64 protein-coding genes, 5 pseudogenes and 1 riboswitch (1 of these 70 only partly in view) are annotated in these 55410 nt (G+C 41.5%); of the genes and pseudogenes, 42 read left to right on the forward strand and 27 right to left on the reverse strand.

The window, feature by feature from the left end:
- Window positions 1–1106: 1106 nt before the first annotated feature.
- From ABHN01_RS01175 to ABHN01_RS01195, 5 genes and pseudogenes are all read left to right on the forward strand, one after another.
- Window positions 1107–1325, forward strand: coding sequence for a YrhA family protein (locus ABHN01_RS01175; RefSeq protein ID WP_429874044.1), 219 nt, complete (start codon window positions 1107–1109; stop codon window positions 1323–1325).
- Between the two features lie 455 nt (window positions 1326–1780).
- Window positions 1781–2467, forward strand: a complete 687-nt coding sequence (locus ABHN01_RS01180; RefSeq protein WP_429874045.1) for a CocE/NonD family hydrolase — start codon at window positions 1781–1783, stop codon at window positions 2465–2467.
- Window positions 2382–3503, forward strand: a complete 1122-nt coding sequence (locus ABHN01_RS01185) for a CocE/NonD family hydrolase (protein ID WP_429874046.1) — start codon at window positions 2382–2384, stop codon at window positions 3501–3503. Before ABHN01_RS01180 ends, ABHN01_RS01185 begins: the two co-directional genes overlap by 86 nt.
- Window positions 3504–4180: 677 nt before the next feature.
- Window positions 4181–4548: pseudogene (locus ABHN01_RS01190) on the forward strand (ATP-binding protein); the annotation flags it as partial.
- Between the two features lie 336 nt (window positions 4549–4884).
- On the forward strand, window positions 4885–5070 hold the full coding sequence (locus tag ABHN01_RS01195) for a DUF2187 family protein (RefSeq protein WP_429874047.1): 186 nt from the start codon (window positions 4885–4887) through the stop codon (window positions 5068–5070).
- Between the two features lie 710 nt (window positions 5071–5780).
- Here the strand turns inward: ABHN01_RS01195 and ABHN01_RS01200 are convergent.
- A pseudogene (locus ABHN01_RS01200) lies at window positions 5781–6391 on the reverse strand (IS3 family transposase); the annotation flags it as partial.
- Window positions 6392–6912: 521 nt separating this feature from the next.
- Between ABHN01_RS01200 and ABHN01_RS01205 the strand changes: the two are divergent.
- Window positions 6913–7212, forward strand: a complete 300-nt coding sequence (locus ABHN01_RS01205) for a hypothetical protein (protein ID WP_429874048.1) — start codon at window positions 6913–6915, stop codon at window positions 7210–7212.
- 154 nt (window positions 7213–7366) lie between these two features.
- On the opposite strand, the gene ABHN01_RS01210 is transcribed toward ABHN01_RS01205, so the two are convergent.
- Window positions 7367–8860 (reverse strand): phospholipase D-like domain-containing protein, encoded by a 1494-nt coding sequence (locus ABHN01_RS01210; RefSeq protein ID WP_429874049.1) that lies wholly within the window; start codon window positions 8858–8860, stop codon window positions 7367–7369.
- 394 nt (window positions 8861–9254) lie between these two features.
- Between ABHN01_RS01210 and ABHN01_RS01215 the strand changes: the two genes are divergently transcribed.
- From ABHN01_RS01215 to ABHN01_RS01245, 7 genes are all read left to right on the forward strand, one after another.
- Window positions 9255–9461 carry a DUF1657 domain-containing protein gene (locus ABHN01_RS01215; protein ID WP_429874050.1) on the forward strand — a complete coding sequence of 69 codons (207 nt, stop codon included), beginning with the start codon at window positions 9255–9257 and terminating at the stop codon, window positions 9459–9461.
- Window positions 9462–9542: 81 nt separating this feature from the next.
- The gene (locus ABHN01_RS01220) at window positions 9543–10007 is read left to right on the forward strand and encodes a YhcN/YlaJ family sporulation lipoprotein (protein ID WP_429874051.1); all 465 of its coding nucleotides are present in this window, start codon (window positions 9543–9545) and stop codon (window positions 10005–10007) included.
- Window positions 10008–10047: 40 nt separating this feature from the next.
- Window positions 10048–10524: a stage V sporulation protein AC gene (spoVAC, locus tag ABHN01_RS01225; RefSeq protein WP_091004493.1), complete on the forward strand. Its 477-nt coding sequence runs from the start codon at window positions 10048–10050 to the stop codon at window positions 10522–10524.
- Window positions 10525–11538: a stage V sporulation protein AD gene (gene spoVAD / locus ABHN01_RS01230; RefSeq protein WP_429874052.1), complete on the forward strand. Its 1014-nt coding sequence runs from the start codon at window positions 10525–10527 to the stop codon at window positions 11536–11538.
- Entirely contained in the window at window positions 11539–11892 is a 354-nt protein-coding gene (gene spoVAE / locus ABHN01_RS01235; protein ID WP_091004498.1) for a stage V sporulation protein AE, read from the forward strand.
- 11 nt (window positions 11893–11903) lie between these two features.
- Window positions 11904–12110 carry a DUF1657 domain-containing protein gene (locus tag ABHN01_RS01240; protein WP_429874053.1) on the forward strand — a complete coding sequence of 69 codons (207 nt, stop codon included), beginning with the start codon at window positions 11904–11906 and terminating at the stop codon, window positions 12108–12110.
- Between the two features lie 24 nt (window positions 12111–12134).
- Window positions 12135–12998: a DUF421 domain-containing protein gene (locus ABHN01_RS01245; RefSeq protein WP_429874054.1), complete on the forward strand. Its 864-nt coding sequence runs from the start codon at window positions 12135–12137 to the stop codon at window positions 12996–12998.
- 184 nt (window positions 12999–13182) lie between these two features.
- Here ABHN01_RS01245 and ABHN01_RS01250 read toward each other — a convergent pair.
- The 4 genes and pseudogenes from ABHN01_RS01250 to ABHN01_RS01265 all read right to left on the reverse strand — a co-directional run.
- Window positions 13183–13362 (reverse strand): annotated as a pseudogene (locus ABHN01_RS01250) (ABC transporter permease); the annotation flags it as partial.
- Window positions 13363–14239: 877 nt separating this feature from the next.
- Complete coding sequence (locus tag ABHN01_RS01255) at window positions 14240–15151, reverse strand: superoxide dismutase (RefSeq protein WP_429874055.1); 912 nt, start codon at window positions 15149–15151, stop codon at window positions 14240–14242.
- 772 nt (window positions 15152–15923) lie between these two features.
- On the reverse strand, window positions 15924–16130 hold the full coding sequence (locus ABHN01_RS01260) for a capping complex subunit for YIEGIA (protein WP_429874056.1): 207 nt from the start codon (window positions 16128–16130) through the stop codon (window positions 15924–15926).
- 4 nt (window positions 16131–16134) lie between these two features.
- Window positions 16135–17043, reverse strand: coding sequence for a YIEGIA domain-containing protein (locus ABHN01_RS01265; protein ID WP_429874057.1), 909 nt, complete (start codon window positions 17041–17043; stop codon window positions 16135–16137).
- Window positions 17044–17260: 217 nt separating this feature from the next.
- Between ABHN01_RS01265 and ABHN01_RS01270 the strand changes: the two genes are divergently transcribed.
- Complete coding sequence (locus ABHN01_RS01270; protein ID WP_429874058.1) at window positions 17261–17977, forward strand: 2-phosphosulfolactate phosphatase; 717 nt, start codon at window positions 17261–17263, stop codon at window positions 17975–17977.
- A gap of 38 nt (window positions 17978–18015) precedes the next feature.
- Window positions 18016–18486: a DUF441 domain-containing protein gene (locus ABHN01_RS01275; RefSeq protein WP_429874059.1), complete on the forward strand. Its 471-nt coding sequence runs from the start codon at window positions 18016–18018 to the stop codon at window positions 18484–18486.
- Window positions 18487–18489: 3 nt separating this feature from the next.
- Here ABHN01_RS01275 and ABHN01_RS01280 read toward each other — a convergent pair whose 3' ends face one another.
- The 3 genes from ABHN01_RS01280 to ABHN01_RS01290 form a co-directional block, all read right to left on the reverse strand.
- Window positions 18490–19752 (reverse strand): MFS transporter, encoded by a 1263-nt coding sequence (locus ABHN01_RS01280; RefSeq protein ID WP_429874060.1) that lies wholly within the window; start codon window positions 19750–19752, stop codon window positions 18490–18492.
- Window positions 19753–19957: 205 nt separating this feature from the next.
- Window positions 19958–20782, reverse strand: coding sequence for a phosphosulfolactate synthase (locus tag ABHN01_RS01285; protein ID WP_429874061.1), 825 nt, complete (start codon window positions 20780–20782; stop codon window positions 19958–19960).
- A gap of 78 nt (window positions 20783–20860) precedes the next feature.
- On the reverse strand, window positions 20861–21160 hold the full coding sequence (locus tag ABHN01_RS01290) for a hypothetical protein (protein ID WP_429874062.1): 300 nt from the start codon (window positions 21158–21160) through the stop codon (window positions 20861–20863).
- 201 nt (window positions 21161–21361) lie between these two features.
- On the opposite strand from ABHN01_RS01290, the gene ABHN01_RS01295 reads away from it, so the two are divergent.
- On the forward strand, window positions 21362–21703 hold the full coding sequence (locus tag ABHN01_RS01295; RefSeq protein ID WP_429874063.1) for an Arm DNA-binding domain-containing protein: 342 nt from the start codon (window positions 21362–21364) through the stop codon (window positions 21701–21703).
- A 187-nt stretch (window positions 21704–21890) separates the two neighbouring features.
- On the opposite strand, the gene cysC is transcribed toward ABHN01_RS01295, so the two are convergent.
- The 4 genes from cysC to ABHN01_RS01315 form a co-directional block, all read right to left on the reverse strand.
- Entirely contained in the window at window positions 21891–22496 is a 606-nt protein-coding gene (gene cysC / locus ABHN01_RS01300) for an adenylyl-sulfate kinase (RefSeq protein ID WP_429874064.1), read from the reverse strand.
- 22 nt (window positions 22497–22518) lie between these two features.
- The gene (gene sat, locus ABHN01_RS01305) at window positions 22519–23655 is read right to left on the reverse strand and encodes a sulfate adenylyltransferase (RefSeq protein WP_429874065.1); all 1137 of its coding nucleotides are present in this window, start codon (window positions 23653–23655) and stop codon (window positions 22519–22521) included.
- Between the two features lie 6 nt (window positions 23656–23661).
- The gene (locus tag ABHN01_RS01310) at window positions 23662–24393 is read right to left on the reverse strand and encodes a phosphoadenylyl-sulfate reductase (RefSeq protein ID WP_429874184.1); all 732 of its coding nucleotides are present in this window, start codon (window positions 24391–24393) and stop codon (window positions 23662–23664) included.
- A gap of 281 nt (window positions 24394–24674) precedes the next feature.
- The gene (locus ABHN01_RS01315) at window positions 24675–25436 is read right to left on the reverse strand and encodes a sulfite exporter TauE/SafE family protein (protein WP_429874066.1); all 762 of its coding nucleotides are present in this window, start codon (window positions 25434–25436) and stop codon (window positions 24675–24677) included.
- Between the two features lie 416 nt (window positions 25437–25852).
- Here ABHN01_RS01315 and ABHN01_RS01320 point away from each other — a divergent pair, with 416 nt between their 5' ends.
- The 5 genes from ABHN01_RS01320 to ABHN01_RS01340 all read left to right on the forward strand — a co-directional run bounded on the left by ABHN01_RS01320 (window position 25853) and on the right by ABHN01_RS01340 (window position 29813).
- Complete coding sequence (locus ABHN01_RS01320) at window positions 25853–26080, forward strand: hypothetical protein (RefSeq protein ID WP_429874067.1); 228 nt, start codon at window positions 25853–25855, stop codon at window positions 26078–26080.
- Window position 26081: 1 nt separating this feature from the next.
- Window positions 26082–26459 carry a hypothetical protein gene (locus ABHN01_RS01325; protein ID WP_429874068.1) on the forward strand — a complete coding sequence of 126 codons (378 nt, stop codon included), beginning with the start codon at window positions 26082–26084 and terminating at the stop codon, window positions 26457–26459.
- A gap of 482 nt (window positions 26460–26941) precedes the next feature.
- Window positions 26942–27160, forward strand: a complete 219-nt coding sequence (locus ABHN01_RS01330) for a YolD-like family protein (protein ID WP_429874069.1) — start codon at window positions 26942–26944, stop codon at window positions 27158–27160.
- Window positions 27161–27267: 107 nt separating this feature from the next.
- On the forward strand, window positions 27268–28299 hold the full coding sequence (locus ABHN01_RS01335) for a YkvI family membrane protein (RefSeq protein ID WP_429874070.1): 1032 nt from the start codon (window positions 27268–27270) through the stop codon (window positions 28297–28299).
- A gap of 161 nt (window positions 28300–28460) precedes the next feature.
- Window positions 28461–29813 (forward strand): APC family permease, encoded by a 1353-nt coding sequence (locus ABHN01_RS01340; RefSeq protein WP_429874071.1) that lies wholly within the window; start codon window positions 28461–28463, stop codon window positions 29811–29813.
- 254 nt (window positions 29814–30067) lie between these two features.
- On the opposite strand, the gene ABHN01_RS01345 is transcribed toward ABHN01_RS01340, so the two are convergent.
- Window positions 30068–31021, reverse strand: a complete 954-nt coding sequence (locus ABHN01_RS01345) for a YecA family protein (RefSeq protein ID WP_429874072.1) — start codon at window positions 31019–31021, stop codon at window positions 30068–30070.
- Between the two features lie 154 nt (window positions 31022–31175).
- On the opposite strand from ABHN01_RS01345, the gene ABHN01_RS01350 reads away from it, so the two are divergent.
- From ABHN01_RS01350 to ABHN01_RS01360, 3 genes are read left to right on the forward strand one after another with little or no spacing between them, the layout of a single operon-like run.
- Window positions 31176–31502 (forward strand): hypothetical protein, encoded by a 327-nt coding sequence (locus ABHN01_RS01350; protein ID WP_429874073.1) that lies wholly within the window; start codon window positions 31176–31178, stop codon window positions 31500–31502.
- The gene (locus ABHN01_RS01355) at window positions 31436–31816 is read left to right on the forward strand and encodes a DUF4349 domain-containing protein (RefSeq protein ID WP_429874074.1); all 381 of its coding nucleotides are present in this window, start codon (window positions 31436–31438) and stop codon (window positions 31814–31816) included. Before ABHN01_RS01350 ends, ABHN01_RS01355 begins: the two co-directional genes overlap by 67 nt.
- Entirely contained in the window at window positions 31764–31964 is a 201-nt protein-coding gene (locus ABHN01_RS01360) for a DUF4349 domain-containing protein (protein WP_429874075.1), read from the forward strand. Before ABHN01_RS01355 ends, ABHN01_RS01360 begins: the two co-directional genes overlap by 53 nt.
- A 78-nt stretch (window positions 31965–32042) precedes the next feature.
- Here ABHN01_RS01360 and ABHN01_RS01365 read toward each other — a convergent pair whose 3' ends face one another.
- Both ABHN01_RS01365 and ABHN01_RS01370 read right to left on the reverse strand, forming a co-directional pair.
- On the reverse strand, window positions 32043–32273 hold the full coding sequence (locus ABHN01_RS01365) for an IDEAL domain-containing protein (RefSeq protein ID WP_290399950.1): 231 nt from the start codon (window positions 32271–32273) through the stop codon (window positions 32043–32045).
- Window positions 32274–32398: 125 nt separating this feature from the next.
- The gene (locus ABHN01_RS01370; protein ID WP_429874076.1) at window positions 32399–32644 is read right to left on the reverse strand and encodes a hypothetical protein; all 246 of its coding nucleotides are present in this window, start codon (window positions 32642–32644) and stop codon (window positions 32399–32401) included.
- Window positions 32645–32800: 156 nt separating this feature from the next.
- Window positions 32801–32904, forward strand: a riboswitch (TPP riboswitch).
- Window positions 32905–33041: 137 nt separating this feature from the next.
- Between ABHN01_RS01370 and thiD the strand changes: the two genes are divergently transcribed.
- The 8 genes and pseudogenes from thiD to ABHN01_RS01410 all read left to right on the forward strand — a co-directional run bounded on the left by thiD (window position 33042) and on the right by ABHN01_RS01410 (window position 38555).
- A complete protein-coding gene (gene thiD, locus ABHN01_RS01375; protein ID WP_429874077.1) occupies window positions 33042–33848 on the forward strand; it encodes a bifunctional hydroxymethylpyrimidine kinase/phosphomethylpyrimidine kinase in 807 nt (268 codons plus the stop codon).
- Window positions 33845–34666 (forward strand): hydroxyethylthiazole kinase, encoded by an 822-nt coding sequence (gene thiM / locus ABHN01_RS01380; RefSeq protein WP_429874078.1) that lies wholly within the window; start codon window positions 33845–33847, stop codon window positions 34664–34666. The genes thiD and thiM overlap by 4 nt, the downstream gene beginning before the upstream one ends.
- Before the next feature lie 16 nt (window positions 34667–34682).
- Entirely contained in the window at window positions 34683–35321 is a 639-nt protein-coding gene (gene thiE / locus ABHN01_RS01385) for a thiamine phosphate synthase (protein ID WP_429874185.1), read from the forward strand.
- A gap of 70 nt (window positions 35322–35391) precedes the next feature.
- Entirely contained in the window at window positions 35392–35634 is a 243-nt protein-coding gene (locus tag ABHN01_RS01390) for a hypothetical protein (protein ID WP_290399946.1), read from the forward strand.
- Window positions 35635–35749: 115 nt separating this feature from the next.
- Window positions 35750–36352, forward strand: a complete 603-nt coding sequence (locus ABHN01_RS01395) for a winged helix-turn-helix domain-containing protein (RefSeq protein ID WP_429874079.1) — start codon at window positions 35750–35752, stop codon at window positions 36350–36352.
- The gene (locus tag ABHN01_RS01400) at window positions 36349–36600 is read left to right on the forward strand and encodes a hypothetical protein (protein WP_429874080.1); all 252 of its coding nucleotides are present in this window, start codon (window positions 36349–36351) and stop codon (window positions 36598–36600) included. The genes ABHN01_RS01395 and ABHN01_RS01400 overlap by 4 nt, the downstream gene beginning before the upstream one ends.
- A gap of 24 nt (window positions 36601–36624) precedes the next feature.
- Window positions 36625–37206 carry an ATP-dependent Clp endopeptidase proteolytic subunit ClpP gene (gene clpP / locus ABHN01_RS01405; RefSeq protein ID WP_429874081.1) on the forward strand — a complete coding sequence of 194 codons (582 nt, stop codon included), beginning with the start codon at window positions 36625–36627 and terminating at the stop codon, window positions 37204–37206.
- 117 nt (window positions 37207–37323) lie between these two features.
- Window positions 37324–38555: pseudogene (locus tag ABHN01_RS01410) on the forward strand (MFS transporter).
- A gap of 76 nt (window positions 38556–38631) precedes the next feature.
- On the opposite strand, the gene ABHN01_RS01415 reads toward ABHN01_RS01410, so the two are convergent.
- Window positions 38632–38859 carry a hypothetical protein gene (locus ABHN01_RS01415; protein WP_429874082.1) on the reverse strand — a complete coding sequence of 76 codons (228 nt, stop codon included), beginning with the start codon at window positions 38857–38859 and terminating at the stop codon, window positions 38632–38634.
- A 275-nt stretch (window positions 38860–39134) separates the two neighbouring features.
- Between ABHN01_RS01415 and ABHN01_RS01420 the strand changes: the two genes are divergently transcribed.
- From ABHN01_RS01420 to ABHN01_RS01435, 4 genes are read left to right on the forward strand one after another with little or no spacing between them, the layout of a single operon-like run.
- Complete coding sequence (locus ABHN01_RS01420; RefSeq protein ID WP_429874083.1) at window positions 39135–39860, forward strand: ThuA domain-containing protein; 726 nt, start codon at window positions 39135–39137, stop codon at window positions 39858–39860.
- 17 nt (window positions 39861–39877) lie between these two features.
- On the forward strand, window positions 39878–40915 hold the full coding sequence (locus tag ABHN01_RS01425) for a Gfo/Idh/MocA family protein (protein ID WP_429874084.1): 1038 nt from the start codon (window positions 39878–39880) through the stop codon (window positions 40913–40915).
- Window positions 40912–41976, forward strand: a complete 1065-nt coding sequence (locus ABHN01_RS01430) for a Gfo/Idh/MocA family protein (RefSeq protein WP_429874085.1) — start codon at window positions 40912–40914, stop codon at window positions 41974–41976. The genes ABHN01_RS01425 and ABHN01_RS01430 overlap by 4 nt, the downstream gene beginning before the upstream one ends.
- Window positions 41973–42941 (forward strand): sugar phosphate isomerase/epimerase family protein, encoded by a 969-nt coding sequence (locus ABHN01_RS01435; protein WP_290399937.1) that lies wholly within the window; start codon window positions 41973–41975, stop codon window positions 42939–42941. Before ABHN01_RS01430 ends, ABHN01_RS01435 begins: the two co-directional genes overlap by 4 nt.
- Window positions 42942–43024: 83 nt before the next feature.
- Here the strand turns inward: ABHN01_RS01435 and ABHN01_RS01440 are convergent, their stop codons facing one another.
- The 6 genes and pseudogenes from ABHN01_RS01440 to sspL all read right to left on the reverse strand — a co-directional run bounded on the left by ABHN01_RS01440 (window position 43025) and on the right by sspL (window position 46591).
- Entirely contained in the window at window positions 43025–44428 is a 1404-nt protein-coding gene (locus tag ABHN01_RS01440; protein WP_429874086.1) for a LysM peptidoglycan-binding domain-containing protein, read from the reverse strand.
- A 145-nt stretch (window positions 44429–44573) separates the two neighbouring features.
- Complete coding sequence (locus ABHN01_RS01445; protein ID WP_429874087.1) at window positions 44574–44987, reverse strand: YtxH domain-containing protein; 414 nt, start codon at window positions 44985–44987, stop codon at window positions 44574–44576.
- A gap of 120 nt (window positions 44988–45107) precedes the next feature.
- A complete protein-coding gene (locus tag ABHN01_RS01450) occupies window positions 45108–45293 on the reverse strand; it encodes a cold-shock protein (RefSeq protein WP_090232719.1) in 186 nt (61 codons plus the stop codon).
- A gap of 189 nt (window positions 45294–45482) precedes the next feature.
- Entirely contained in the window at window positions 45483–46145 is a 663-nt protein-coding gene (locus ABHN01_RS01455) for a WYL domain-containing protein (protein WP_429874088.1), read from the reverse strand.
- Window positions 46146–46157: 12 nt separating this feature from the next.
- Window positions 46158–46286 (reverse strand): annotated as a pseudogene (locus tag ABHN01_RS01460) (HTH domain-containing protein); the annotation flags it as partial.
- A gap of 173 nt (window positions 46287–46459) precedes the next feature.
- A complete protein-coding gene (sspL, locus tag ABHN01_RS01465) occupies window positions 46460–46591 on the reverse strand; it encodes a small, acid-soluble spore protein L (RefSeq protein WP_290399933.1) in 132 nt (43 codons plus the stop codon).
- 132 nt (window positions 46592–46723) lie between these two features.
- Between sspL and gnd the strand changes: the two genes are divergently transcribed.
- Window positions 46724–47620, forward strand: a complete 897-nt coding sequence (gnd, locus tag ABHN01_RS01470) for a phosphogluconate dehydrogenase (NAD(+)-dependent, decarboxylating) (RefSeq protein WP_429874089.1) — start codon at window positions 46724–46726, stop codon at window positions 47618–47620.
- Between the two features lie 78 nt (window positions 47621–47698).
- Window positions 47699–48220, forward strand: a complete 522-nt coding sequence (locus ABHN01_RS01475; RefSeq protein WP_290399931.1) for an acyl-CoA thioesterase — start codon at window positions 47699–47701, stop codon at window positions 48218–48220.
- Window positions 48221–48376: 156 nt separating this feature from the next.
- Here ABHN01_RS01475 and ABHN01_RS01480 read toward each other — a convergent pair whose 3' ends face one another.
- Window positions 48377–48583: a small, acid-soluble spore protein, alpha/beta type gene (locus ABHN01_RS01480; RefSeq protein ID WP_429874090.1), complete on the reverse strand. Its 207-nt coding sequence runs from the start codon at window positions 48581–48583 to the stop codon at window positions 48377–48379.
- Between the two features lie 624 nt (window positions 48584–49207).
- Between ABHN01_RS01480 and yidC the strand changes: the two genes are divergently transcribed.
- From yidC to ABHN01_RS01500, 4 genes are all read left to right on the forward strand, one after another.
- Window positions 49208–49942 (forward strand): membrane protein insertase YidC, encoded by a 735-nt coding sequence (gene yidC / locus ABHN01_RS01485; RefSeq protein ID WP_429874186.1) that lies wholly within the window; start codon window positions 49208–49210, stop codon window positions 49940–49942.
- Window positions 49943–50099: 157 nt separating this feature from the next.
- Window positions 50100–50879 (forward strand): Cof-type HAD-IIB family hydrolase, encoded by a 780-nt coding sequence (locus tag ABHN01_RS01490; RefSeq protein WP_429874091.1) that lies wholly within the window; start codon window positions 50100–50102, stop codon window positions 50877–50879.
- Window positions 50880–51054: 175 nt separating this feature from the next.
- Window positions 51055–52146 (forward strand): N-acetylmuramoyl-L-alanine amidase, encoded by a 1092-nt coding sequence (locus ABHN01_RS01495; protein ID WP_429874092.1) that lies wholly within the window; start codon window positions 51055–51057, stop codon window positions 52144–52146.
- 81 nt (window positions 52147–52227) lie between these two features.
- Window positions 52228–53094: a patatin-like phospholipase family protein gene (locus ABHN01_RS01500; protein WP_429874093.1), complete on the forward strand. Its 867-nt coding sequence runs from the start codon at window positions 52228–52230 to the stop codon at window positions 53092–53094.
- Window positions 53095–53145: 51 nt separating this feature from the next.
- Here ABHN01_RS01500 and ABHN01_RS01505 read toward each other — a convergent pair whose 3' ends face one another.
- The 3 genes in view from ABHN01_RS01505 to ABHN01_RS01515 are tightly spaced (at most 14 nt apart) and all read right to left on the reverse strand, a layout consistent with a single transcriptional unit that may run on beyond the window.
- Entirely contained in the window at window positions 53146–54108 is a 963-nt protein-coding gene (locus tag ABHN01_RS01505; RefSeq protein WP_429874094.1) for an ABC transporter ATP-binding protein, read from the reverse strand.
- Between the two features lie 14 nt (window positions 54109–54122).
- Window positions 54123–54905, reverse strand: a complete 783-nt coding sequence (locus ABHN01_RS01510) for an ABC transporter permease (RefSeq protein WP_429874095.1) — start codon at window positions 54903–54905, stop codon at window positions 54123–54125.
- A 3-nt stretch (window positions 54906–54908) separates the two neighbouring features.
- Window positions 54909–55410, reverse strand: partial view of an ABC transporter permease gene (locus ABHN01_RS01515; RefSeq protein WP_429874096.1) — the 3' portion only. The gene runs 278 nt beyond the window's last position; 502 of the gene's 780 nt are visible here — the last part of the coding sequence; its start codon lies beyond the right edge, outside the window — the gene reads right to left on this strand; it ends in the stop codon at window positions 54909–54911.

Here is a 55410-nt window from a genome sequence, read left to right on the forward strand (position 1 = left end):
GCAGCATAGATGGTTTTTTTTATAATGTCCATTTTAAAGGGCTCAGTTCATGATAAGATCGGTTTTTTTGCTTCCGAAAACTGTCATTATGTTAACTAGTGTGTTTTTATTTCAACTATTGGCAACTTAAGATAATAACCAGACCCTCTGTTCCTACCTTTCGGAATGAACAATCGGAACGGGTGACGTCTGAAAAGGTCATTCAGATTAAACGGGAAACGATTAATCAGCGAAACAGGGAATCGAATGTAGATGATGTTTATTTTTACAAAGTTGAATATGAGCATGAAGAAAAATTTGGGGTTAAATATTACAAAGAAATAAAAAGGACGGTTCTTTGGCTATAGCTGGCCATCTAGTTTCGCGTTCTGTAATATGGAAATCTGAGTCGTCAACGATCTCTGCATAACCAAGCATCCTTAATATGTCAGATGGGGACGACAGGGAGAATGATCGTTGAATGTTGTTCAGATTATGCTGAGGAGTGACGTTCAAAATGGCAGAATACGTTATTAAATATCATTTAGACGGGGCGTTTCCGAAGGTTATTCTGCAGCAGCTGTTTCCAATCTTGGTCGCTTTGTTCCGTCGGACCGTTTAATTGAATGTTTCTATAACAATGATAAGGATTTCACTTTTTCCTTCCATTCGTTTCTTTTTCAATACCTTAATGTAACGTTAATAGTTATCAAAAACATACCATAATTATTGCCCTCTTAATAGGGTCTGATATAGTAGGGGCCATCCCACCTCCTTTTTCATGCAGAACAAAGAATCCTTGCCGCAAGGCAGGGATTTTTGTTTTGAAAAAAGCTCTGTTTAAAATACATCAGTAAAAATTATATACCACAATTATTTTTTATGATGAAATTATAAGGGGTTTCCCGCGCGTTTATGTTGCTATCTTAAAAGGTAAAAAATGAAACGTGCCTATTTGCGGTCACGTTTCATATTTGAAGGAATACGTATAAGGGGTCACCATTTATCAAAATATCAAAATCACGCATAGGATAGAAATGGAGAAAAAACACGAAAATGGAAAATTAGTCCTAGTATCGGGTGACATTATCATTTCAGTTTATGGCTGGATAAAGAATTAGAATTGAATGAAGATTCTCCATGGGTTTATTGAGACCAACGAGATTTGGTACGAAAATGATTGGCAAAAACAATATATATTTTATGGAGATTCCGATACAGCATGGTATTGTTATGACTTAAAGGAACGTATATATGTGGAACTCGAAAAACCCTCAGGAACTTTAATTCAGTCATATGATAGCTTTGATTCCATGTTGAGTGATGCAATTGAAACAGTACTTTAATAATTTGACTTATATCTTCCGTTAGCTAGAAGTAGAATAATGTGACCTTGATGGGCAAACGCCTCTCAAGGTTTATTTTTTTGGTAGGAAGTCATTTTTAAAATTGTAATTAGATAATCCACACGTGCCGCATCGAATGGTGGTGGGGCAGGATATAAATTCTGACGTTCGGTCTCCAGCAATTCATTGGCTGATTGCTCATCGTGGGAGCGCCGTGGTTTCTGATTGAGCGAGCCTCTATTAAAAGAGTGTTTACGAAAATACCTGTTTGGCCAAAATGAGCATTCTGTCGCTTAAATTTGTAAGCGCTTTTATTATAAAATAAATTAATTGTTAATTTTATGTAAATATAGTATGAAAGTGTAATTCACCCTTATTCTACGAAAAGAGGTGATTTTAACTAAGTATATGTGAACGGGGTACGAGGTTTTCAAATGAAAAAGGAGGAGTTTATGATGGGTAGAAAAAGATATGTATCTCTACTCTTAGCCTTGGCATTCTTTCTTTCCGTTTTAACGGGATCAGTTCTTTCTAGGGATTCGGTTCATGCAACAAGGGTGGAATCGATAAACAACTCCAAGGGAATAGGCACGGAAAATCGGAACTGGGTGATAGCAGCAGAAACGCCGCCAACTTCAACTGAGCGTTATCCTGTCACTGTAACGGAGGACGTTACGATCACCATGCGTGACGGAGTTCGTTTAAAGGGCAGGCTTTTTGTACCGGATCTGCCTGACGGTCCCAGTGCTTGTGTCCTGTATCCAAACGGTTATGGTCATGGCAGCCCTTATGTGGCAGAAAATGCGGTACCGCGTGACTTGGCTGAGCGAGGATATGCGTCTCTCCATGTTAGTATGCGTGGTACGGCTCCTTCTGAAGGGACACGCAATCTTTACAACAAGTACGGAGAAGACGGATACGATCTGGTGGAGTGGATGGCGAACCAGTCATGGTGTGATGGAAACGTCGGTACGATTGGTTCGTCGCTGAGAGGGATTAACCAGTGGCTGATCGCGAAGGAACTCCCGCCGAGCTTGAAGGCAATCAGTCCGATTGTTGCTTGCGGAGATTGTTACAATTATTTATGGTACCCGGGCGGAATGCAGCCTGGACCCGGGCGAATTGCCCGCGGTGTGCCGTGAATACTCCTCTGCGATTGAGCACCGGAACTTTGACGATTGGTGGCGCGAGCGGTCCACGTTAAAGGAAGATCTTGAAGCCATTGCTGATCGCGGCATAGCTGCACTCATATCGGGCGGATGGAACGACTATATCTCGCCTGGAAACGTGCAAGCTTTCAAGGATTTTAGCGCCGCCGGCGGTAAGGCAAAACTCATCATGGGCCCGGGTGCACATGGTTCGGTACAGGGGCTTCTTCCGTATAATTTCCTTGATTACCAGGTGCTCTGGTTCGACCATTACTTGAAAGGAATCGACAATGGTATCGATCGTGAGGATGGTGTGCTGATCTACGTGCAAGGGCCGAATCAATATCGATTCGAGAAAGCATGGCCGATCCCTGATACGAAAATGGCTCGGCTGTATCTTAGCAAGGAAAAAAGCGGAACGATCAATAGCTTGAACGATGGCTCACTGAGCATCAAAAGAACGAATCGGCAGAAACTCAGTACATCATACAGTTATTCACCGTCTTCCGGCCCTTTTCTTCCAACGATGCTCAGTACATCAGCAGGTCGATTAAAGATTGATCAGAAACCATATGAAGAGCAAACCGTGACATGGACAACCGGATTCCTGCCTGTCCCAATAGAGGTAACGGGGACATTGTCTCTTACCTTCTGGGCTGAGGCAAACGCGGTCGATTCCGATTTTGTAGTGCAGGTGACAGATGTAGCCCTAAATGGTATGTCAACTCAAGTTTCAGCCGGCTACCTTAATGCTTCACGCGCAAAATCGCGCACGATCTCGACACCGCTTACACCTGGCAAAGTTGAAAAGTATAATATAAAAATTTTGCCAACGTCGTATGTCTTCGAGGCCGGTCATCGGTTACGATTAAGCATTGCGGGTGGAACAAAGGCCCTTCCGGAACAGACCGGTCCTCAAGGTCCTGGCTTGAACCCGGTCCCAGCATCGGTCAAAATTTATCAGGATGACCTTCATCCCTCCAGCTTAGATCTTCCGGTGATCGGTGCCTCTTACATGTCCAAACAATAGCGTCGAGAGGAGACTCAAGATTTTACAGTAATCAATTTAACTCTGCCTCAAAAAGTTTATACACCATTGCCAAAAAGAAGCTGGAATAAATTATTCCAGCTTCTTCCGATTTATTTAACTAGATCAAAACTTAAACCTGCTTCAATGCTGTCTTCTACGCCATCGATAATTACTAAAATCTATAAACATTTATTAAGCAGTGCTTTTTCATCAGTTGAAAGTGCGCTAAGGGCAAGTCCTGATTCATCATCAGACAACCTATTTGAATGTACCTTGTAGTTTTTTGAGGCTTAAAGTCATCAAAAGAAACTTTTTTTGCCATTGTTGAAGTAGATATTTTCTAATTCATCTGTATAATTTTCCTTCATTGTTTTTAAAGCAAGCTTGTATTTGGATGAATTGTCTTTCATTGAAATTGATTTATAATTGGCTGGCAATCCCGACTCTTTATCACTTGCTGCAAAGCCAGAACCAGGGTTCCCACAATGGTAAACCGTAGAACTTGGGTACCAAGTAGAGCCATGATAAGATTATACAAAATTGGAGAGGTGATTGTATGGATTGTAATGGCTTGGGTATTCATGTTGTTCATAGTTTTGATCCTCGCTGTATATGCTATTTTACGTTCTATATTTAAGAAATAATTTTAATTTTGGGGTATTGTTTTCGCCCTACCTTTATTTTTAACGGCTGATGACGTGGCAGCCGAATGCCAAAAGGCAGAAGCCACAGGCACTCTTTCCCGGCTAATCGGCAAATGGAGCTGGCCTGATCTTCTGATTATTGATGAAGTGGGATACTTTCCATTTGATGAACTGGCAGCTAATGTGTTTCTCCAAGTCGTATCCCGTAGATATGAAAAGGGGGCTATTATTCTTACTTCCAATAAGTCGAGTGGGGAAAAGTATTTGGCGATGATGTACTGGCAACAGCCATACTGGACCGCCTGTTGCATCATGCCGTTACGTTTAACATCAAAGGGGAGTCTTATCGTTTAAGAGAAAAGAAGAAGGCGGGTATTTTTCCCGCCTCCGCACCAAAGTAACCGATAAAAATGGGGATTTTTATTCCGGCGAAATTGGGGGGGATATTGACATTTCACTCTTTACTGAGAAAAATTATTCTTTTTTGATGACTATATCTACTAAATTACAAAGAATTCAAAAACCCCCAAATTTTTAGGATACAGGATGTAAAAGTATTAAACGATGGTGGATTTATGTTATTCCGTATAGGAGATTTTTTGGAGAAGCAACAGTGCTTCTAGTTTATACTTTGTCGGCAGGTTTTTAAAAAAATATAACGAATCTAATTTTGTAAGCGCATTTAATAGATTGCGCACGAAGGAAGAAGCAAACTTACAGATTAGGGGGACGTACTTATGGATCAAATCAAAAAAGCAGCTATTGGAGAAAAAGTTTTGTTTGATGAAGGGATTATTGGTGTAGTGGAGAAAGCCAGTGACCATGCGGTGATTGTTAAGATTATCAAAAATCCTTCACTTCAAGAATTTGCCAATGACAAAACCGTGGTCTCTCACCGCAAGTATAAAATAATCATAGACTGAGAGGAAGTTTCTGTATACATAGGTGATATTTTACCAATTGTTCAGCATAGCCGTTAATAAGTTGCTTAAGGGAAAATAAATAAATTACCTAATGGTGAAAATCGAACTATGGTTTTCACCTTTTAACTAGGGTTGTTTTTTGCACTCAGGCTTTAAATCGTCTTATAAAGCGAAATGGAAATGCGAGTACGCCGAAACCAGGATAAAACGGAAACGGGCTTAAAAAAAACACAACGACGCGTTCAGTTGGTTGTGTCTGCTCTACATTTGCATGATAAGATACATATGATCATGATCATGACTGTGAGTTTTTCCTTGGTAACCTGACCCGTCTGTCATTTCGATCTCACAATTTTGCCCTGCACGTTGTTTGCAGGGATAGATGAAATGATGATTATCATCATGTGTATCCATGATTGGGTAATTCAAATTTCCCAGTGTTTGATAGTGTATATTCTCATTCATCGACATGTGATAGCCTGTGTGGATAGAGTATTTATCCTTTATACAAACAAAAAGCTTCCTTAATTCATTTACTAGTTATCCTTTTCCTTTTCAGTAAAGATTGCGACTTAAATGGTCAACCTTATATAATATAACCAGTAACCATAAGGTGATGTAAGAGGGTCGCAAAATGATCCCTACGCCTTATCTCTATTGCGTTTATTGGACGCCTACTTTTTGGAATTACAGTACACTCTTGTTATAAAAACCACATTGTTTTCATCGGAATCGTTACAGCTCTTGGAATGCGGTTTATATTGGGCGACAGTATACACGGATACCAGTCCTTGTTCACCCATAATCCGGCCAATACGGCGTCTGGACACCTCATGCCCAAGCTTTTTCCATTCCACCTTTATTTTTCGAGTTCCGTAGTTTTGTCGGCTGTTTTGAAAGATTTCAATGATGTGAGACGTCAAATCGTCTTCTAAAGCCCTTTCTTTTGCCTCATAATCATACGTGCTTCTGGAAAGTTGCAGGACTTTACACATTGCTGATATCGAGTATTTGTGTTGATTGTTTTTGATCACATTTACTTTCGTCCTAGTATCAGCGCAGCTTGCTTTAAAATGTCATTCTCCATTTGAAGCTGCTTGTTTTCTTTCCTTAATTGGATCAGTTCTTTTTCTTCTGGAGACAAATTGTCTTTTTCCTTGAACGAGCCCGAATTCAAGCTTTGATTCACCCACTTATCCAATGATGAAGGCGTGAGTTCATATTCCCGAATAAGATCTTTTCTTGGTTTTCCATTTTGGTAAAGCTGAACGATCTGTTTTTTAAATTCCGGAGTAAATGTCCGGCGTTCTTTCTTAGTCATCGTAGATTCTCCTCGAACATAGTATCTGTAGTCTACTTGACCTTAATTTTTCTGTCCAACTTAGTGTAGTTCCAGACCGGAATCCGCAAGTGAAGAAGAGAAAAAAGAACGACAACATTCCCACTTGAAAATGGAGAACGAAATCTTAAAAAAGTACTTAGAAATGGTAGATGTGAGCACTGATATTAAATACAATCCAGTGTGAATTTTTCAGATCTTTTTGTTTATGAAAAAGCGATGGTTAGAATGATATGGAAAATAATTAAGGCTGAGCAATGAGACCTACGGATAAAGTTAAGTCTTCTTAATCAATAGTGGCTTTTTAAGAGATACATACAGTTCCCCGTTCAGTTTTAACTGCGAAAAAATCTATTTAGCACTATATAGAATTCGTCAAATAAACAAAAAAACACTCCCTGTTTCTATGGAGGTGCTTTAACAAAACTGGTGCTTTACCTAATGCAATTTGTCAAAAATCACATACACTGAAGAGGATTAGCGAAACCTTGAAGGAGGACACAATGAATAATCATAATTTGATAACAAACTACGTTGATAACCCACAACAGGGGCTGGGGATGATCCTTCCACGGGAATTTCCGTATTGGGGTACGGCGCCACCAACAGGATACGTACTTACAACACAGCAATTACAACTGATTCAGCAACTTGTTGATTCCGGGACGCAGCCTCATCATAGTACAGGGTCTAACCCTGGTCACCATCCACCCGGACATTATAAAGGATATTACTATGGTTATCCTGCAAACTATGGTGGCTATCCCGTTAATTGTGGATGTCCGTGGTATGGATGGATTTAATAAAACCCGTGGGAAAAGGGGTCAACATGGACAGACAGATTATTGATCATCCTCAAATATCTATAGGACCGTATGTGAAGACAGCATCATGTTTTCTTACATACCGGGTAAAGTAAAATTAAATGGGTCCCATGCTTTTTCTTTTACATTTTACTTATAACAATGGAGAAAGCAGGCGAGCTCCCTGCTGAATTATCCGTTGTGAAAGAGAGCGCTGCTGTAAATCTTCCATGGTCAACTGCAACGAATCACTAAGATCAAGCTCGAATTGCTCTGTGAGATCCCGTGCTACATCGATACTGTAAACGACTTCACACACCTCGTAATTAAGCCGAAAGCTTCTCATATCGTAATTTGCAGCGCCAACTTCAGCAATCTCCTCATCGACAATCATGACCTTCGCGTGTAACAACCCTTTGTCGTACAGGTAGATTTGAACCCCGGATTCCAACAGCTCTCCGTAAAAGGTGGGGCTTGCAAGACCCACGATTTTTTGATCTACGTGGCGAGGAACCAGTAGTCTTACTCGGACACCACGGGCCACAGCTGTCTTTATAGCAAGGATAATATCTTCATCGGGCACAAAATAAGGTGTGGTGATATCAATGGTTTTGGTAGCTTGTGTCACCAGAATAAAGTAGGCCTCCCGGACGACCGGCGTTGGAATGCTAGGATTGCCTTCTAACGATTGAATGTACGCTTTGTGCAATGGTTCTATCCTTGAGAAAGTGTCTATACCCTCTAACGTGCCCATTTCAGTACGCCATTGTGCCGGCCCTACGGAAACACGTGTCTTGCCCGGTATCTGAGATTTTGGAATGTTTTGTTGCTTTTCTTGATCTTGTGTTGTCTTCGACTTGATCCTTTCCGGCGCCGCGATGTTCCAGTGGGTGTCGAAAATAGTCTGCAAATCGACAGGCGCTTCACCTGTGATTCGCAAATGAGTGTCACGCCAGAATCCCACTTCTGGCTTTAAACCTGTATACTCATACCCTACGTTGATCCCACCTGTAAATGCTTCCTTTCCGTCGATTAGTACAATCTTACAATGATCCCGATAATTCCAGTTGGAGAACATCCAAGGGAAACGCAATGGAAATATGGTCCGGCATTCAATCCCTGCATTCATCATCTCAGTGATCTTATGCTGTGGAAATTGACGGCTTCCAAAACCGTCTCTCACAAAGCGGATCTTCACGCCAGCTGTAGCCCGTTCGAGCAGCAGGTCCGTGATCTGTCTGCCAATCTGATCATCCCGGAAGATGTAATATTCCAGATCAATCTTTTTTTGGGCGCTCTTGAGCGATTCAAGAAGCTTTCCATAGGTTTTAATACCGTTTATAAGTATTTGGACTTTGCCGGCCCGAAGTCCATGCACGCTCAATTTCCCTAAAGCATGTGCGATGACCGAGGCAGAGGGGCTAAATGAATCAGGCAACTGGTGTGATTCATGATGCGGAGAAGTCAATCTTTTTCGACCAATACGAACAGGATTCGTTGTACTGAGATAAAGTCCAAAACCGATGATAGGCAAAATGAGGCAGAAAGCTAACCAATTCAAGGCCTTGGCTGGCCGGCGAACCTCACGAATCGCTATGATTAACATAAAGATCGTATTTATTATGTATAGCCAAAGAATCCACATCAACAAAAATCCCCTCCTTTTTTATTCTCTAACATGTGTAAATGGTTATGTAAGTATACAACTTTTTCATACCATATAATGGATGAGGGCTTTTCTTCTTTAATACAGCTAATTATTATTATTTTTAATAATGATTTGATAATCCTTTTGGGTAACTATCCGATGTATTTGGGGCTGCCCTACCATTTTCTTACTAAACGGAGAAAAATCAATCACCACTGCATATTTGAGTACGGATATAATTTTCCCCATTTCTCCCATATGGTTTGGACTGTCAGGCTCTACGAAATATTTTACTTCCTTGCTTTTTCCAACCCACTTTTTGGAAGGGATAATACCCATTAAAGCGTGGCAACATAATGCTTGAACTTTTGGTTCAATTAAAGGAGGAAATCAAATGACAGTCGCAAGCAATTTAAAAACAACCCTGGCAGGATTAAAAAGTGCTCAGGCAAGTCTTGAGACCTTTGCTCTTGATACTGAAAACCAGCAGGCAAAGCAATTGTTTCAAAACTGCGCCCAACAAGCCCAGACAATCGTGGATTCTTTAAATCCGCGTCTGCAAGAAATTGAACAAGAAGAGCCACAATATAAACAACAGTAAACGGATTGAAATCAGTGAAAAGGGTGATCATGTCATCCTTTTCCAATTTCTTTTTTACATATTTCAGGAACGGGTGATCGTATGAGAAAAATTCAATCAAAGGGTATTTTGATTCCTCTTTTGGTTTTACTGCTACTGAATTCTGGTTGTAACAAACCGAATGATGAAAACAAAAAAAAGAACGAGAATTCAACCACTCAAATTGCCTATGTACAAACTCATCAGTCTGCTTCCCATCAGGCGAAAAAAGAGATTCTTTCCATGGAAGAAATCATCGATGTTAAAGCAGTAAACTCTGACAAGGAGATGTTTGTGGCCGCAAAACCAAAACATCTGGAGCGCTTTCAGTTAAAAAGTCTACGAAAGAAAATTAAAAAACGGCTGGAGAAACAATTTCCTGACCTAAAAGTGTATGTTAGTACCGATCAAAAGATCTTAAAAAAACTTGGGGAATTGGAAAATAAATTAGATGAACCGAAAATGAACACGAAAAAAATTAATAAAGAACTTCAAAAGATTAAAGCTAAAGCGACGGACGAAGCATAATCAATTTACCCAACTCTTTTTGTGGAAAGGAAACCTTTCAATGGCAAATAACAATAAAGAAGTAACGCCTGTTCAACAAGAATATCAAAAATTTCAAGAAGAAAGGGAAACCAAACGACCCGTACTATCCAATTGCATTAAAGCATTTTTCGTGGGTGGTTTTATTTGTTTGGTAGGACAGCTCATTTCCTTTATGTATATCAATTATTTTGATTTTACAGAAAAAAACGTAGGGAATCCGACTGTTGCTACTTTAATTTTCATTTCTATGCTGTTAACGGGATTTGGAGTCTATGACCGGATGGCACAGTTTGGTGGGGCGGGTACAGCGGTGCCGGTTACGGGTTTTGGAAATTCTGTCATCTCCGCTGCGATCGAGCACCGGACAGAAGGATTTGTTCTTGGCGTCGGCAGCAACATGTTTAAGTTAGCGGGCTCAGTTATTTTATTTGGTGTATTTTCTGCATTTGTTATCGCCATCATTAAAACCCTTATTATTCAATATGGAGGTTTTTAAATGTTAAATGGACATCGGACATGGGTGTTTGAAAATAAGCCTGTGATCATCTCAACCGGAACGGTCGGAGGGCCTTTTGAAGCAAATGGGCGAATCGCTGAAGACTTTGACCTCCTTCACGAAGATTTATGGCTCGGCCAAGATTCATATGAACAGGCACAAACGGTTTTGTTTGAAGAGTCTTGCGACACTGCGATTAAAAAAGCCGGTCTAAGAAAAGAAGATATCCAATTTATTTTAGCCGGGGATCTTATTAATCAGATTACTTCGACGAGTTTTGCCTGCCGAACTCTGGAAGCTCCCTACTTAGGTTTATTTGGGGCATGTTCCACATCAATGGAAGGTCTCGCTCTAGGTGCAATGATCGTCAATGGGAAAGGCGCAAAGTACTTATTAACTGGAACAGCCAGTCATAATGCGGCGGTGGAAAAACAATTTCGTTACCCGACAGAATATGGCGGACAGAAACCGCCAACTGCCCAATGGACCGTAACAGGAGCTGGAAGTGCCCTCTTAAGTGACAAGGGAAAGGGACCTTGCGTGACTTCAGCAACGATTGGAAAAGTGGTTGACATGGGACTGTCTGATCCATTTAATATGGGCGGAGCTATGGCACCAGCAGCTGTAGATACCATTGAGGCCCATTTAAAAGATAGAGATATAGAACCTTCCTATTATGACCTCATTGTCACGGGAGATTTAGGTAAAATCGGCCATCATATTGCACTTGACTTAATGAATAAACATGGTTTGTCTATAAAGAAGGGTCTATTTCAAGATTGCGGAAAGATGATTTATCGTGAAGGACAACCAGTATTGGCTGGTGCAAGTGGTTGTGGATGTTCTGCAACGGTGGTTTACGGGCATTTATTAAATCGAATGAAAAAAGGGGAATTTAAGAAAATGCTTGTCGTGGCAACAGGCGCTCTTCTATCTCCTTTAACTTTTCAGCAAAAGGAAACGATTCCTTGCATTGCTCATGCGGTATCCATCGAATATGGAGGTGAAGAGTAAATGGCAATTTTTTTCTGGGCTTTTGTCATTGGTGGGGCGATTTGCGTGATCGGCCAGATTATGTTTGACGTTTTTAAATTGACTCCTGCTCATACAATGGCCACGTTAGTTGTCGTGGGTGCGATTCTTGACGGGGTGGGCTTATATGAGCCTTTAATGGATTTTGCTGGAGCCGGTGCAACGGTTCCAATTACAAGCTTTGGAAATGCTCTTGTGGATGGAGCTATGGCAGAAGCGGAAAAACATGGCATTATTGGTGTGATCACCGGAATGTTTAAGGTAACAAGTGCGGGTATATCCGCAGCCATCATTTTTGGAATGATAGGAGCATTACTATTTAAACCCAAAGGATAGGAGGCTGGCCAATGACAGTAGCATCCAATGTTAAACAATGTATGGTAACTTTAAAAGCGGCAGAAGCAACTCTAAGTAGTTTAGCGCAAAAATCTACTGAAGACCAAGAAAAAAAATTATTTCATGAGTGTATGTTAGAGGTAGGAAAAGCGATTTCAGATTTAAAGAAAAGAATCGCACAACTTGAATTCGAAGAACCACAATATAAAGGAAAGTAGAAACTCGATAAAAAGGAGATTGTTATGTTAGATTGGGTAGATATTGTTGTACGTTCCTTTATTTTTTTGATCACTCTCTTTTTATTAACAAAATGGTTCCTGGGCAAAAAACAATTATCACAATTGTCTTTTTTTGAATATGTAACAGGGATCACCATTGGAAGTATTGCGGCAGAAGTCACGATGGGATTGGAACGAAATATCATGCATGGTCTCATTAGTATGAGCATTTGGTCGTTGGTTCCTTTTGCCATTGGACTTGTTTCCTTGAAAAGTAAAAAAGTAAGGGATTTTGCAGAGGGTAAGGCAAGGATTATTATAAAAGACGGTAAAATAATGGAGGATAATTTAAAAAAGGAGCGATATACCATTGATGAATTGCTAGAACAGCTTCGTAACAAAAATGTTTTTGAAGTATCTGATGTTGAATATGCTTTACTAGAGCCGAATGGACATCTGAGTGTTTTACTAAAAAAAGAAAACCAGCCTCTTACTGCAAAAGATCTTCAAATTAAAGTTGCTCCTATAAAAGAACCCCAAACTGTCATTATGGATGGAAACATTTTAGATGAGCCCCTGTCCAATCGTGGATTAAACCGAGGGTGGTTAAATGAGGAACTAGATAAAGCCGGAGTTTCTCTCGATAATGTCTTTTTGGCTCAAGTTGATTTATATGGCCAGTTAACGATGGATCTTTATGATGATAAAATCCAAGTGCCTTCTCCCCAGGAAAAGCCATTACTCTTAGCCTCCTTAAAAAAATGTCAGGCCGATTTAGAAATGTTTGCGCTGCAAACCGAATCTAAGGATGCTCAAAGAGTATACAACAAAAATGCTGATCGATTAACCCATATTATCAACAAGTTGAAACCAATGCTGCACGTTTAAAGGAATATAGGAGTGATTAATTTTGATGAAAAATAAAAACAAAAGGCGAAAAAATAATGAAATGGACTGGAATCAGCTAGAATATTTGATGGGAATCTGGAGAAGAACTTATCAAAGAAAAAGTGGTGCTATCCGTCAAAAGTAAAAACCAGAAGAGTGTCCTCTTCTTTATTAAGCAATGTAATTAGAGACGGACTTTCTTACCTATTTTTAACCAGTCTCGTTCAAGAATATCAACGAGTTGGTACATAATGGTGGCCAGGATCGCAATAACGAATAGTCCAAGCAGGACAAGAGTGAAATTAAATACTTGGAAACCATATATAATCATGTAACCGATGCCTTCTTTGGCGACGAGAAACTCCCATGGTCAATTTGCTCCAACTCCTCCCATATTTGTTGAAACATCATTGAATAATCTGGATGATGCCGAGCTTCAAATGGGAGCTTCTTTAGTGATTGAGGGACTTTAAAGGTTCGAAAAATACGGCCAGAATTCCTTGAGAATACAATGATCGTTTCACTCATCGCGATGAAAGTCAACCCTTGGGAGGGATAAATCAAATGTTGGCGCTGCTCTATTAAGGAGTGGAGAACCGTCCCATTTAGGAGCTTCTCATCGAACTTTATGGCAAATGTTATAGGGGCATTTCACTGAGAAAGAGGGTATGACAATCATCACTTATACTAAGGAGCAAATTTTAGCTGAACTAACGTATAGTCAATTGATGGAGGTCGAAAAAATTATGAGGAAGTACCCAAAGAAAGTCCAGCCTAGCGAACTTTTGATCATCTTAAAAACCATATTATTGGAAAGTGAAGTTAAGGAAATCGAAAAAAACTTAAAGAAAAAGATAAGTGGTTTAACTATTTTATGAAGTGGGAATATATTTATGTTCACCTTCCGTATTTCAATAACAATAAAACCTTCATGAGGACCCACAAACCCTTGTCTTCAAGGGTTATTTTTTTGTAAAAAAAGCTATTTATCAGAGTATTTTCTTGCCAAGAGTAAAAGAGCTCATGGTTTAACGTTCATGGGTAGTAAGACAAAGCTTCATGGCTAAAACGTTTTTACAGCCGTCCCTAGCGAAAATCATCACAAAATGTTTTATCCTTCATAAAAACTTTGAAAACAAAGTCATCCGCTAGATACAAACCTTTGTAAATTTCCGCTCTTTTTGAAAAAAGGAATAATCACTTTCAGAAGAGTAATAACGCTTTTTACAAATATTGACCTTTTAAAATGGTGGCCACACAATTGTTTTTGCTTGATTGTATCGTTGCTCAACTTCTCTCCAATTCACGATTTTCCACCAATTATCAATATATTTAGCTCGCTCATTTTTATATTGCAGGTAATAGGCATGTTCCCAAACATCTAGCACAAGCAAGGGAATAACATCCCATTGAGTCAGATTCTGATGCTTTTCAGCTGTTAAAATTTCTAAACGATGGGATCGAGGGGCCCAAACGAGAATCGCCCAACCAACAGCTTCAACATTTTTTGCCGCTTCCGAGAATTGCTTTTTAAATTTTTCAAAGTTTCCAAATGTGTTATATATTGCTCTACTTAGATGATCTGATGGTATACCCCCGCCGTGTGGGCTCATAATACGCCAAAAAATTGTGTGTAAATAGTGACCGGAACCGTTAAACGCTGCTTCTCTTTCCCAATGCTTAATCAAACGAAAGTCTCCATTTTCACGAGCTTTTTGCATTTCTAATTCTGCTTTATTAAGTCCATCTACATAACTTTGATGATGTCTATCATGATGTAATCTCATGATTTCTTCTGAAATGACAGGCTCTAGACCATTATATGGATAAGGAAGAGGAGGTAGTTGATGTCCACCGATTGGGACAACTTGAATTCTTTCATATTCGTAATGGATGGATAACAGTTCAGTTCGGTTTAAAAAGGCATTAAGCTTATCATATAAGGAGGTTGCTTTCTTACTTAATTCATGATCATCATGTATGCGGTTTTCCATTTCTATTTCATTTTTTAATAATAAGAAGTTGTCTTCCCATTGTTGAAGAATAGCATTGTCGATATTTGTTAACTGTTCTCGAACTGATTCCCAAGTTATTTTGATATCTTCACACCATTTCAATAATGACTCTCGATGCGTTTTTTCATTTATATGCAATTGTTTTCCCTCCTAGGTAACTGTCACTAACAAGATATGAGTGATTACCGTAAAAATTCACGGAGAAACATTAATACGCAGTGAAAGAGCCACCACAGTCTATCCCATTCATCTCATTCAACAATGACCGGACCAAAATGGAAGAACATTTTACTTCAAAGTAATTACTAAGGAGGGACTCACACTTATTTAGCAAAGACCAGAGTATTAACACTCGAGGAGGAAGCCGCCCGGAAATTACAACAATCTTGTGCTTGAGTTTGTTGTATATCAAAAAAGTAAACAACGAAGCAGTCTAAACCACCCAAAGAGATGTTCTTTGGTGGTTTTACTATTGTCGAGAATTTAAATTTTAGGGAGCCTAAAAAGGGTTTAAGTACTATATGTGGAAAAGTACAAATTTCATGAACAAACGATAATCTGTTTAACAACATTTAAGTCGACAAAGGTACCAGTTAGCGCCAGTACCCAATCCAAAATCTAGTACTACTTTGTTTTTAAAATAACGTGTATTTGATCGTCGTGATTTTGAATATATATTAACAATCTCCCATATGCCATATAATAAAAACAGGATCTTTAAATTCAAACTATCGCTTCTTGAAATTAACTATAACAATAAAAAAGTGAGTTTTACGTTCACTTCTTGTTGGTTTGCAACATTTTAAAAGTAAATCATGTTTGAGTACATGCACCCGCCGGGCTGTGGAGCGAACCTCTACATCCTATGGTAACATTATTTGTCTTTGCAACAGTTCGTGATAAAGAAGCTCTATATTCTAATGATAAGATAGTCTTTCGTTTTCATTCTGACCACTTCTGCTTTTAATGCTTTCGCAATATCAGACGTCATTTCTTTTTGTTCCTCTTCATTCAATGCTAATAAAGTAAGAGGTTTTCCGGAAAGTACTCGATCCTTATTCAGTGTAACCACTGCTAAAATGTCATAGTTTGGCTTCATTACTGATTCTTTTCCCATATCTTTATTTTCCTCTCAAATTAGTTTTCATGACAGATTCTGCTTTTTTTACACTTTCTATTAACGGACATTTTTTTACCACTTCAATAAATGCATCAATATCTTTTTTTATCGGGATAAGGGCAATGACTACGCTGCCATTTTCAAAATGTCTTCTTGTAAAATGATAACGCTTTACTCCCAAAGTTCGTATTGCTTCAAACAGTGCTGCTTGACGTTGACCAAAATTCTCCAGGTTGATACGAAAATGGTCTTCATTTGGATAAATGACAACCGCCATCCCCTCTTCTTTGAATAGCTTTTGAGCATAGTCACTTCCAAGTTGATTACTGATAAACACCCCATCTACAAAGAGTTCAGATTCATGAACTTCAATTTTACCGGGTCTGACTTGAGCGATATCGCCAATTGTTTTTCCTTTTGATATTCGAACTAACAAAAAGAGGAAAAAAAGTCCAACAGCGATCCCGATAAAAGTTCCAATCCATCCATTAAACGGTTCAATGTGTATCGCGAAAGATGTAACTAAGGCTACAACTAAGGAAAAATAATTCCTTGCTTCAAATGTTTTAGCGATGCCATCAATATAAGCTTTGCCTCTATACGTAAATTCAGTTTCTTCCAAGTCAGTTAAACTTTCTTTTTCCATTTTACGAACGTCCCTGAATTGCTGGATGGCTATGGCCAAGAAGGTAACTGCAATAAAATTCTTAGCCAACAATGCAGGGAGGGCTACGGCTCCTATAGCCGCTGCGACAAATCCGGTAATTAAATGAATTAAATATCCATTAGGATAACTAGGATATTGGCGAAAATCCTCCTTTAAAGTGGCGAAGCGGGCGAAAGTTCCAATGATAATGGCTGTAATAATTGTATTTAAATCAGACGCAGCTAACATTTCTTTTCCTGGCATAATGGCACCTACATTTGTTTATTTATTAATAGAAGTGTCGACAAAAGGCTTTAGAAACATTCATTTACTGTCTTATGATCGTTGATGAATGATAAATTTTTTTGATTCTGTCTTTCTAAATTTCCACAGAAAATGCACTCATGTGAATCAATTTTTTCTGGTATGTCATACATTAAATTTATGTTGTTAAGCGTAAAGTCTGAAAGGAGAGGATTATATGCGAATTCTAACGGTTTCCACCGTTGAAGAAATAAGACCCGGACATGTAGACGGTCGAACGGTAATCGTAATTGATGTACTTAGAGCGTCAAGCACAATTGTTACAGCTTTAGACTCCGGTTTCGAATTCGTTATTCCTGTTGGAACAGCCACTGAAGCATTTGCTTTGCACTCATTAAATACCGTCATTGCAGGGGAGAGGCATTGCCAAAAAATTGATGGTTTTGACTACAATAATTCACCTACTGAGCTGAGAAAAAAAGACCATAAAGGGAAACATCTTATTTTAACTACGACAAATGGGACTAAGGCCGTTGAAAAAGCAGCTAAAGCAGACAGGCTGTTGATTGGCTGTTTTCTTAACGCCTCTGCTTGTATAAACGCCGCGATGGTACACAATAGGGATATAACCATTTGTTGCGCAGGTACTCGAAATGAATTTGCTTTAGAAGATGGACTTGCGGCAGGAATGATGGTCCATTCAGCAAAAAAACAGGCCTCTTATATCGAGACCTGTGATTTTTCGGACGCACTGGAAGCCTGCTTTCTTCAGCTGGCTCAGCGACTTCCTAAACTCCTTTTTACAACCACTACCGGAAAACGATTAGTCCAGAACCAATACACAGATGATATTCAATACTGCGGTCAAACAGACGTTTTGAAAATAGTCCCAATTGTGAAAGGAAATAGAATACTCTCTTTGTCGGACACATAAAACTGTATAAGTAGAAACGGGACAGGGGTTGGTTGACAATGAATATTTCTTCAAGTGAATTTGCACTGGTATTTCTTATTATCGTAGGTTTAATTGGTCGTTCTCCGATTATTGCCACCGCTGCTAGCTTACTGCTAGTGTTGAAATTGTCTTCACTAGAGCGTTTATTCCCCATGTTAGAACGTCGTGGTTTAGAACTAGGGCTAATGTTTTTGACGATATCCGTTTTAGTGCCATTTGCAAGCGGAAAAATTACCGGGAAAGACATCTTACTGCTCCTTACAACCCTTTCGGGAGCAGTGGCCCTTGCAGGTGGAGCGCTTGCTACATATATGAACGGTAAAGGATTGGCAATGCTTCGAGTGGAGCCTAATATGATTGTCGGTCTTGTTGTTGGCTCCATAATCGGAATTGTTTTTTTGCGCGGGATTCCGGTAGGCCCTCTTATGGCAGCCGCAATCACTGCCTTATTAATGAAAATCATCTATTTCGTATCAAAAGTATTCTAATGGTTATGACGTGGGTACCTTCGATCTCTTTTTAAAAAGGGTAGCCAATTGTTGTTTGCCTCCTGTTTCTTCTTTTTTATTTTTACCCGGTTTAATGAAAAAAAAGGCTAAAATTAAGGTCAACAAACTTAAACCGGCCATACTGAAAAAGACCGTCTTATGGGAGATTTTCATCAGCCAGCTAAAAAGAGGTGGACCAAATGCTACGCCGAGAAAACGCACACTGCCGTATAAAGAGGTGATCATGCCTCTTTCTGCTTTTTCAACCGCTCCTGTGATTAACGTGTTTAAACAAGGTAATAAAAGTCCTGTTCCGATACTACCGAGCGTTAATAGGCCAATCAAGAGATAAATTTGTTGAAAAAAAGAAACAGTAAGCATTGAGCCAGTTAAAAACAGTAGCCCAATGATCATTATTTTTCGTATTAGCGGTTTGTTCTGATCAATTTTCGCACCAGTGATATAAGCCGTAACCACCATCCCAATCAATGGAACGGCAAGAATACACCCTTTAATCATCCCATCAATCTTATATTTTACTTCCAATATATCTGACAAATAAAATAAAACACCAAAAAGGATAAACAACCCTACTGATCCTACAAAAAATGCTGGAATCATCCATTTCCCTTTCTGTTTAAATATTTGCTTCAAAGCCCCGAGATACTCAGGCAGAGGTTTCCCGTCCATTTTTTTCTTTTCCTTCACACCAAACCATATAAAGGCCGCTGTAGCAAAGCAAAGAATGGGAAAGGTAAAAAACACCGCGAACCAGGTAATAAGAGCAATGACAGATCCCAAGATTGGCGAAAGGATTTTTCCTATCCCATTTGTGGATTCAATAATTCCAAGTGCTTTGCTTTCTTGTGTCCCTGAATAAAGATCTCCAATTAAAGCCATGGCTATAGGGGAGGTGCCAGCAGCTCCAATACCTTGAATTACTCTTCCTATCAGAATCACCATGTATGGATCCTCCATGATCCAAGCCGCTAATCCCGACACGATTCCTCCAATTCCATAGATCGCTAATGAAGTTACAATGATCCACTTACGGCCAAATCGATCGGATAAATACCCGATTAAAGGAATGATCAAGCCTGCCGCAAGGGAGAACAGCGTAATGATGAGACTGACTTGGAATTGGGATAAGTTCAATTTTGATTTCATAGTGGGAAGTACAGGGACTAACATCGAATTTCCCAATACCATAACCAAAGGGATAAGAGCGATTGCGACCATGGTTGCCTTTCCTTGTTTTGCTGCCATTTTCCTTCCTCCAATATAATTATCTTTTCTCTGTTACCATTTCCCTTCACTAAACGTTTGATGTATGAACACGTGTTAATTATTTTCATATGCACAACATATGGCTATTTTTTAAACAGCCCTACTGTGAGCAAACAGGGTGGAGAGTATTGATGGTAAATAATAAAAACTGGAGAGAAAAAACTCTACTCCAGTTTTTTATACGTTAGTCGACCCTCATAACAGATCCGGGTTGGTCTGTTGGAAAAGTATCGAATCTAAGCCCCCTTCTGAGGCATTCCAGATTACAGGCATCTTCAAATTGAACATTCCCAACATTTACGTTTCTTCCCCAGAAATGGATTAATTCGATTTGCTGGTTTTTTTGCGGAGCTTCCCATATGAGATATTTCCTCATATTAGTAGGAATCGTTTCTTGGATATCGAGAAGAAATTGTTTATCTATAAGCCCTTGTTCGTTAAAAATACCGACATTTTTTCCCGATTCCCTTCCTTCCACAATTACGTTAGCGGCGCCACATTCAAGATCCGAATAAAGGGTGCGCTCTAATTCTTCTACTTCGAAATGGCTACCGATTGCTTTTTTACCACATTCAGTTATGACCGTAAACCCTTCTGAAACAGCCCTTTTAATCATCTTTTGCCTTCTTCTAGCAGGCAATTCAATCGTACCATCGGATATTTCAATGTGATCAAAACCCATTTTCTGCAAATAATCGAAATATTCTTTTAATACACCCTTATAAGATGCGATTTCAAATAAAGTTCCGCCCGGATATAAGATGATGTTTTTCTTTTTTGCCAAAAGAAGCTTTTTTTGCAAAACTTCAGGCGGATATAACACTGTGGTGCCAAAACCTAATTTTACATAGTCAACAAATGGACCTATAAACTGTAAGTGCTCTTGAAATAAAGCGAGACAGATTCCCTTATCAATTAACATAGTTAAACCACGTTCTTCTGATTTACTGACCCTTTCTCCTGATGGATCAATTAGCTCCGGATGACAGGTAAACTTGGGATGATTCACAAAAAGGTCCCTCCTAGTGGGTAACAGACTATAAATCATCCTATGCTTACCAGGCTGAAGGGGTTCTCTCAGTAACCTTTATTCATTTTTTTCTTCTTTGTCTTGATCTAATTCCAATGCCTCTCCACCAAGATGGATAAATAGATTCGGCTCTTTCTCCATGCTGCCAAGAATGGATTTTTTTAGTCCGTCGATAAATTTTGAGGTGATATCAATAAAGTTTTGCTCCTCACCTGCATCCTCCAACTGACCCATGACAAAAAGATCATTTTCGCCTTTAAACAAATAGGAAATGTATCCCACCGCTTTCCCGTTTGTGTCGACCACATTAATTATTTCTCCTTGCTCATTACGAAACTCGGGTTGGAAGAATATCAAAAGTAAAACTCCTTTCCGTTATTTAAAATTAACATCGTTTTTTTCCTTAATTCCATTTACTTCTTATAGTGGCTAAGTAATGCAAAAAAAATGCGCAACCCGTTTGGCTGCGCATTTGAGGAAAATAGAGAAGACGTATTGATGAACAAAAGTTAAAGAATATGCCCTGCTAAAAAAAAACATTTGAAAGGAGATTGGCACATGAGACAGCCTAAAATTTATGATGGTGGTTATGGTTTTCGTACGGATATTGGAATCGATCCAGTGACAGGTAAGCGAAAGCAAAAGCGATTTGGGCCTTTTCGAACCAAAGGAGAAGCAAAGAAAAAAAGAGCCGGGACAATGGTTGAGGTGACCAACGGAACATTTGTTAACCCTACGGATATGAAACTTGGTGAGTTTCTTATCAAATGGCTGGAACATAAAAGAAAAAATGTTTCTAAAGGGACCATGGCCAATTATCAGCTATATGTCATCAAACACCTCAGTATATTCATTTTTATTGTAACATGTCTTTTTCAGCTTTTTAGTCTTATCCATTGACCTTCTATTAGCTGGTATTGCTGAAGATCATTTCTTAAACCTTATTCAAGATAAGCACCACATTAGTTATAGAAAAAAGTTTAGAAGGGATAAAATAATTCCCCACATTAAAACAAAAAACTCCAGCATAAATCAGTGATATAGGAAGATTCCTACAAGTTTCAACTAACTGATTAATTAAGGGGAATTAACGAGGAATGTAACCTCTATCCACCAAGTAATGAATTACTTGATCGACCGACTTCGTTATCGATTGTTTATCTGTTTCTATTGTAATATCTGGTGAAAAGGGTTCTTCATATGCAGAAGATATGCCAGTAAATTCAGGGATTTCGCCGGCTCTAACTTTTTTATAAAGACCTTTTGGATCACGCTTTTCGCACTCAGCGAGAGAACATTTAGTGTATACTTCAATAAATTCTCCTGCTTCGAGGAGACTTCTAGCCAGATTTCGATCATCACGAAAAGGTGAAATAAATGCGGTAATAACAATCATACCTGCATCAACAAAGAGTTTGGAGATTTCACCGATTCTACGAATATTTTCCTTTCGATCTGCTGGGCTGAAATCGAGATCTTGATTAATTCCATGACGAATATTGTCTCCATCCAATAAATATGTCCTTAAGCCTTTGTCATAAAGCCGTTTTTCGACTTCATTTGCTATTGTTGATTTGCCGGAAGCTGATAGGCCAGTGAACCAAAGTACGGTACTGTGATGACGGTTTAGCCTTCTTCTTGCTTCTTTCATCACAGTAGCACGATGCCAGATTACATTCACATGATGTGCCACAATGTCTGTCTCCTTTTTATCTTTAATGTGAAGCTATTTTCATTCCATTAATCAAGACCGTTGCCACTTCTGGACGGCTAAACTCAGGTGGCGGAGCTTCACCATTCCTCAGCAATTGCCTTACTTTTGTACCCGAAAGAATAACTCGGTCATGTGTGCTATGAGGACATGTTTTGGCCGTGGCCATATTCCCGCATTTTGTGCAATAAAAAGCGTGTTCAAAGAACAATGGAATAATTCCTAAATCCTCTTGGGTAAATTGATTAAAAATAAGCTGGGAATCATAAGTTCCATAGAAATTGCCAACCCCCGCATGATCCCGCCCGACTATAAAATGTGTACATCCATAATTTTTTCTTACCAACGCGTGAAAGACCGCTTCTCTGGGGCCTGCGTACCTCATCGCCGCCGGAAACACCGCAAGAAACACGCGGTTTTGTGGATAATAATTTTTAAGTAAGACTTGGTAACTCACCATTCGAATTGGAGCAGGAATGTCATCCGCCTTTGTTTCGCCTACCAGAGGGTGAAGGAATAGTCCATCAACCATTTCCAGAGCAGATTTTTGAATGTATTCATGTGCCCGGTGAACAGGATTCCTTGTTTGAAAGCCGACGATGGTTTTCCAGCCCCGCTTCCTAAAGGCTGCTCTCGTTTCTTTTGGATCGTCGAAAAACTCAATGAATTCATTCTTTGGCAGGCGTTTTACAAGGGTAATTGGTCCGGCAAGGTACATACTCGGCCGCTCCCTGAGCTTTTTTACGCCGGGGTGAGCGAGGTCTGTGGTTTGATATACCTTTGCCGCTTCCAAATGTTTATTTGGATGATATTTTTCTTCCAGTCTCAAAATCCCATATACAATTCCTTTATGAACAAGTTTTACTTTTTCACCGAGTTTTAAGTAAATGGCCTTCTCTTCCGAAACCGGAAGGGTGATCGGAATACTCCATACGTGGCCACTTGATAGTCTCATGTCATTTAAAACAGTTTGGTAATCTTTTTCACCCATAAAGCCTGTAATTGGACTGTAGGCTCCGATCGCAATCAATTCAAGATCAGATAAAGCGAAAGAATCCAGCTCTACTTGCTGTTGAACCGATGACCAGTCATATTCTAGGTTTACCCGATTGATTAATGTTCCGCCGTGAGGCTCAATCATAAGGGATCACTCCTTATTTTTTGAGGTTTTCAGATGCAGACCGCACTCCGTTTTGTTTAAGCCGGTCCAACGACCTGCGCGTAAATGGCTACCGTCGTTAACCGGCAAAGTACAATGAATGCAACCAATACTTGGGTATCCGCTTTTGTGCAATGTATTGTATGGTAATTGGTTTAGGTAAATATAGTCCCATACATCCTCCCATTTCCAATGAATTAGGGGACAAATTTTTATTGATGAGAAACGGTCATCTTTATTAATGAATTGTGTGTTGGCACGAGTCGGGGATTGGTCTCTTCTTAAACCGGACATCCAAGCCTTTTTGGTGTTTAAAATCTTCTCGAGCGGTTCAAGTTTACGCATACTGCAACATAAATCAGGATTTCTTTTCCATAAGGCATCTCCGTATTGTACCGCTTGCTCATCTATTGAAAGGGCAGGTTGGAGCAATTCAATCTGTAGACAAGGATATTTTTGTTTCACGCGATCAATTAACTCATACGTTTCTTTGAAATGGACATTTGTATCAAGAAAAATAACTTTTGCGTCAGGTCGCACCTTGCTTATAAGGTCGAGAATGACCATCCCTTCTGCACCAAAACTGCAGGCATAAACAAGCTCATCTTTAAAGGTTTCATAAGCCCATTTGATAATATCTAATGAGCTGCTTCCGGCGAGGGTATTGTTTATTCTTGTATAGTCTTTGTCCGTAAGATATTTATAGGATAATTCAGCCATCATCGTACCTCCCTCCTTGTAATGTAAACAATTTGCGTTTCATAACATTGATTTTCATTCTTAGTATATTAAGGTTACATGCCTAAAGTTCCAAGCTAGTCATAAAGGATTGACTCAGATTATTTTCTGAACATTTACAGTTGTTGTGCCTTTGCATATCAAAGCTATCACTACACATGTTGATATTCAGGACATTTTGATCAATAACGACGCGATGCTATAGTAACGAAAAAAAAACGAGGCGGAAGGGTCTACGCTTCGATTTTTTCTGATTTTTCCCGTTATAAAAGTTTGATGCCGCTAATCAAGATTAGCAATGCGACAACGGTTCGAAGTGGTCTTGTTGGTACTTTGACAGACAATGTGCTTCCAATCAATACACCGGGTATCGAACCTGTAAGTAGATTCATCACAATAGGATAATTGATGCTACCCACTCCTAAATAGAGTAAGCCAGCAACCGTTACTAACAAAAATGCATGCGCAATATCTGTACCTACTAACTCTGAGCCCTTTAGTTGATAGAGGTAAAGTATCGCAACAGCAAACAATGACCCAGATCCAATGGAGGTAAGGCCTACAATAAAACCCAATAGCATACCAATAAAAATTGTTAATCCTTTTTTTTGTTCAATTGGCATTAATTGCAAACGGTTGGGCCTTAACTTTTTATCGAAAAACATGCGTACAATAATCGATAGGGCAACTAAAATCAAAACATATCCGAGCACATTTTTAATGATTTGATCTTGATTAAACCTGTTGGTATAGTTATTCAGTAGGATGATCGCTACAGTGGCACTTGGAATACTGCCAATAGCAAGAAAGTTGACTAATTGTACATTAACTGTTTTTTGTCTCCAATGTTGTACAGTGCCAAAAAGTTTAGTAATCGAATTGTAGACAAGATCAGTACCTACGGCAATAGAGGGATTGATTCCGGCTATAATTAAAATAGGAGTTAAAAGAGCTGCGCCTCCTACTCCTGTTAAACCTATTAAAAAACCCACAAATAATCCCATAATGATTATCTCTATGCTCATCATTTTCCACTCTCACTTAATTTTTTTCTAAGTAACAACAGATTAGGAGAAAAAGAATTTTCCATAAAATATAGACGTCTTCAAAAGGGTTATAGTCATTGATATATGCCTAGCCATAGTAAAGGGTGTAACTAACATTTATGGATGAATGGAGAAATCCTTTGGTGGACATAAGGGAAATTTAGAGGACTAACAATTCGACGCTCAACAAAGAGCAACCATTCTGTAGAACGGTTGCTCTCTTATGTAGGATAGAAAATGCGCCTGACTTTATTATAAAGCCGTTCAGTCGGGCAGATCTGGTGGCGAGAGAAAGCGGTATAGGAACTAAATCGAACCGAAAGCTAAGCAGATAATTATCAGAAAAATAACAACCAAATTATTCAGATCAACAAAAAATGTAAGGATGAAGTTTTATGAAAAAAATTCTGGCTTGCTTGATTTTGTTAATAGCGATTACAGGTTGTTCTAAAGAGGAAACCAAGCCGGTTTCTAAAGAAGAGAACGTCCCGAGCGCGCAAGCCGCCAAACCTGAAAAAGAAGAATTGACTTTACAAAAACAATTGGATTTTGGTAAACGATTTGACAAATTCAATTTTCACCCTAGATCATTTAAGTATTTAGGAAAAAAAGATTGTTCTTGATATGGACTACCATTTAAGCGGTAAGCTTGTAAAATTCTTATCACAAGGAATTGACTACTCCTTTGTGATTGGTTTCCCCGATGAAACTATGGAAGTCACTTCGCTGGAGCAAACTTTGGCAAAGCCAGGACCATCATTTAAAAAGGGAGACTCACAAAGCAAGGAAATGCATATACAGTTTGTTGAAGAAATACCAAACGAATTAACCCAACCGCAAATAAATGAGTTAGAAAAGAACTTAGAGGGCTATCAATTCGCTGTTTTAAACAGAGAGAACGACTTGGTATTTATCATGGATGACATTTATCTGCGGTCAAAACAGAAAGATCTAAGCAAGGTAATACAAGATGATTTAGGAAAAGTGAAGATAGAAGATTAATGAAGAAAATCCTTCAAATCGGGGCTTTTTTCGAAAGGGAATGTAATTCGGTAACTTCCTAACCGCTGTAGAGAGAAAGGTGCTATTAGGTGCTATCTTACCGACCAACACCTCAACCATTGCAAAGGTCGGTGTGATGGACGGTGCTCATTCCCGCCAGCTATCTACGATCAATCGTTTGAGAGTGTTGTTGTCAAGCATAAAAAGTCGCTATACCAAATAGGTAAACGTTCTGATTTGTGGCTTAAAATGGTTAATTACGCGTATGGTGCTCAATTTGCCGAATATAACTTCCAAGAAAACCTAGTTTTGTTAGAGGGGAAGTTGGATAAGGATTAGGTTTTCATACGGAGAATCGACAGCATAAAGTCGGTTCTCTCTTTATTTTCCAGTTTTCAAGAACGTTTGTTCGGTAATATTATGGAATTAAGGGAGTGGTTTCATTGATATGAGACCGTGGAAAAATGAAATAATGGCAAGGTATGGTTTATACCGCAGCATATTGTGCTTTAAGAGCATACGATTGGACCAATACCAAAATTGAAAGACCGGTGCTTGATGGACAGCAACATGAGGAGATTATCGAAACCATATGCGCAGCAATGGAGTTCGTTAATCTGGTGGAGATATCGTATTCCCGATGGGATGCAATTGAGACATTTACTGGACACGTTTATTATCGTTTTCCGATCTCCTCTTAAAGGGTTTAATGTTTAAAAGGAATGCGTTCCGCTCTCACAGTGCCCTTCTAAAATCCTCGTCCAGGCATACATTTAAACAGAAAGGACGGGCGGAGTTGGAGGGTATGATGGGTATACGGCGTAAACAGATTATTCAAATTGCTGCCACTTATATCGGCACGGTTGTAGGAGCGGGTTTTGCGACGGGAAGAGAGATTGTGGAGTTTTTTACCGTTCATGGTTCTGCCGGTTTTTTGGGGATCTTAATCAGCGGTTTCCTGTTTATTTATCTGGGTACGAAAATCATGCTGCTTGCACGAACAATCGGCGCAGACACTTATGAAGCGTTAAACCGGTATTTGTTTGGGGACCGGATTGCCACAGGAATCAATCTTATCATGTTTATCATGTTGTTTGGGGTCACATCGGTCATGCTGTCAGGGACGGGGGCTTTATTCTCAGAACAGCTTCATCTGCCATTTCATGCAGGGATCATCCTAACGGTCATCCTGTGCTTCATAGTGATGCAAAAAGGAATGGACGGTATTTTATGGACGAATTCGGTTATCGTTCCTGTCATGATTCTGTTTTCGATCATCATTTCGGTATCTATGTTTTTTTCACCTATAGAAGCTCCCCTTATCCGAACGGAAGATTTTACCCGGCATTGGAAATGGCTCTTCAGCCCTTTTACTTATGCCGCGTTTAACTTAACCCTGTCCCAGGCTGTTCTCGTGCCGTTAAGCCGTGAAGCAGAGGATGAGACAGTTATTAAATGGGGCGGATTTATTGGAGGCCTGGGATTAACTTTTATCTTGCTTAACAGCCATTTTGCTCTTTATTTAGTGCCGCAGTCCATACATCATGAAATACCGGTCGCAGAGATCATCAGCAAGCTTGGTGCAATTGTTCATTTTCTTTTTTTGATCGTAGTCTATGGCGAAATTTTCACGACCTTGATCGGCAATTTATTCGGCCTGCTGGAACCGGCAAAACAATACATCAAGCTTTCCTCCAACGTTATACTGTGCCTTTTGATGGGAGGGGGATATTTAATCAGCCTTTTTGGATACTCTTCACTATTGCACTATCTCTATCCGCTCTTTGGACTGATCGGGCTGTTGTATTTGGGAATTACCGCTTTTAAAAAGGGTATCTGAAGAAAGATGGGAAAGCCCTATACTTCTATAATAATATATTTGTATTTTTTTGAATACTATTACTATTTTTGATCGTAGTGACAGATCATCCCGGCTATGATAAGGTTTTTACAAGAAGTCCTTCTAGAGTAGACAAAAATAGTTTGGGAGTGGACAGCAGAGTGAACACAGAAGCAAGTCTCAAAAAAGACATCGGGCTTTCAGTGGCGATGTCTATTGTAATCGGAACAGTGATCGGATCAGGTATTTTTATGAAGCCTGGAAAAGTAATTGAGTATGCGGGCGGCTCCAGTATGGCATTGCTTGCGTGGCTGCTGGGCGGGCTGATCACCTTGGCAGGCGGCCTGACAATAGCTGAAGTAGCCACTCAAATACCGAAAACAGGCGGACTCTACGTCTATATGGAAGAAGTATACGGAAAAGTATGGGGGTATTTAAGCGGCTGGGTTCAGACTGTCATTTACGGACCAGCGATTATTGGGGGCCTTGGGCTGTATTTCGGTTCTTTAATCACAAATCTGTTCGAATGGAATGAAAAGGCTGGCCCCTGGATCGGAATCATAACGGTCGTTTTTTTAGCGGTCATTAACAGTTTCGGCACGAAGTATGGAGGAATTGTACAGAATGTCGCCACGGCCGGTAAACTCCTTCCCATTGTATTAATTATTGTGTTTGGGATTTGGAAAGGAAATGAACAGGTTCTTTCTGCAGGCAGCGGGTTGACTGGTGGTGAGATTAGTATGGGAGCCGCTATACTTGCGACATTATGGGCGTATGACGGATGGCTCATGGTCGGATTTGTAGCGGGTGAAATGAAAAATCCTGCCAAGATCCTCCCGAAAGCCATCATCGGGGGCATCCTCATTGTTACCGCAGCATATCTGCTTGTAAATATCGCGATGCTTCATGTTCTGCCGGCAAGTACGATTGTAAGCCTTGGCGAGAACTCAGCAGGTAAAGCGGCGACTCTATTATTCGGTCAGGTCGGAGGGAAGCTTATTGCCATTGGGATTGCGGTTTCTATCTTCGGGTGTTTGAATGGTAAGATCCTAACATTTCCGCGGGTAACTTACGCCATGGCTCAACGGAAACAGCTGCCGGCATCCCATTTTCTAGCCTCCGTTTCCGAGAAGTTTGGAACACCGATTCCTGCTACAGGACTGCAAGTCGTGTTCGCTGTTATCCTGATGCTGTTGTCTAATCCGGATTATCTGTCAGCCATGGCGATATTCGCTATTTATATCTTTTACATTTTTGCCTTTTTTGCTGTCTTCCTTTTGAGAAAGCGAAACAAAAAGAAGGAGCGGTCGTACAGTGTTCCTCTGTATCCACTTGTTCCAGCGTTTGCGATCATAGGGGCTGGCTACATCGTCATCGCAACGATTATTGATAATCCGAGAGACAGTCTTACAGCTATAGGTGTTACCCTGATTGGATTACCTTTGTATTGGTATTTAAATAGAAGTAAAGGCAAGGATGGAACTGAAGAATCCTTGCACAAACAAGCCAAATAATTGCTTCATCCTTCTGCTCTGCTGATTTTTGTCAGCAGAGCTTTTGGTTTATCGAATAAAAAGGATCGCATCAACAAAAAATAAGATGTAAAAGAGCGGAGGTGAACGGATGCCGATGATCAGGAATCGTTTAGAGCGGGGGCCGATTGCAGGTTCAGAATCCGAAGCTTATGAAAATATAGAAGTTTGCTGCACAGCTTACCGATCATCAAATTCGGGCACATAGAAAGAACCTGCATAAGAGCAGGTTCTTTTTAGTCTGCCAGGTTTTTAAGCTGGCGGTATTTAGAAGAAAGACTGGATGCTGATATCCCATACTTGATTGCGATTTCTGACTGAGTAGCAGGTATGTTCAGGACATCCTTGCACACTCTGTAATGAATAGCAGCCGCATATGGTTCCTCTTTTCGAATCACAAGCTTTTGTTCACTGTTCCATGATTTCCAGATTTTTTCTGCCTCATTGACTATCTCTTCTGTTGCATTCTCTTTAATGTGAGCGAGTATTGGATCATCCTGTCGAGAAATACTGTTGTCCCCAGTCTGTTCCTGTTTTGACAAGAGTGCTTGTAAAGCATGAGGGAAGTTAGTGTTCAAAGCTGTTTTTTGGGGAAACATCCCTTGTAAGCGGCCATTCCATTCACCTTGAGGGATCAAGGCAAAATCAATGTAAAATTCATAATGTTCTCCTGTATAGATGAGGAAACCGACAAGAGCCATTTCTTCTTGCGGAAGAATTTCGCTATTAAATTCAACAGTGTATTCCTTACCGTCCATTACATCCTGTAACAAAAAGGTATTTCGGTTTATGTTAGAATCTATTTTATAAACAGATGGGGAGCTTTTCTCCCAGCTCTTTAGGACATCCATAATTTGCGGCTGCTCTTTCTTTAATTGGTCTTGAAGATAAAGCTCCATCGGCGATTTGCCGTCCTTCATATCAGATTGGAACATCAACCAGCAAACGATCAAATTGGCGTACGTTTGTTCTTGATCTCTGCCAATCTGGTATTGTTCTATGTATTTACGTGTTCGGCTTCCCATTTCTTCCTGAAAATGATCAAAGGCAAACTTGGCTGCACCTTCCTGATGACGGCTAATTTCAACGATTTTGTTCATCTGAACGGTTGTGACCGAGCGCAGACAGCAATTCTTATATTTTTTGCCGCTGCCACATGGACACGGTTCGTTTCTTCCTACTTTATTCATGGTATCCTCCGTACTTAACTGCTCTTGTTGTAAATAAATCACTTTGTAAATACTAGCATATTCGCGTGATATTGCAACTTTTTGACATGAGTTTTCCATTTATTGCAACTGTCAGGCCGGTTTAGTCGTCTATTGTTAAAAGGGGGATATGATGATGATAAAAAAGAGAAATAGGAAATTCAGCGCTTTCTGCCTGTTACTCGTTCTTTTTTTGGCTTCCTGCAGCAGTATGGGAGAAAGCACTTCAGAGAAGGCATCTGAAGGAGGAAGCTCTTCCATCGCCATGAAAAAGGATAGGTCAGAAACTAAAAAGTCTGATACCCAAAAGCAAAAGATGATCTACACGAGTCAGATTACGATAACGGTTCAAAACTTTAAGAAGGCCCGGAGCGATGTGGAACAGCTGCAAACAAGATGGGCGGCTACATCGTTGAAAGCGAAACCTTATCAGAAGAAGGAGGGCATAGCGGAGGTTATTTAAAAGTAAGGATTCCACAGGATCGTTTTTTTGCGTTTACACGTAAAGCCAGGGCATTAAGCACGGGCAGTCCTGAAGAGGTGATCAACGGTCGAGACGTTACAGAGGAATATACAGACCTGGAAGTACGGCTGAAAGCAAAGCGGCTCGTCCGAACCCGTTTGGAAAACTTTATGAAAAATGCAGAAAAAACAGAGGACCTCCTTCACATTTCAAAGGAACTTGCTGGTATGCAGGAACAAATCGAAAAGATTCAGGGCAGAAATGAACTTTTTAAACAATCAAAGCGAACTTTCAACGGTAACGGTTCATTTTGAGGTGAAGAATGAAGGCACAGACAATAAACAGCTGAATACGTGGGCCAAAGCCAAGGCTTTATTGAAAGAGACATGGAATGGAATGCTTCATGCGGTTTCTTATCTCATTATTGCTCTTATCGGATTATCACCGGGATCATTCTCTTAGCGGCACAGGGGTATGGGTTTACTCAAAAAGAAAAAAGCGTGCAAAAAAAGAAACCAAACCAGTAAAAGGTCTGGTTTCTTATCCTAGAAATTTAATGTATTCATCGGTTAATTTCATAAAGAGTTTTTCATCCCGTTTTTCCAGGGCTTCATCTATTTGTTGTTTATAACGTTTCATCTGATGGGCGTGCAGCGACTCATCAAGGATCATCTGAGCAACCATATTAAAAGCGAACGGGTCATTTTTCTTCTGAAGCTTATATTTCACAAGATCGTTCATGTCTTTATTATACGATGTGTTGTCTTTCATGCTCTATTCCTCCTTGAATTTTTTTGCAAAAGCTTGTAGGATTGAAAGCTGATGCGTTTATGGGTTTTTACTAGTATACTTATCAATACAGATAATAGCAACTATTTAATTCTGAAAATTTAGATTTACCCACTATTCCTCTCAAAGTTTAAATCATCCATAACTTCATCAACGGAATGGAATTTTTTGCTGTCCAGCTGTTCACCGCCTTCCATATCAAATACTCTTAATTGGAAAACATCTTCTGTAGGGATATATTTGACTTCAACAGGGTTCGTGTAATTTTTTGAGAAACGGCCTTCGGATTGTGAATGGCTGTAAACATCTTCAGGGTTCTGTTTTAATTGCTCTAGTTTTTCTCTTATATTCATTGGCGTTCTCTCCCTCCACGTTTTCTATCGGGTGTTATATAAATAATGCCCGTATCCATCTGTTTTTAAACACAGCAGCCCAACTTTTCGACAAATCCTATCCTCCGTTTGACGCTTCAGCCGCTGTCATATAGGATAGAAGTAACATCATACATCGTAAACCACTAGGGGAGCTTTGATTTAAAGCTGAGAAAAGATATCTTTGACCCTTTGAACCTGATCCGGTTAAAACCGGCGGAGGGAAGTGGCTTAAACCAAAATGAGCATACACTTCGTTTAAGCCGCCTTCTCTTCTGGAAGGCGGCTTTTTACCGCTCAAAGGGGTCCTGGTCCAGCTGCATGCATGTGGACTAGGCTGAAAACAAGCTTCATAAGTGGTGAAAGGAGTTCTTGACTTATGCTGAATACACCAAAAGCATTGACGATAGCAGGTTCAGATTCAGGAGGCGGTGCCGGCATCCAGGCAGATTTAAAGACTTTTCAGGAATTGGGGGCTTATGGCATGTCTGTCATTACAGCCATTACCGCTCAAAATACATTAGGTGTTCAAGAGATCCATCCTGTGCCTGTTGAAATGGTCATGAAACAGTTAAAAAGTATTGAAGACGACCTGCGTCCCGAGGCACTCAAAACAGGTATGCTTTTCAGTGCGGAAATTATAGAAGCAGTTGCAGCGCATATACGGAAGCATGGCTGGAAAAACGTCGTTGTAGATCCCGTAATGATTGCAAAAGGAGGAGCAGATCTTCTCCAGGAGGATGCAGTAGAAGCATTGAAAAAACATCTAATTCCACTGGCCACGATCCTGACTCCGAATATTCCTGAAGCGGAGCGATTAACAGGTAAAAGCATCTGCTCCAGGAAAGGCAGAGAGGATGCGGCCAAACTATTGCATGAATTAGGAGCGCGTATGATCGTGATTAAAGGCGGCCATCTCACTCTTGATAAAGCACCCGTTGATTTGTTCTACGATGGCGAGCATATGCATGAGCTGCAAGGGAGAAGAGTTGACACCCCCCAGACGCACGGAACAGGGTGCACGTTTGCCGCTGCAATAGCCGCTGAACTGGCACTGGGCAAGACGCCTTTACATGCGGTTCATACAGCAAAAACGTTTATTCAGGAAGCGATCAGTCATCCGCTCCATATTGGAAGCGGCCATGGACCGACTAACCATTGGGCATACAGGAGGAATCAAGCATGAACGAATTACGTCACCTTTTACAGGAGATCAGAAACCAAAAACCGTTGGTTCATCACATCACGAACCAGGTGACGATGAACTTTTTAGCGAACGGTATCCTTGCATCTGGCGGCAGCCCGATGATGGCTCATCACTATGAAGAAGCGGAAGAAGCTGTCATGGCTGCTGACGCACTGGTTTTGAACATTGGAACAATCGACCCGAGCCTGGTGAAAGCGATGGTGATCGCAGGAAAAAAGGCGAAGCAACTGGGTGTTCCTGTCATATTGGATCCCGTTGGGGCAGGATTGAGCAGGCTAAGGAAAGATGCGGTCCAAGAGCTGGTTGAACAGGTTTCTCCTGATGTTATTAGCGGGAACGCTGCGGAAATCGCATTCTTGATGGAAGGAGAGTGGGGCGGAAAAGGAGTTGACGGCGATTTGTCAGGAAACCATGAAGAGCTTGCACTGCATGCGGCCGCCAAGTTCGGCTCGGTCATTGCCATTACAGGGGAAAGAGATGTGGTGAGTGATGGCAAGGAACGCATAACCATTACCGGGGGACATGAAATTCTATCTTATGTCACTGGAACAGGCTGTTTTTCAACTTCTCTTATCGGTTTATTTTTGGCCAAATCATTGGAAACGAGCCTCTCGTCCTGTCAGAGAGCCGCGGGTGCCTTGTCGATGCTTGGAATCTGTGCCGAACGTGCACAAGCTGTATCAGCAGGCCCAGGTTCTTTTCAAACGGCATTGCTGGATGAACTGTTTCGATTGAAACCTGAAGATTTAAAGACAGCGGGAAGGTGGAGTTTAGGAGGTATACAGGGTGGAAAATGATAATCTAAAACAACGGATGAAGGTTTATTTTATTATGGGAAGCTTGAATTGCAAAGAGGCTCCTGAGCTTGTTTTGGAGAAAGCGCTAAAGGGTGGAGTCACGCTGTTTCAATACCGGGAGAAAGGAGAAGGTTGTCTTTCTTCTGCAGACAAAAAGGAATTGGCCCTTCGGTTGCAAAAAATTTGCCGGAAAAACCACGTTCCTTTTATTGTGAATGATGATCTTGATCTCATGATCAGTCTGAACGCGGATGGACTGCATGTAGGGCAGGAGGATGGAGACATCAGAGAGATACGCAGACGGATTCCTGATAAAATTCTTGGAGTTTCTGTTCATAATGCAGAAGAAGCACAAACGGCCGTGCAGATCGGGGCTGATTATTTGGGAGTCGGCCCTATTTACGCTACAAGTACAAAGCTGGATACCCGTGATGTCATGGGTTTTTCAGTAGTGAAAGAATTGAGGGCAAAAGGAATTACAGCTCCAATTGTGGGTATTGGCGGCATTAAAGAAGAAAATGCATTTGACGTTGTTGAAGCCGGGGCAGACGGAGTTTCTGTCATAACTGCCATCAGCCATCATGAGGATCCCGAGAGAGCGGCAAGAGGATTGCTGCAGCAGGTGGAGGAGGCATACAAAGAAAGACTCGTTTAGGAAAAAGGATGGGCACCGAATAAAGAATTTCTTCGTACAATACAAGAGTACGAAAGAAAGAGGTGCCACAATGAAAAAAAGAAATAAGACATGGGTCTATTCTGAAATGGTCCTGCTGTCCGTGGGTTTTTTGCTTGCTCTTTGGAATGGCATGTACATTAACAGCCCTGCCTTGTTGTTCGGAATCCTAGCGGCGGTATTCTTGTTTCGGGCCATCGAACGATATTATTTTAAATTTAAAGCAGAGTTTTTTTTCAATACAGTTATGGTGGTCATCTTTATCGTACTGGCCGCTATACCTCTGATGAAATAACAGAAGCATGAGCTTCTGTTATTTTTTTGTTTAACATTTGAAAAGTTTGACAAAGATAAGCCTATCGTAATAAGATAATTTTACGTAAAATAAAATTTTTAAGTGAGGTGAACCAGTGAAAAAGAAGGCATCCATCGAAGAGACTTATCTTGTAACGCTGCCTGAGCAGGCTGCCGCGTTGCTTCATCCCATTCGTTCCGAGCTGCTGAGTGCTCTAAAAGATCCGGCTTCAGCCACAGAAATAGCAAAACAGCTTAATGAGACTCCGCAGAAGATTAATTACCATCTTAAAGCTCTCGAGAAAGTAGGCCTTGTTTTCAGGGCAGGAACGAGGAATGTGAGAAATTTGGTAGAAGTATTGTATCAAGCGGTTGCTAAAACATTAATTTTTTCTGATTCACTAGGGCTATCACCGGAAGCTTCACAAAAATTAAAAGATCAGCATGCGTTGGCCCATGTTCTATCCCTAACGGAAACGATGAAGAAAGATGCGCTTCAGCTTATGGAGAGAGCAGAGGATCAGCAAATTCCGAGCGCCGTTCTGCAATCGACGGTTTCCTTATCGAATGAAGAGGAGCGCAACCAGTTCATCAATGAATATTTCTCACTGCTTCAACAGCTTGTTGGTAAATATCAATCCGGAAAGAAAGAGCAAGGCGAAGACTTTCAAGTGTCTATCGCTGTTTATCCAAAACCTGAGGGAGGAATTGAAGGATGAATGAAGTAAAAAAGCACCCTTCCATCGCCTGGGAAAAGAGCAGTAAGCCGGCTGGCCGAGAGGAAAAGGTTATTGCTTTAAAGGAGAAGCGGGCTGAAAGGGAAGATTCCGGGCAAGAAGAACTTAAGACTGAAATCTCGATTGAAAATGAAGAAAAAAAACCGGCAAAAGTGATTTATATTACGTCCGGATTTGGAAAAATAGCATCAGCTGGCGCGGCTTCAACCCCGATCTGCCAAGCTGCATAATCATTCAATAGGAGGAATATAAAAATGAATTTAGTCCCAATGGTAGTAGAAACAACCAACCGCGGGGAGCGTTCCTACGACATTTATTCCAGGCTTTTGAAAGACCGTATTATCATTATTGGAAGTGCTATTGATGATAATGTAGCCAATTCGGTTGTAGCTCAGCTGCTGTTTCTCGCTGCTGAAGATCCGGATAAAGATATTTCCATCTATATTAATTCTCCAGGAGGATCGGTTACCGCTGGATTGGCCATCTATGACACCATGCAGTTTATCAAGCCTGCTGTTTCCACCATCTGCATCGGTATGGCTGCTTCCATGGGTGCCATTCTTCTGGTTGGGGGGGCAGAGGGCAAGCGGTTTGCCTTGCCGAACGCAGAGGTCATGATCCATCAGCCGCTTGGAGGAACACAAGGTCAGGCGGCAGACATGATCATACATGCCAAACGGATTATTCAAACGAGGGAAATTCTGAATAAGATCATTTCAGACCGTTCAGGACAGCCCCTTGAGCGGGTGGAAAAAGACACTGACCGTGATTACTTCATGACAGCTGAACAAGCGAAGGAATACGGAATTATCAACAAAATCATCGAAAAGTTATAAACCGTTTTCCTCAAAAGAAAGAGCGCTGGCGCTCTTTCTTCTTTTTTGTTTGTAAAAATCCGTAAAAGAATGATAATCTTTAACATTATAAACCAATTAGAGAAAGAAGGATTTTTCATGGGTGCTGTTTCTGTACAAAAAGAAGTCTCCACGTCAGCAACGATTTACAAGGTTCTTTTTGCAATCAGCTTCGTGCATTTGTTAAACGATGCAATGCAGGCGGTTATTCCGGCTATTTTTCCTATTCTGGAGAAGTCTATGAATCTGTCTTTTACTCAGCTGGGGTGGATCGCATTTGCACTGAACATTACTTCCTCTGTTATGCAGCCTGTTGTTGGATGGTACACGGACAGGACGACATCACCGTTTTTGCTGCCGTTTGGGATGGCTTCAAGCTTGATTGGAATGATTGGCATTGCCTTTTCCAGTAACATTGCGTACATATTGCTATCGGTTACCCTGATTGGACTTGGGTCAGCCGTCTTCCATCCGGAAGGTTCACGTGTTGCCTATATGGCTGCTGGAAAGCGGAGGGGTCTCGCCCAATCCATCTATCAGGTGGGGGGCAACACAGGGAATTCCTTAGCCCCCGTCATGACAGCGCTTGTCTTTGTTCCTTTCGGCCAGTTTGGAGCCATATGGTTTACATCGGCTGCAGCCATGGCCATCATCGTCTTGGTTTTTGTATCTGGATGGTACCGGGCCCGTCTCGAAAATTTCCCCAGGGTTACGAAACAGTCGGCGAAGAAAGCCGCAAATCCAAAGCGGAAGAAACAAATTGCCTTTGCTGTTTGTCTGCTTGTATTTCTTGTTTTTGCACGATCCTGGTACTTCTCGGGAATTTCTAACTTCTATCAGTTTTATCTGATCGACGATTATGGCCTTTCTATCCGCCATGCGCAGTATTATATTTTTGTTTTTCTGGCAGCCGGGGTTCTTGGAACATTTTTTGGAGGTCCTCTTGCTGACCGGCTTGGGAAGAGGAACATGATCTTCTGGTCGATGCTGGGTTCTGCTCCCCTAGCCCTTGTTCTGCCGCACGTTGGTTTATTTTGGATCTATCCCCTATTTTTTCTCCTTGGGTTTATTTTGATGACAAGTTTTTCAGTGACTGTTGTCTATGCTCAGGAACTGCTTCCCGGAAGAATCGGCATGGTTTCCGGTCTGATCGTTGGGCTTGCTTTTGGGATGGGAGCACTAGTTCCGTTATTCTCGGCAACCTGGCAGATGCTTTCAGTGTCCGGTTTATTATGGTGATGATCAGTTTCTTTCCGATCGCCGGTGTACTTACGTTTCTGCTGCCGGGCGACCAGACCGTAAAAGCATGGGAGCAGGAAGCTGAGTTATGAAAACACCAACCAGCTTCAACATTAAAAAGCCGGCTCGCGCAGTAATCTGCCAGAGCCGGCTTTGTTTAAATCGTAATTAGCGTTCACCTTCGGGAGGATTCAGTTTTCTCTCGGATGACGAAGTGTTTTTCGTATCTTCTTTGTGTCTTTCCTCATTTTTTTCATCTTTTATATCCTCTAATGGAAGATCATCCGCGGGCATGACGAGCTGATCCCGTTCCAATTGTTTTTCCTGGCTCCGTTTAAACGCATTATCTTTGTCGTTTCGATCCAGCAATTCCTTTTGCTTTTTTTGGCTATCCATTGTGTGATTCTCTCCTTTGAAATGAGTCTGTACAGTACTATAGCCTTTCTCATAATTTTGAAACCTGCATGGAAAAAGGGAGAAAGGAACACTGCCAAGAACATAAAATTTAAACATGCTGTATATTAACATTTGACAAACGGATAATGTGCCGTAAAATAAGGGTAAACGTTTACATTCTGAAAAGTAAAAAGGTTCTACCTCGTCAGATACGTAAACGTTTACCTACTAACTTGAAGAAGTTATTTCTACATAAATAAAAGGAGTGGAACGGAATGAAGGTAACCATCTGGAATGAAAACCGTCATGAAAAAAATAATCCGGCCGTGCGTGCAGTATATCCGGAAGGAATTCATGGCGCTATCCGGCAATTTTTATCAAATGCAGGGGTGGACGCTGAAACGGCAACACTTGATCAGCCAGAACATGGATTAAACCAGCAGGTTCTTGATGAGACTGATGTTCTTGTCTGGTGGGGACACCTTGCCCACGGCGAAGTGAAAGAAGAAATAGTAGAACGTGTCTATCAGCGGGTTCTGGATGGTATGGGACTCATCGTCCTTCACTCTGGGCACTTCTCAAAGATCTTTAAAAAATTGATGGGTACTTCATGTGACTTAAAATGGCGTGAAGCGGATGAAAAGGAGCGGCTTTGGGTCGTTGATCCATCCCATCCGATTGCATCAGGAATCGGAGAATACATTGAACTCCCGCAAGAAGAAATGTATGGAGAGCATTTTGACATCCCGGCTCCAGATGAACTCGTATTCGTCAGCTGGTTTGAAGGAGGAGAGGTTTTCCGGAGCGGGTGCACCTACAAACGCGGAAAAGGAAAAATCTTTTACTTCCGCCCCGGGCACGAAACGTACCCCACCTATCATAATGCTGATGTACAAAAGGTTATATTAAATGCCGTTCAATGGGCAAAACCGGCAGGAAGCGATAAACCGGTATATGGAAACGCTAAACCGCTTGAAGCAATTGCTGCCAATCAAAAATAAGAGGAGTGGAAGACAGGATGATTAAAGTAGGAGTCATTGGATGTGGAAGCATCGCTCAGCACAGACATTTACCAGAGTACAAAAATAATACACAAACAATCATTGCGGCAGTTTGTGACATTAATCATGAGAGAGCAGATCATATTGCCAAAGAATACGGCGCAAAAGCGTATTATTCATATGAAGATCTCCTTAATGACCCTGAGGTTGAAGCCGTCAGTGTTTGTACACCGAATTTCCTTCATGCCCCCATTTCCATTGCTGCATTGAACAGCGGTAAACATGTTTTATGTGAGAAGCCAATGGCAACTTCCCTGGAGGAAGCCGAACAAATGATTCTGGCCAGTGAGAAGAATGGGAAAAAATTAATGATTGCTCATAATCAGCGCTTTGTCCGGTCTCATGAGAAAGCGAAAGAACTGATTGCTGCTGGGGATTTAGGCAGAATCTACAGCTTTAGAACTGCATTCGGGCATCCCGGACCTGAAACCTGGAGTGCAGATGGAACGGACAGCTGGTTTTTCAAAAAAGAAAAAGCATTCATCGGAGCTATGGGAGACCTTGGTGTTCATAAAACAGATTTACTCCGGTTCATTCTAGGAGAAGAAATCGATGAAGTAGCAGCTTTTGTGGAAACGTCTTCAAAGAAAAACGCCACGGTGGATGATACAGCGGTATGTATTTTAAAAACAGCAAACGGCGTGATCGGAACACTGGCGGCGAGCTGGTCCTATGTGTCGAAGGAGGACAACTCCACCATTATCTATGGTGAGAAAGGCATTCTGCGTCTGGAGGAGAGCCCGGAATATTCATTGATCGCTCAATACAAAGACGGCTCTACAGTCAATTATTCTCTCGGCCAGATTCAAACCAATGATTCCGGCGGTCAAAATGATTCGCGTGTCATTTCGAGATTTGCAGAGTGCATCCTTAAGGATACCGAACCTGCTGTTTCCGGAGAAGAAGGAAAACGGTCTCTCGCAGTTATTATCGGTGCATTAAAAGCAAGCGAAACGAAAAAGACGGTAAGTCTGAAAAACGAGGTGCTGGCATGAATTTGCTTAAAGTAGGCTTGATTGGTGTCGGAGGAATCGCTGAAGGAAGGCATATTCCAGCCATTCAAAATTTAGCTGAAAAAGCAGTGATTACGGGAGTAAGCGATATAAATGTTCATCGCGCACAACAAATGGCAGAGAAGTATGATATTCCGTCAGTTTACGGGAACTATCATGAGATGCTTCCTCATATTGATGCGGTGATCATATCCACGCCTAACAAGTTTCATGCAGAAATTGCGGTAGCCGCACTAAAGGCTGGTGTCCACGTTTTATGTGAAAAACCGATGGCGCTTTCAACTGAGGAATGCGACAGGATGATTCAGGCTTCAAAAGAATCAGGTAAAATCCTTTCCATCGCTTACCATTATCGTTTTATGAAAAATGCACAAGCTGCCAAAAAGGTGATGATCGAAGGAGAGATCGGTGAACCACTTGTGATCAGAACCCAAGGGCTAAGAAGAAGAAAAGTTCCCGGCTGGGGCGTCTTTACTAACAAAGAGCTGCAGGGAGGGGGGAGTTTAATCGATTATGGCTGCCATCTGCTGGATTTGTCTTTATGGCTCATGGGCAATCCTGTTCCGGTAGAAGTCATGGGGTCTCAGTATAACCTGTTAAGCCGGACGCCTGATCAGGTAAACTTATGGGGTAAATTTGACCATGAATCGTTTGATGTGGACGACCACGTAACAGGCTATATCCGTTTTGAAAACGGAGCCTCTCTATTATTGGAAACTTCTTGGTCTGCGAATATCAAGGATGATGTGGAAAATGTCAGCATATCTGGTGAAAAAGGCGGGCTGGATGTTTTTCCTTTTCATTTAAATCAAGCCAAACACGGTATGCTTCTTAATTCCGATGCATCTTTTATACCCGGGGATGAAAATCCTGGAAACCCACAGGCGGAAAATTTTGTGGACAGTTGTCTTGGCCTTGCTGAGCAAGTGGTCAAGCCTGAGGAGGCGAGAATGGTCTCCATGCTGATCGAAGCAATCTATGAGAGCAGCCTTACGGGGAGCAGCGTTAAACTTAATCATAGAAAGGAAGTGGAGACTCAATGAAATTAGGAGTTTTTACAGTATTATTTTCAGAGATGCCATTTGAACAAATGCTCGATCATGTAAAGAGAGCCGGTGTGAAAGCGGTAGAGATCGGGACTGGCAATTACCCGGGAAACGCACATTGCAACCTGGATGAACTTTTGGATAGTGAAGAGAAACGAAAGAATTTTCTCCATCACGTGGAATCACGGGATCTGACGATCAGCGCGCTAAGCTGTCATGGCAATCCACTCTCTCCGGATCAAGAGTTTGCTCGCCAGTCACATGACACGTACGTAAAAACCGTTGATTTGGCCAGCTTGCTCGGTGTGCCTGTCGTCAATTGCTTTTCAGGCGTGCCTGGGGATCATGAGGGAGCAAAATACCCAAACTGGCCGGTCACCCCTTGGCCGAACGAATATGGGGACATCTTAAAATGGCAGTGGGAAGAAAAATTGATTCCTTACTGGCGGGAGTGGGGACAGTATGCCAAGGAAAAGAATGTGAAAATCGGGTTGGAACTCCATGGCGGATTTCTCGTTCATACCCCTTACACGCTATTAAAGCTTCGTGAAGAAACATGCGACGCCATCGGTGCCAATCTTGATCCCAGCCATTTATGGTGGCAGGGAATCGATCCAGTAGCAGCTATTAAAATACTAGGCAAAGAAAATGCGATCCACCATTTTCATGCGAAAGACACTTATATCGATCAGGACAATGTGAACTTATACGGTCTTACAGACATGCAGCCTTATGGCGAAGTGAAATCTCGGGCATGGAGTTTCCGTTCAGTAGGATGCGGCCACAGTGTTCAGGAATGGTCAGATATGATTAGTGCCCTTCGAACGTATGGCTATGATTATGTCGTCAGTATTGAACATGAGGATCCCCTCATGTCGATTAATGAAGGGTTCGCACGTGCCGTAAAAAATTTGAATGATGTGATTATTGAAGAAACACCTGCAGACATGTGGTGGGTGTAGAAATGCAAAAAACAGCGCGGCGCTAAAACGCCTCGCTGTTTTTTTATGAAACATCTCAGCTTCCTATATGTGATGAAAGACTCCTAGTATTTTTTCGGCTTTATTTCATTTTGCAGGACGTACCAGTTTTGAGGGAATGCTGGCCCAAGGAGCCAATAGCTGATGCCTCTTAAATGATAACGTTTGACTGCGGTGTATTTTGCCTGGACGCTTCGCGCATCTTCAAACCAGACTACATGCTGTGTTCTATTCTCATCGTAATAATAGTAAAAAGGAGATTGAGCCTTCTCGTCATATTGAATCGATGCTCCGTAACGGCGCGCGCGGTCCACGGCTTCTTGAGGGGAGACGGTCTGGGCATTTGTTCCTTGAACAAACGGAAGCTTCCAATCATAGCCGTACAGTGGAACACCCATGACCAGCTTTTTTGCCGGGATTTCTGTCAATGCATATTCCAGGACTTTTTTTACTTCACTTAATGGTGCAACCGCCATCGGTTTGCCGCCGCTCCATCCCCATTCATAAGTCATTACAATCACAAAATCTACAATTTCACCATGTGCCCGATAATCATGTGCCTCATAAAGAATTCCTTTTTGCTCAGCGCTGAGCTTTGGAGCCAAGGCTGTAGAAGTGATAAACCCGAGTGGTTTAAATAACGAGACAGTACGGCGCAGAAACTGATTGTATGCTTCTTTCTCGCTGGGGCTGATGTATTCGAAATCAAAATTAACGCCTTTATATCCTTTTGACCTTAAGGTTGTCAGGATGGTGTTAAGCAATTTCGTCTGTATATTGGTATTTGATAGAACAGCGCTTATTAGCTCAGTACTGAATGTCCCGTTCTGAAAATTGGTCACAACCATTAAAGGAGAGATGCTTTCTGCTTTTGCTGCAGGCAGAACAGCCTCGTCCTTTGGAGGGTTAAGTGTCCCGTCCTTATTGATGGTATAGCTGAATGGAGTAAGATACGTCAGGTAATGGCCTTTTGAATGAATTTCCCTTTGGATGGCGGGGGTGTAGCTGCTGATGTAGGCATTGATTTCTTTTATGGGCCGCTCGAAAGGAATAGTCAACTTTTGACCAGGATAAATCTTGTAACCCGAAGATAGATTATTCTCTTCAGCTATTCCGTTGATTGTTGCACCGTATTTTATGGAAATCATATATAGACTATCTCCAGGATGGACGACATGTACGGGTATGATGAGCTCTTGGCCGATGTAAAGATAGGACGACTTTTCAAGATTGTTTCGGTCTACAATGGCTTGAACCGAAGTATCCCATCGGCCGGCAATTAAGTACAAGGTATCCCCTTGCTGAACGCGATACCGGAGAAAGGGTGGAGAAATCACAAGTGCCTGGCCGATAACCAATGAGTTGGGATCTCTAACGTCGTTTTCGCTCATGATGACTTGAAGATCTATACCATAGTGATGGGCAATGCCCCATAGGCTGTCACCCCGCTGAACCACATGGATGTGCATATCTACACCCCCCCCATAATTTGTCTCTACTTAATGTATTAGAAGAGTCCTAACATTATCACAGTTAAAAAGTGGAGTGATAGAGGGGAGACAAAAAAACGCATGGAAAAACCCGGCTGCGAAAAGCGCCGGGCTTTGATATCCATTATTCTCCGAGTGTCTGTTTCGATGCTTCAGGAGAAGGGGGTAGTCCTGGATCGTTTTGCACTTTTGCTGAAGAAGGTGAATCCTCATTTTTGTTTCTCATGGCATTCATTTTTTCCTTCGCTTGAGAAGCCACCTGACTGGTTTTATCTTTCACGCTTCCCATCATGTTAGAAGCTTTTTCTTTGCCAGCCATCGTTCCCAGACGAGTTTGCAATTTTGCTTCGTCTTTCATTTGAAGCGTCTTTTCCTTTAGATTTAATGTTTGATTGGATAAATTCCGGCGCATTTCCTTTCCGGATTTTGGAGTCAGTAACAGAGCGGTTGCGGCTCCAACCAGGCCCCCAACAAGAACACCTTTAGTAAATTTAGCTTTGTCTTTGGTGTCAAGTGTATTCGCTGTTTGATTGTTCATGTCGAATTCCTCCTTTTCAAGTTCTATACCCAGCATGACTTATTGGTAAACATAAGGAATAGCTAGAAAAAAGGATCATATTATGAGTCCAAGGGACTTAAATATGATCCTGTTTCACCTTTATTTTAGCTCGGGGAGCATGCGGATTTCTTGAGTCATTTTTGATTTGCAGATCGGGCAGTCTGGTGTTTCCTGCAGCGAGTAATCTGCTCTCATCCAGCATGTGCACTCCTCATTTTCACATGCCCATACTTTCGTTTCTACGTCAGGAACTGGTTCGATCGGGTTTTTGGAAAAAAAGGCCATGGGTATCCCCCTTAAGTGTAATACTTACATTATACTCCTTTTTGGGAACTTTTATGAGTAAAAAGACTTTCAAACTTTAAAAGGTTGGAATCCTTTCATAGTTTCTACTCATAAGCTCGGTCTTTTTTCGTAATATGTCTGTGATTTCTGCTGGATGTACCACCTTGGCATCGTTTCCGAAGGTCCACATTAATTCCGCAAATCTGTGAATATCACTTGTAAGTATATACATTGAAACGATTCCGCTGCATCGGTTTCTTGTAACACATAAGGGGAGAGAAAGGGATGTCTCAAAGCCTTTTTGATGCCTTCACTGTTTAATTTAATATGTAATTGGATCTTGTTGTCAGACGGCAGGAGATCTGCCCAGTTTGAAATCGTCACATTTGAGAAATCCATTAAATCTTGATGTTCCATTTGGATTGCCGCTTGTTTTACTTCATATAAATCGATCACATGAAACTCGTTTTCTGTGTGACTATAACACGGACAATACCAGCCGCCGCTATCACAATAGATTCCGATGGGCTGCAGTCCTCCAAGCCTGGTGTTCCCCTCCATCTCATAGTGCGCAGTGACCAGGCACTTCCTTAAAGATGCCTCCAGAAAAATCGGAAGGAAGGGTACGGGATCCGCACAGAATGGAAAGTGGATGAGCAATCTATTTTGAATTTCTTCAAACTTTTTGACAGCATCCTCCGGAAGATATTTAATAAATTTACCATGCCCAGAGACCGCTTCCCTTCTGAAAGGAAAGGATGCGCTCTTTTTGTAGGGCTGAAGGGCATATAGGAATGCAAGGGCTTCAGACTCCGTAAAACCTATGGGCGGCAAGATTCGTTCGTTTTCCAATTTATATCCCCCGTGGGGGCCGAACTCAGAAATGATCGGCAGTCCCATATCAATAAGGGAAAGAAGATCTCTTTGTATGGTGCGGGTTGAAACCTTGAACTCCTCTGCGAGTTCTTTTTCTTGTTGATGGACATTAATAATTGTTCATGCCGTTTTACCTTCGCCATTGATGTATAGTAGTTCTATTTTATATATCGTTCAAGGTTGAAGACATTTTACATAAAATTGAGGATTACTTTTTGAAAGCGGGCTGTTTCGTTAAAAAAATGCACGAGCGCAAGCGGTACGCTGTGCATTTTTTACAACACAACCCATTATTTTGTATTGCTCTTCTTTGCGGTATTCTCTAGTTTCGTTCTTGGGTCCGATGCAAATTCAGTATCACTTTTTCCTTGTGGGTTCACGCTGCTGGCTGCGCGGCCCTTTCCACTGCTTTTCTTTGTCATTTTGGATCACCTCCCTTTTTTATCGTTGCCAGCTTGGGAAGATTCATTCGCCGAATTCAGGTTAAATCGGCGATATTTGTGGAATAACTACTTGGGTAGGTATAGCAAAAGAATGCAGAGGATGTGATTCATATGGAAATTGGTCTGGTAGGTCTGGGGAAAATGGGGTTTAACATTGCCCAGAACATGCTTGATCACGATTTTAAGGTGATCGCTTTTGATATGAATAAAGAAACAGTTGATCAGATTTCTTCAAAAGGCGCACTCGGGGTACATACACTTGAAGAGCTTGCCAAGGGTTTTACGGGCCGCAGGGCGATCATCCTATTGGTTCCTGCAGGGCCGGCTGTCGACAATGTGATCAGTAAGCTGGTGCCTTATCTGGACCAGGGAGACATCATTATCGATGCAGGGAATTCAAAGTACAAAGATACTCTCAGGCGTTATGAAGAACTGAAGGAAAAAGGAATTCATCTAGTGGATTGCGGCACGAGCGGAGGAACGGAAGGTGCACGCCATGGAGTTTGTGTCATGGTCGGCGGGGATGAAGATGCTGTAGATTATGTGGCGCCGCTCTATGAAAAGATTTCAATAGAAAACGGGTTTATGAAAACGGGAAAAGCAGGAAGCGGACACTTCTTAAAGATGGTACACAATGGAATCGAATACGGGATGATGCAGGCGATCGCTGAAGGATTTGAGATTTTGGATAAAAGTGATTTTGAGTATGACTATGAAGCTGTAGCTAAAGTATGGAATAATGGCTCAGTCATCCGTTCTTGGCTGATGGAACTTATGGAGAATGCGTTTTCCAAACAGCCAAAGCTTGAAGATATTCGCGGAGTCATGAACTCTTCAGGGGAAGGAATATGGACGATAGAGGCGGCGCTTGATTACCAGGCCACAGCTCCTGTCATTGCACTTTCGCAATTCATGAGGTTCAGATCACTTGAGGATGATACCTTCCATGGGAAAGTGGTAGCGGCTCTCCGTAATGAGTTCGGTGGACATGCTGTTGTGAAGAAATAATGTCTTTTACTAAACCTTTGCTTTATTGCAGAGGTTTTTTTCATATAATGATACTTAATAGGAGTGTGATAAGAAAGCATGAATCCAAAAGAAAAATTTGTCCGGGAGTCCCGAACGGTAAAATCAAGTGTCGTTCTTCCGCCAGACACCAACAATCATGGGACGTTGTTCGGCGGTAAACTGATGGCCTATATCGACGATGTAGCTGCCATCTCAGCAATTCGGCATGCACGCTGCAATGTGGTAACAGCATCAACCGACTCAGTTGATTTCTTGCATCCGATCAGAGTAGGAAATTCAGTGTGCCTGGAATCATATGTAACGTGGACGCACAAAACATCGATGGAGGTATTCGTAAAAATAACGTCTGAAAATTTGTTTACAGGCGAGAGGAAGGTTTGTGCAGTTTCGTTTTTAACCTTTGTAGCACTTGGAGAAGACGGCAAACCAACACCTGTGCCAAAAGCCGTTCCGGAGTCGGAAGAGGAAAAATGGCTTCACCAGGGAGCAGAGGAAAGGGCTGTTAACCGAAGAAAAAGAAAAGAAAGCAGCAAGAAACTTGCTGAAGAATTCGGTACGCAAAAGCCATGGGAATTTTAAAATTAGTTTTATGAAAGTCTTTTCTTTATCAAACTGCTTTCGTCATGTTATAATAAAGTTACCTTTTTCCAGCCAGGGATACGAGAACCCTGGCTTTTTGCATGCAAAAAAGAGTGGACCCTTGTCCAACCCTTTTCGCGATTAGGAGAGTTAATATTAAGGACGGAATCCTCCACCAAGTTGTTGTTCAGCCATTTGTACAAGTCGTTTAGTGATTTCACCACCAACTGATCCATTCGCGCGAGAAGAAGTATCTGCACCAAGTTGTACACCAAATTCAGATGCGATTTCATACTTCATTTGGTCAAGAGCTTGTTGAGCTCCATTCACCAATAGTTCGTTAGAGTTGTTGTTGCGTGCCATATTTATCACCTCCTTGTATTACTAGTTTGGTTCGCGACTTTGAAAATATGCATGAAAAAGAAATATATTTTAAGGGTCACGTTTTCTTTTGTTTTTCCGTATAGTATCTTATCCCCCTATATTTGATTAGACGCCGTGCTGACCTCCCACACGGCGTTTATTTCTGTTGTGGCCGTTTGCTTCGATCACACTTGATGTTCACTATCTTTTTAGCATATAAGGGAGTATACTGTTAACAAAAGGGGGTGAGTCCGATCGAACCGATATTTGAACTATTATGTGAGATGGATGTGATGTTGATCTCACTGGGGTTAACACTGGCTCTTCTTGGCATCAGCAGACATATTATGATGCAATGCCCTGAAACGATAAAGAAAAGCAGCCAGCCTAAAATCACTGACCAGAACAAAACACTGAAGATTCGACTGAATCCTAGTTTGGTCCAAAACTTTTGTTTTATGAGAAACCATGTCACACACAGGAAATACCTAAAGGAAGCACCGGATGATAATGACAGCCATTCCTTCTTGTTACTGCAATCAGAGGCAAAACCAACAAGGAGGAAAAGGAATGAAAGAAAAGAAACAACGGTCAGGACTCGCACGCGGATTACAGCTTTTTACAATGATAGTAGGGATATGGGTACTGGCAGGGTGCAGCAGAGCGCCAGTTAATGCACAAAGCCACGGAGTATGGAGCCACTACTTCGTTTATCCATTTTCAGAAGTCATTCAGTTTGTAGCCACTTTCTTTAACGGAAATTATGGACTGGCTATCATCTTTTTGACGATCATCATTCGGTGTCTATTGTTGCCATTCACCATTTCTCAAACGAAAAATCAGCAAAAGATGAAAGAACTTCAGCCTGAAATGAAAAGAATTCGTGAGAAATATCAAAGTAAAGACAGAGAAACTCAAACAAAAATGCAGCAGGAAGTTATGGCTCTTTACCAAAAGCATGGTGTAAACCCTGTGTCTATGGGTTGTTTGCCCCTGCTGATTCAAATGCCGATTTTGCTGGCGTTTTATTATGCGATCATACGGACAAAAGAAATTTCAGCACACAATTTTTTATGGTTCAATCTGGGTACTCCAGATCACACACACATTCTGCCGATCATTGCAGCAGTGACTACGTTTATTCAGTACAAAATCATTAACCGGCAGCTTGAGCAAGTTAATCCACAAATTCAGATGATGGGTTATATCATGCCATTAATCATTGTTTTCTCTGCGTGGAGGCTATCAGCTGTCCTGCCAATGTATTGGATTGTCGGAAATATCTTCATGACGATTCAAAGCCTTGTGATCAACCGCAGGCGTAAAGACATCCAAACGACGGCTAATTCAAATTCTTAAGTCTTTGGAACTCTCCATCATGGAGGGTTCTTCTCTTTTCAGTTTGAAGCGTTTTGGTTCTAGCTGGTTGACAACTTAATGGCAGAAATTCATCATAGGTAGTAGATATAGATATAGATATAGATATAGATAGAAGATAGTAGACAGGAGTGATCGCATGAGAGAAAAGATGGTGTTTTTTGATATAGACGGAACACTGATCGATGAAAGCACAGGGAAAATTCCGGATTCAACAAAGGAAGCCCTGCATCAGCTTCGGAAGAAAGGTATTCATACGGGAATCGCAACAGGCCGGGCCCCTTTTATGTTTGAACACCTATTAAAGGAACTGGAAATGGACTCGTTTATTAGCTTTAATGGATCGTATGTCGTCTTCGAGGGGGAAGTGATCTATAAAGCAGCATTGGATGTTGAAAGGCTGAAGGACCTCGAGAAGATCGCTGTTCAAGCAGAGCATCCACTTGTATTCCTGGATCACGCCAAAGCAACCACCAATAAAGAATACGCTGAGGTGGTATATGAAAGTACGAAACATCTGCTTTCGGAGTATCCTTCTTTCGATGATAGATACTATCATAACAATGATGTCTTTCAGGCTCTTCTTTTTTGTGATGAAGAATTTGAGCAGCCGTATAGAAATGATTACAGAGGAACCTTTGATTTTATCCGCTGGCATCAGCATGCGATTGACGTAATGCCGTTCGGCGGATCAAAAGCAAAGGGAATCGAAAAACTTCTTAAACACACGACGATTCACAGAAAAGATACCTTTTCGTTCGGAGATGCTTTAAATGACATCGAGATGCTTCAATCTTCAGGCATGGGAATTGCCATGGGCAACGGGAGGCCTGAAGCCAAAAAGGCAGCTCACTATATTACAAAACCTGTCGGTGAGGATGGGATATGGCACGGATTGAAGTACGCAGGGTTAATATAGGTTCGAGGCGGACACAGCTTTTTTAAAGCTTGTCCGTTTTCTTGTCATCAAAAATAGAAATGACGCACTCTTTGGGAACTTTTGATACTTCCTGACAGCGGGCAGGTTTCATTTTATTCCTTGTAGAATTGTTCTCCATATCATTTTAAGAAGAATGAATGGGGCTGAGAATGAGTTGAAAAAATTCATGATAGGTACTGTCATGCTGTTGGCTATCAGCCAAACGGTGAATTTGTCTCAATCATTTGCTTTCGGAACCACAGAAGCAGAGGTGGCCGCGGATCATTTGAACGTCAGGTGTGTGGATTCAATGTCTTCTCCTGCTATCGGAACGGTACGAAAAGGCGAGAGGCTGTCGATCCTCTCCGAAAGAAATGGATGGGCACAGATTGATTTTCATGGAAAAACGGGCTGGGTATCTGCCGTGTATTTGTCCAAAAGAGAAAGCGCACCTGATAATAAACGAGCATCATTTGCAACCGTAACAGGCGATGATGTTAGAATGAGAACAACTCCAGATCTTCATTCCGCTGTTCTTGGAACCATTGAGGAGCATGAAAAAGTAAACGTTTTGAAAACGAAGAGTGACTGGTGGTATGTCAGAACAAAAAATGGTGCAGAAGGCTGGGTATCTGCACAGTATTTGAAACCAAAGGAAGCAGGAATTTCGGATGTTCTGCCGAACCGTACATGGAACGGGAATGAAGCGGTCAAAAATGGTATAAAAGGAAAGCGGATCGTGTTAGATCCAGGACACGGCGGGGGTGACACGGGAGCGAAGGGAGCCAATCACTCGTCACTGGAATCTGTGCTGACCCTTCGTACCGCACTCCTAGCCGCCGAAAAACTTCGAGCCGCAGGTGCCATTGTTGTGATGACCCGGATGAGTGATCAATATTTTTCGCTGGCGAACCGTGTGTTCCAAAGTGAATCTGTATTTGCAGATGCGTTTATCAGTATCCACTATAATTCTTCACTAAAGCCTGATGTCAGAGGGCTGTCCACTTTTTACAATAAGCCATTTGATAAAGAACTTGCTCAATCCATTCAAGATTCCATTTTAGATCATAGAACGAATCTTGAAGACCGAGGAGTTCAATTTGGAGATTACTATGTCATCAGGGAAAATCAGCGGCCAGCAGTCCTTGTTGAATTAGGGTTTTTATCGAATCAACATGACGAGTTCCAGGCAGAAACAGACATCTTTCAAGAGAATGCCGCGAATGGATTGGCAGATGGACTTAAGGTTTATTTCGATTCTAACTAGCCAGAAGTGCCGGGCACTTTATTGGCTTTTTTATAGAATATTACATATAGTGAACTATTATAGAGAAAAGAGGTAGCTCACATGATAGGAACGGGTCTTGTACTAGAAGGCGGGGGAATGCGGGGAGTATACACCGCAGGAGTGCTTGATTATTTTATGGACAAGGATTTGTATTTTCCTTATGTCATTGGCGTTTCTGCAGGAGCCTGCAATGCGACTTCCTATCTATCCAGGCAAAGAGGAAGAAACCGAATTGTTAACATCGATTTTGTACGTCATCCCGAGTACATTTCTTATAAAAACTTATTGTTGAAGCGCAAAGGGCTCTTCGGAATGGATTTGATATTTGATGAAATTCCAAACAAACATGTCCCTTTTGATTTTGAAGCCTTTGAAAATGCTAAAGAGCGTTTTGTGATCGGTACCACAGACAGCGAGACCGGTTTGCCGGTCTATTTTGAAAAAGCCGATCATCAGGAACATATTCTTACTGTTCTTAGAGCTTCAGCATCGCTTCCTTTTATGGCGCCGGTTATCGAATATAAAGGAATGAAACTGCTGGACGGCGGGGTGGCGGATCCCATTCCTGTCAAAAAGGCAATAGCAGATGGAAACAAGAGAAACGTCATTGTTTTAACACAGAATAATGGCTATAGAAAAAGCAAAACGAAGATGGAATGGCTGGCGAGAAAGCTGTACCAGTCTCAGCCGGGAATGTCTGATGTTTTGCTCAACCGCTATAAGCATTATAATGAAACTCTTGATTACATTGAAGAACTTGAGATGAACAATGAGGTATTCGTCATACGTCCGAAGCAGAAGCTGGAGGTAGGCAGAGCTGAGCGCAATCCTGTTAAGCTCCATGCCCTTTATGACCGTGGCATTGAAGACGCTATGAACCTTTATGAGCAGCTGGAAGAGTGGCTGTTACTGGAAAAGACACATTGATAGATAAAGGCGGATGAGAGGCAGGAGTCTCCCATCCGCCTTTGTTAGTTATCAGTAAATATTCTGTATGACCTCTTCAATATCTGGTTCCGTCATCTGAATATCCAGCGGCGTTCCCCACTTCGATATCTCCCGCAATAGAGCAGGAGAAGAAATTTTTGAACGGTCATGCAGGATCGTACATTTCCTGCCGGTGCATTCTGCCCTTTCAATACCTTCCAACTCATTGGGTTTAGGCAAGTGTTCATACGTGACGGTAAGAATACTCGGAAGGCCGATATGAGTACGAAGCTTCTCTAGCGTCCCGTCCAGTATCTTTCGGCCTTGGTTAATGACGATGACGCGGCTGCATAATTGTTCGATGTCATCCATGTCGTGTGTGGTGAGAATGACGGTTTTCTTCTCTGCCTTGTTCATTTCCTGTAAAAAATCACGGATTTTATGTTTTGCTACAATATCGAGGCCGATGGTCGGCTCATCAAGAAATAAGACAGGCGGATTATGAATCATTGCTGCTGCAAGATCCGCCCTCATCCTTTGGCCAAGTGACAATTTTCTGACCGGGGTATGCAGAAATTGACCAATATCAAGAAGATCATCATAGTGTTTCAGAAACTTTTGGTAAGCCCTGTCTTCTATTTTGTACATATGTTTCAGTATCTCGAACGAATCTTTAACCGGGAGGTCCCACCAAAGCTGTGTTCGCTGCCCAAATACGATACCGATGCGTTGGGCAAGGTTTTTTCGGTTCTTTTGAGGGTCGATCCCAAGAACGGTGACTTTTCCCGAAGTCGGGTGCAGGATCCCTGAGAGCATTTTGATCGTGGTTGACTTGCCCGCTCCATTCGGTCCGATATAACCAACAAACTCACCTTCATTTATTTTAAAAGAGATGGAATCAACAGCGTTTTTTTCCTCGTATTCTCCTGAAAACAGAGAGAGCATGGAACCAAGCATTCCTTTTTTCGATTTATAGATCTTAAAGCATTTTCGCAGCTGGTGCGCTTCAATCATCGTTCAATCCCTCCTCAGGTTCCCGTACTATGATAGAACTGGATGCCATAATTCCAAAATTTCAATGAGACATAAAAGAACAGGGCAGCGACAAAGATCGGAAGCAGAAGAAAATACAGACTGCCTCCTTTTTGTAAAAGATACAGCATGGGCACGTAGTTGATAAACGCTACTGGTATGACCGTGAAAAAGATCATCTTCAGCCAGCCCGGATAGATGTTCATAGGATAATTGGCTGCATTAAAAGGTGCATAGAGCATAAAGGTCTGGAAATCTTTAATCCGCTGTGTCCAAAAAGCAAGGGTTGCAGTAAACAGCGCAAGCGAATAGGAAATCGCACATCCGCATACAAGGATAACAGGAAGGTAAGCTGCTATATATATCAGCTCCTGTTCTTGAGACAAGCCATACAGTGAAAGGCAAAGAATAAGAATGCCCTGCAGGATCCCTCCGATCCGGCTAAGATCGAGATTCTTTGAAAGAAGCAAAACAAGTGGGGAGACCGGGCGTATCAGCAGGCTGTCAAATTCTCCTTCTATCATATATTTTTCAAACTCGTGCAGTTCAGGCGCCAGCGTTCGGTACAAAGAAAGTGAGATGGATGAGATCGCGTAAAGAATGCCTACCTCATAAATATTCCAGCCTTTTATCTGCCCAAAACCGTTCAAAATAGCGGCAAGAAGAACAAAGTCAATCATCATGATGACACCATACGAAACCATGGAAAAAATAAAATTCATTTTGTATTGCATTCTTGACCGTATACTTGCGCTGACAAGCTTTATGTATAATTTCATTATTCAGCCTCCCTGAATTTCAATCTTTTGCCGGGCAAGGAAAGTGATCCATTGGTTCAGCAGCAGCAGCACAAGAAACCAGCCGACCTGGATCAGGAGAACCGACAAGCTCGCTTTTTCGAGAAAGATCATGACCGGATAATAAACGACACCGGCAAATGGCAGCCATTCAGCCACTATGGACAGCGGGCCAGGCAAAAAAGTCAAAGGGACCATTTGGCCGCCCAGAGAGAACATTAAGGTCAAGTTAATAAAGTGAGCCCATGATATCTCAATTGTCCAGCAGGACGAAATTCCGATCAGGTAAAAGATGTTCAGTGAAATGCCGACAGCCAGCAGTACAGAAAGAAGGGTATATCCATAGGTGGGAGGGTGGGCAGGGATGTAGAATCCGACGGTTATGGTGAAAATCAAACCGATAGGAAGACTTCTGAAGAGGGCATTGTATCCGATTCGTCCAGCCTCCTGGCTCGTTATGTAGAAAAAATAGTTCGTAGGTCTTGCC

This window comes from Fictibacillus sp. NRS-1165 (genome assembly GCF_050468105.1).
GTDB lineage: Bacteria > Bacillota > Bacilli > Bacillales > Fictibacillaceae > Fictibacillus_C > Fictibacillus_C terrinigri.

What these genes read in the sequence shown, in the direction of transcription:
- ABHN01_RS01310 (WP_429874184.1), bottom strand. Translation starts at nt 24,393, where the DNA reads ATGGCTGAATTATCCTATAAATATCTTACGGACAAAGACTATACAAGA.
- ABHN01_RS01475 (WP_290399931.1), top strand. Translation starts at nt 47,699, where the DNA reads ATGAATCCAAAAGAAAAATTTGTCCGGGAGTCCCGAACGGTAAAATCA.
- ABHN01_RS01325 (WP_429874068.1), top strand. Translation starts at nt 26,082, where the DNA reads ATGGACTACCATTTAAGCGGTAAGCTTGTAAAATTCTTATCACAAGGA.
- gnd (WP_429874089.1), top strand. Translation starts at nt 46,724, where the DNA reads ATGGAAATTGGTCTGGTAGGTCTGGGGAAAATGGGGTTTAACATTGCC.
- thiE (WP_429874185.1), top strand. Translation starts at nt 34,683, where the DNA reads ATGAAGGTTTATTTTATTATGGGAAGCTTGAATTGCAAAGAGGCTCCT.
- ABHN01_RS01260 (WP_429874056.1), bottom strand. Translation starts at nt 16,130, where the DNA reads ATGGGAAAAGAATCAGTAATGAAGCCAAACTATGACATTTTAGCAGTG.
- ABHN01_RS01370 (WP_429874076.1), bottom strand. Translation starts at nt 32,644, where the DNA reads ATGAATATAAGAGAAAAACTAGAGCAATTAAAACAGAACCCTGAAGAT.
- sspL (WP_290399933.1), bottom strand. Translation starts at nt 46,591, where the DNA reads ATGACAAAGAAAAGCAGTGGAAAGGGCCGCGCAGCCAGCAGCGTGAAC.
- clpP (WP_429874081.1), top strand. Translation starts at nt 36,625, where the DNA reads ATGAATTTAGTCCCAATGGTAGTAGAAACAACCAACCGCGGGGAGCGT.
- ABHN01_RS01275 (WP_429874059.1), top strand. Translation starts at nt 18,016, where the DNA reads ATGAATATTTCTTCAAGTGAATTTGCACTGGTATTTCTTATTATCGTA.
- ABHN01_RS01400 (WP_429874080.1), top strand. Translation starts at nt 36,349, where the DNA reads ATGAATGAAGTAAAAAAGCACCCTTCCATCGCCTGGGAAAAGAGCAGT.
- ABHN01_RS01315 (WP_429874066.1), bottom strand. Translation starts at nt 25,436, where the DNA reads ATGAGCATAGAGATAATCATTATGGGATTATTTGTGGGTTTTTTAATA.
- sat (WP_429874065.1), bottom strand. Translation starts at nt 23,655, where the DNA reads ATGATTGAGCCTCACGGCGGAACATTAATCAATCGGGTAAACCTAGAA.
- spoVAC (WP_091004493.1), top strand. Translation starts at nt 10,048, where the DNA reads ATGGCAAATAACAATAAAGAAGTAACGCCTGTTCAACAAGAATATCAA.
- ABHN01_RS01265 (WP_429874057.1), bottom strand. Translation starts at nt 17,043, where the DNA reads ATGCCAGGAAAAGAAATGTTAGCTGCGTCTGATTTAAATACAATTATT.
- ABHN01_RS01295 (WP_429874063.1), top strand. Translation starts at nt 21,362, where the DNA reads ATGAGACAGCCTAAAATTTATGATGGTGGTTATGGTTTTCGTACGGAT.
- ABHN01_RS01345 (WP_429874072.1), bottom strand. Translation starts at nt 31,021, where the DNA reads ATGAATAAAGTAGGAAGAAACGAACCGTGTCCATGTGGCAGCGGCAAA.
- ABHN01_RS01415 (WP_429874082.1), bottom strand. Translation starts at nt 38,859, where the DNA reads ATGGATAGCCAAAAAAAGCAAAAGGAATTGCTGGATCGAAACGACAAA.
- ABHN01_RS01445 (WP_429874087.1), bottom strand. Translation starts at nt 44,987, where the DNA reads ATGAACAATCAAACAGCGAATACACTTGACACCAAAGACAAAGCTAAA.
- ABHN01_RS01360 (WP_429874075.1), top strand. Translation starts at nt 31,764, where the DNA reads ATGAACTTTTTAAACAATCAAAGCGAACTTTCAACGGTAACGGTTCAT.
- ABHN01_RS01490 (WP_429874091.1), top strand. Translation starts at nt 50,100, where the DNA reads ATGAGAGAAAAGATGGTGTTTTTTGATATAGACGGAACACTGATCGAT.
- ABHN01_RS01195 (WP_429874047.1), top strand. Translation starts at nt 4,885, where the DNA reads ATGGATCAAATCAAAAAAGCAGCTATTGGAGAAAAAGTTTTGTTTGAT.
- ABHN01_RS01280 (WP_429874060.1), bottom strand. Translation starts at nt 19,752, where the DNA reads ATGGCAGCAAAACAAGGAAAGGCAACCATGGTCGCAATCGCTCTTATC.
- ABHN01_RS01220 (WP_429874051.1), top strand. Translation starts at nt 9,543, where the DNA reads ATGAGAAAAATTCAATCAAAGGGTATTTTGATTCCTCTTTTGGTTTTA.
- ABHN01_RS01320 (WP_429874067.1), top strand. Translation starts at nt 25,853, where the DNA reads ATGAAAAAAATTCTGGCTTGCTTGATTTTGTTAATAGCGATTACAGGT.
- ABHN01_RS01215 (WP_429874050.1), top strand. Translation starts at nt 9,255, where the DNA reads ATGACAGTCGCAAGCAATTTAAAAACAACCCTGGCAGGATTAAAAAGT.
- ABHN01_RS01430 (WP_429874085.1), top strand. Translation starts at nt 40,912, where the DNA reads ATGAATTTGCTTAAAGTAGGCTTGATTGGTGTCGGAGGAATCGCTGAA.
- ABHN01_RS01175 (WP_429874044.1), top strand. Translation starts at nt 1,107, where the DNA reads ATGAAGATTCTCCATGGGTTTATTGAGACCAACGAGATTTGGTACGAA.
- ABHN01_RS01180 (WP_429874045.1), top strand. Translation starts at nt 1,781, where the DNA reads ATGGGTAGAAAAAGATATGTATCTCTACTCTTAGCCTTGGCATTCTTT.
- thiD (WP_429874077.1), top strand. Translation starts at nt 33,042, where the DNA reads ATGCTGAATACACCAAAAGCATTGACGATAGCAGGTTCAGATTCAGGA.
- ABHN01_RS01390 (WP_290399946.1), top strand. Translation starts at nt 35,392, where the DNA reads ATGAAAAAAAGAAATAAGACATGGGTCTATTCTGAAATGGTCCTGCTG.
- ABHN01_RS01270 (WP_429874058.1), top strand. Translation starts at nt 17,261, where the DNA reads ATGCGAATTCTAACGGTTTCCACCGTTGAAGAAATAAGACCCGGACAT.
- ABHN01_RS01245 (WP_429874054.1), top strand. Translation starts at nt 12,135, where the DNA reads ATGTTAGATTGGGTAGATATTGTTGTACGTTCCTTTATTTTTTTGATC.
- ABHN01_RS01330 (WP_429874069.1), top strand. Translation starts at nt 26,942, where the DNA reads ATGGTTTATACCGCAGCATATTGTGCTTTAAGAGCATACGATTGGACC.
- ABHN01_RS01365 (WP_290399950.1), bottom strand. Translation starts at nt 32,273, where the DNA reads ATGAAAGACAACACATCGTATAATAAAGACATGAACGATCTTGTGAAA.
- ABHN01_RS01205 (WP_429874048.1), top strand. Translation starts at nt 6,913, where the DNA reads ATGAATAATCATAATTTGATAACAAACTACGTTGATAACCCACAACAG.
- ABHN01_RS01510 (WP_429874095.1), bottom strand. Translation starts at nt 54,905, where the DNA reads ATGAAATTATACATAAAGCTTGTCAGCGCAAGTATACGGTCAAGAATG.
- ABHN01_RS01350 (WP_429874073.1), top strand. Translation starts at nt 31,176, where the DNA reads ATGATAAAAAAGAGAAATAGGAAATTCAGCGCTTTCTGCCTGTTACTC.
- yidC (WP_429874186.1), top strand. Translation starts at nt 49,208, where the DNA reads ATGATAGTAGGGATATGGGTACTGGCAGGGTGCAGCAGAGCGCCAGTT.
- ABHN01_RS01420 (WP_429874083.1), top strand. Translation starts at nt 39,135, where the DNA reads ATGAAGGTAACCATCTGGAATGAAAACCGTCATGAAAAAAATAATCCG.
- ABHN01_RS01450 (WP_090232719.1), bottom strand. Translation starts at nt 45,293, where the DNA reads ATGGCCTTTTTTTCCAAAAACCCGATCGAACCAGTTCCTGACGTAGAA.
- thiM (WP_429874078.1), top strand. Translation starts at nt 33,845, where the DNA reads ATGAACGAATTACGTCACCTTTTACAGGAGATCAGAAACCAAAAACCG.
- spoVAD (WP_429874052.1), top strand. Translation starts at nt 10,525, where the DNA reads ATGTTAAATGGACATCGGACATGGGTGTTTGAAAATAAGCCTGTGATC.
- spoVAE (WP_091004498.1), top strand. Translation starts at nt 11,539, where the DNA reads ATGGCAATTTTTTTCTGGGCTTTTGTCATTGGTGGGGCGATTTGCGTG.
- ABHN01_RS01335 (WP_429874070.1), top strand. Translation starts at nt 27,268, where the DNA reads ATGGGTATACGGCGTAAACAGATTATTCAAATTGCTGCCACTTATATC.
- ABHN01_RS01480 (WP_429874090.1), bottom strand. Translation starts at nt 48,583, where the DNA reads ATGGCACGCAACAACAACTCTAACGAACTATTGGTGAATGGAGCTCAA.
- ABHN01_RS01355 (WP_429874074.1), top strand. Translation starts at nt 31,436, where the DNA reads ATGGGCGGCTACATCGTTGAAAGCGAAACCTTATCAGAAGAAGGAGGG.
- ABHN01_RS01440 (WP_429874086.1), bottom strand. Translation starts at nt 44,428, where the DNA reads ATGCACATCCATGTGGTTCAGCGGGGTGACAGCCTATGGGGCATTGCC.
- ABHN01_RS01435 (WP_290399937.1), top strand. Translation starts at nt 41,973, where the DNA reads ATGAAATTAGGAGTTTTTACAGTATTATTTTCAGAGATGCCATTTGAA.
- ABHN01_RS01425 (WP_429874084.1), top strand. Translation starts at nt 39,878, where the DNA reads ATGATTAAAGTAGGAGTCATTGGATGTGGAAGCATCGCTCAGCACAGA.
- ABHN01_RS01505 (WP_429874094.1), bottom strand. Translation starts at nt 54,108, where the DNA reads ATGATTGAAGCGCACCAGCTGCGAAAATGCTTTAAGATCTATAAATCG.
- ABHN01_RS01500 (WP_429874093.1), top strand. Translation starts at nt 52,228, where the DNA reads ATGATAGGAACGGGTCTTGTACTAGAAGGCGGGGGAATGCGGGGAGTA.
- ABHN01_RS01240 (WP_429874053.1), top strand. Translation starts at nt 11,904, where the DNA reads ATGACAGTAGCATCCAATGTTAAACAATGTATGGTAACTTTAAAAGCG.